Origin of the sequence: Blattabacterium sp. (Mastotermes darwiniensis) str. MADAR (assembly GCF_000233435.1) — a bacterium.
Taxonomy (GTDB): Bacteria; Bacteroidota; Bacteroidia; order Flavobacteriales; family Blattabacteriaceae; genus Blattabacterium.
Genome location: NC_016146.1, coordinates 1 through 57,671, shown reverse-complemented (window position 1 = coordinate 57,671; position 57,671 = coordinate 1). Strand labels below are relative to the sequence as shown.

Genomic DNA, 57,671 nt, shown 5'->3' with positions numbered 1-57,671 from the left:
AAGTCCAGAAGATAAAATAAAAGTATTTATCAATATTCGTGGAAGAGAATGGACTAATCCAGAAGGAATTATAAAGTATTTCAATTCTATACAAGGATGGAAAATTGAGGAAATACAACAAAAAAACTCAAAGAAACAATCTACTCCATCTTTATCTTCTGATGATTTTGATGATTTACCTTTTTAACAGATGATTGTTTACCAATCTTTGATGGATAATGTTTTTTTCATGAATCCATTTTCGGAAGTGAGTATCTACAGGAAATATTGGTTCTTTAGATACGTAATATAGGAAAACAAAAATATTTTTAGGAATAATTCCATTTTCCATTAATGCATATGTTTGATCCCATTTATAAAAAAGAGTTTATGATTTTTTATAAACTTTAATATCATCTTTATTATCGTTTATTTTCAATATTATTTCATCTCCTCTTTTCAAAGATCCATTAATAATCCATTCCGATATGGGATTCTTTATAAATTTTTCTATTACTCTCTTTAATGGACGAGCTCCATATTCTTTATTAAATCCTTTTTTATTAATGAAATCTTTTACTTCGGAAAGAAAAGTTAACTTATATCCTAAATCCAACATCTGATTTTTTACTTTTTCTAATTCTATATGGGTTATTTTAGATATATCTTCTATTTTTAGAGAATTAAAAATGATGATATCATCTATTCTATTTATAAATTCTGGAGAAAAACTCTTTTTCAAAGTCTGTTCTAAGTTAGAATCCATCGATTTTCTTGTTTGAGTATAAAAACCGATTTCTTGACCAATTCTTTTTAATTTTTGTGTATCTGTATTTGAAGTACAAATGATGACAGTATTTTTAAAGTTAATTTTTCTTCCAACACTATCTGTAACGCATCCATAATCAAGAATCTGCAATAGTATATTGAATACTTCATGATGTGCTTTTTCTATTTCATCCAATAAAATAACCGAATAAGGCTTACGACGTATTATTTCTGTTAGTTGTCCTCCTTCTTCATACCCAACATAACCAGGAGGAGCTCCTATTAATCTAGAAACAGAAAATTTTTCCATATATTCACTCATATCAATACGTACTAAGGATTCTTCTGAATCAAATAGTTCCCTCGCAAAAACTTTTGCTAAATAAGTTTTTCCAACTCCTGTCTTTCCTAAAAAAATAAAAGATCCTATAGGACTATTAGGATCTTTTAATCCAGTTCTATTCCTCTGAACCGCTTTTACTATTTTTTCTACAGCTTCATCTTGTCCTATTATTTTTTCCTTTAATGTATCAATCATTTTATTCAACCTGTTCATTTCCGCTTGGGCGATTCTATTTACCGGAACTCCACTCATCATAGATACTACTTCTTCTACGTCTTCTTCAGAAACAATTTCTTTATTTTCTTTGGAGGTTTCTTCCCATTCTACTTGCGCTTTTATCAATTGTTTTTCTATTTTTTTTTCCGTATCACGAAGACGTGCCGCTTCTTCATATTTTTGATTCTTAACTACTTTAGATTTTTCTTTTCGAATATTATCCAATTTTTTTTCTAAAACAACCACTTCTTGTGGCACTTTAATATTCTTAATATGTACACGAGATCCAGCCTCATCTAGTGCATCAATGGCTTTATCTGGTAAAAAACGATCAACAATATATCGTACGGTTAGATTTACACAAGATTTTATAGTAGCTTCTGTATAAATAACATTATGATGACTTTCATACCTTCCTTTTATTTTTTTTAAAATTTCCATAGTTTCTTTTTCAGAAGAAGGCTGTACTATAATTTTTTGAAATCTACGTTCCAAAGCCCCATCCTTTTCTATATATTGTCTATATTCATTTAAGGTAGTTGCTCCAATACATTGAATATATCCTCTTGCTAAAGCAGGTTTGAATATATTAGAAGCATCCAAGGACCCTGTAGTACCTCCTGCACCAATCATAGTATGGATTTCATCTATGAAAAGAATTAAATCTTTATTTTTTTCTGATTCGTTTATGATAGCTTTCATTCTTTCTTCAAACTGACCTCTATATTTAGTTCCAGCGACTAAGCTAGCCAAATCTAAAACAACCACTCTTTTATTATATAAAACTCTGGAAACCTTTTTTTGTACAATACGTAAGACAAAACCCTCAGCAATAGCAGATTTCCCTACTCCTGGTTCTCCTATTAGAAGAGGATTATTCTTTTTTCTTCTACTCAATATTTGAGATACTCGTTCAACTTCTTTATCTCTTCCTACTACTGGATCTAATTTCCCTTCAATGGCTATAGAATTTAAATCTATTCCAAAATTGTCCAATACAGGAGTTTTACTTCTTATAGAAGTCCCTCCATAATAACTAGAACCCGTACTTCCGCCAGTCCCACCTCCAGATCCACCTCCGTAAGAAGCAGTAGTCCCATCGTTTTCAATATCTTCATCTGAATAAGTAGAAGAAAAAAAAATTCTCTGTTTCATAAAAACAAAAAATATTTGTATAAAGTATCTTATCAACAAATATACAATTCTTTTATTGTATAGAAGATGAAAATTTTAAATTTAATCTTTCTATCAATTCTTCTACACATTTGTTTTTTTTAGATAAAAAATTGTATTCTTTGATTGGATAATTTTCTAATTGTTTTATTATAGTTTTAAATTCTAAATGAGGATTCTTTAATTTAATTCTACAATGTTTGATAAAATAGGTTTGAATTAAGAAAAATTCACGAATTTCTAATTGAGAAGGAATGATCATAATTATCCTATTTTTTAAAATTTGAAATTTTATTTCATTTTTTAAAGTATTTAAATAAACAGGATTTATTTTTTCGGAAAACTTATGTATAAAATTTTTCCAAAATTCTTGTAAATATTGAATTTTTTTATTTTTTAAAAAAAAATAATTAGGATTATAGGAAGAAATACTATTAGCTAATTGTATTAGATATAATTCTATTGTTAATCTATTAAAATTTTTACTCATTTCATATTTATCTTCCATTTTACGACAAATCATTAAAGCGTTAATTAAAAAAGAAAAAGATAATTTTTTTGATTGATGGATATAAGATTGTATGGTTTTTTTTTCATCTTTTAAAAGAGAGATAGTTTCGTAATTTTTAGAAAGAAATAAATTTCTAAAATGTTTGGTTAAACCTATTATAAAACTGATAGGATCTACTCCTTTTTGAAATATTTGATCCAATAAAATTAATATTTTATATATTTTTTCATCCAATAGATAATCTATTATTTTAAAATAGTAAAAGGGATCCAAAATCCCTAGTTTTTCCATCACAAATTCCTTAGTAATTTTTTTTTTTTCATAGTTCCAGAAGGAAAGTTTGTCAAAAGTGGAAATAGCTTTACTCATTGATCCATTTCCATATTGTGCAATGAGAAATAAAGCTTCTTTTTCTATTTGAATTCCTTCTTTTTCCATTATTTCTTTCAAATGGAAATAAATTTCTTTTAAAGAAATACGTTTAAATTCATAAACTTGACTACGTGAAATTATGGGATCTAGTATTCCATTTTTTTTTGTAATACAAAAAATAAATAATGCATGTGAAGGAGATTTTTCCATCATATGGAAAAAGATATTGAAAGAGTCTTGAGAAAAAAAGTGCACATCATTTATGATAAATATTTTATATTTTCCTTTTTTTGGATGTAAACGAATTTTTCCGATGATTTCACAAATGATTTCTCTGGAATTATGGAAAATTCCACTAATTTCAAAAACATATGGAGATTCTTCTTCAGAAAATGAATTCAATTCACTAGCTAAAATTCGTGCACATGTATTTTTTCCAACTCCTTTTGGTCCAAAAAAAAATAAAAATTGAGATAAACGATTTTTTTCAATTGCCTTTTTTAAAACAATTATAACTTCATTTTGTCCAATCACTTCATTCCATTTTACAGGTCTATATTTTCTAGTCAATACAATATGATAAAAACTTTTATCCATTATTACAATTTAATATTTCTTTAATTTTATCAGATGCTTCTTTTAAAGTGGAAGTATAAAAAATTGGTAATTGACTATTTTCAAGTATTTTCTTTCCTATTATTTCATTAGTTCCTTGTAAACGAATAATAACCGGTATTTTTTTATCATGGTTATGGTGATAGGAATTAATAATTCCTTCTGCCACTGTATCACAACGAACAATTCCTCCAAAAATATTTATCAATACGGCTTGAACTGATGGATCTTTCAATATAAGACGAAATGCTTTTTCTACACGTTTCTTATCAGCATCTCCTCCTATATCCAAAAAATTAGAAGGTTTTCCTCCACAAGATTGAATCATATCCATAGTAGCCATAGCTAATCCTGCTCCATTCACCATACATCCTACATTTCCTTCCAATTTTATAAAATTCAATTTGGATTCGATAGCTTCTATTTCAATAGGATCTTCTTCTTTTTTATCACGCATATTGGCGTATTCCTTATGACGAAATAAAGCATTATCATCCAATATCATTTTAATGTCTACGGCTATAATTTTATTATCGAATGTATGAATTAAAGGATTTATCTCTAATAATAAAGCGTCACAAGATAAATAAGCATTGTAAAGAGAAATTAAAAAATCGCTGAAATATTTTTTAATCCCTAAATCAAATCCTATTTTCCTAGCTTGAAATAGTTGGATCCCCCATACAGGATCTATTTTTTCTAAATAGATTTTATCTGGATGTTTTTTAGATATTTCTTCAATATCCATTCCTCCTTCTTTAGAATATATGATAACATTTTTTTCTAGATCACGATCTAGCAATATCGATAGATAATATTCTTTAGTAGGATGAGAACAAGAATATACATTTTCAGAAATTAGAACTTTACGAACTAATTTTCCTCTTTTTGAAGTTTGTGGAGTAATTAAAGGTTTTCCTAAAATATTTTTAGATTTTTCATATACTTCTTCCATAGATTTTACAACTTGTATACCTCCACCTTTTCCACGACCACCTGCATGTATTTGTGCTTTAATAACTAAAGATTTTTTATTGGTTCGTTCTAAGATTACTTTTGCAGCTTTTACAGCTTTTTCTGGAGTATTAGCAACGATACCATCAGGAACTTTAACGGAAAAAGAATTTAATATTTCCCTACCTTGGAATTCATGTAAATTCATTTAAAATAGTTTTTTATTGTAAATTTAAACTAAAATTTAGTTATTTTTTTAAAGCTGAAAATATTCCATTGTACTTTTTTATAATCCATAATTAGCATATGATGAAAAAGGGAATAGTAATAAAAAAAAAAATGTTTTCAAAAAAACTTTCTATCAAACATATTATTAAACAACCAACAATGAGGAATCAATATTTCCCTCCTCTTTTTTTAATGATTCACGGATATGGAAGCAACGAAAATGATCTTTTTTCCTTTCATAAGGATATTCCAAAAAATTTTTTTATAATCAGTATTCAAGGATTTTATTCTATTGGATCAGATAAGTATTCATGGTACGATATTGATTTTTATAATAAGGATCGATTCATTAACATTTATCAAGCTAAAACAACTATTGATAAAATATCTTCTTTTATAGAAGAAGCCATTCAAAAATATCAATTGAACAAAAAAGAAGTATGGTTATGTGGATTTAGTCAAGGGGCTATTTTAAGCTATTCCATTGCTTTAAAAATTCCAGATAAAGTAAAAAAAGTTATTGCTTTAAGTGGATATTTAGAAAAAAATATTTTACCAAAAAAAATGAATGATTCCTCTTATACAGATTTAGAATTTTTTATTTCTCATGGGAAATATGATACAATTATTCCTGTAGATTTGGCAAAAAGAGGATTTAATTTTCTTAAAGATTATAAAATACTTTCTTTACAATATAAAGAATATGATTCTGGACATTTTTTAAACAGTTTGAATTATCAGGATATTATTAATTGGATAAAAACTCATTGAAAAAATTTTTAATCATGAAAAAATCCACAAAAATATTCTTGTCCTTATTGATTTTTATAGGATCTATTTATTCTTTTTTACATAAAAATTATTTAAGTGGAGTGATACTAATCTTGTTCAGCTTGATTCCTCTTATTTTTATTTTTAGAAATGAATTTTTGTTATTAGCTTTTTTTAAAATAAGAAAAAAGGATATGAAAGGAGTAAAAAAATATTTGGATTTGGTGAAGGATCCTGAATTGCAACTTACTAAAAATCAAATATCTTATTATTATTTTCTTTATGGAATTTTATATTCAGAATCTAATATTCATCAATCAGAAAACTATATGCAAAAAGCCATAGATTTTGGTTTAAAATTGAAACAAAATATAGCTATAGCTAAATTAAATTTAGCCATAGCTTCTTTATCAAAAGGGAATAAAAAAAAAGCTGAATTATTGTTATCGGAAGCAAAAGAAACGGATATAAATGGTTTATTACATGATCAAATTAAAATAATAAAAATACAAATTAGAAAAATGAATATGGGAAATAGACAAAATCCTTATCTTAGAAAGAATTAAAACTCTTTATAACTCTAATATTCTAGGAATGTTTTTTTCACTTCCTTCCATTAGAAAATCTATTGGATTTTCTATTGATTCTTTCACAGAAACTAAAAAACCAACAGATTCTTTTCCATCAATGATTCTATGATCATAGGACAACGCTAGATACATTATAGGACGTATTTTTATACCTCCATTAATAACTACAGGTCTTTCTACTATTTTATGCATTCCTAAAATAGCGCTTTGTGGTGGATTGATTATTGGAGTAGAAAGCATAGAACCAAATACTCCTCCATTAGTAATGGTAAAAGTTCCACCTTTCATTTCGTTGATAGATATTGTTCCGTTTCTAACAGATGTAGATAATCTACTAATTTCTTTTTCTATCCCAAGAAAAGATAAATTTTCTGCATTTCTAATTACGGGAACCATTAACCCTTTAGGTCCAGAAATAGCAATGCTAATGTCACAGTATTCAAAATTAATTTTTTCTTTTTCATTAATAATCATAGCATTAACATCTGGATATAGATTTAAACTCCTAACACAAGAAAGGGTAAAAAAAGACATGAAACCTAAATTAACTCCATGTTTTTCCTGAAAAATATTCTTATATTTTTTCCTTATGAAAATAATTTCTTGCATATCTACTTCATTAAAAGTAGTTAGCATAGCTGTTTGATTCTTTACAGAAACCAACCTTTCCGATAATTTTCTTCTTAGAGAAGAAAGAGGAGTTACTCTTGTGGAACGAGAGTTGAATCTTTCCTTAGTAATACAATCTTTTTTTGTAATTCGTCCATGTTTTCCAGTTCCTTGAATCGATTCTATAGAAATGTTCTTTTCTTTTAATATTTTTTTTGAAGCTGGAGAAGGAAATTTTTTATAAAGTATTTTTTCCTTTTTTTTAACATTAGTCTCCAATGATTTTTTAGAATTTTCATCAGAAGATTCTTTATCTATGATACATAGAATATCCCCAACTTTTATTCTTTCACCTTTTTTTGCCATTAAGGTTATTACGCCATTTTCTTCTGCATGAATTTCTAAAGTAACTTTATCTGAATCTATTTCAGCTATTAGTTGATTTTTGGAAACATAATCTCCATTTTTTACGAACCATGAAGATACCTCTACTTCTGTAATCGATTCTCCTGGAGAAGGGACCTTTACTTTTATTGTCATAGATAATTTAAATTTTAAGATATAAAAGCACGATCTAATATTTTATTTTGTATTTTTAAAAAATTTGTATAAGATCCTGTAGAAGGACTAGATCTTTCGGATGGAGCAATTAAATTAAATGAAATACTACTAATTTTCCTCAAAATAAAACTCCACAATCCCATATTTTCTGGTTCTTCTTGTACCCAAAGAACGATTTTTTTATTTTTATATTTATTAAATAATTCTATAATTTTTTTTTCTTTTAAAGGATATATCTGTTCTATACGAATTAAAGCTGTTTTTTCATCTTTAATAGATTCTTTTTTATTTAACAAATCGTAATATATTTTTCCAGAACAAAAAATTAATCTTGTGACTTTATCGACATCTATTACCGAAACATCATCCAAAATTTCTTGGAATTCTCCTTCAGAAAGTTCTTTCATTGTGGACTTACATTTTATATGACGAAGCAAACTTTTAGGAGTAAAAACTAAAAGCGGTTTACGGAACTTTAGTTTCATTTGTCGTCGTAATAGATGATAAAAGTTAGCTGGAGTAGTGCAATTTACAATAAATAAATTATTGTTGGCACAGAGTTGTAGATAACGTTCAATACGAGCAGATGAATGTTCTGGCCCCTGTCCTTCATATCCATGAGGAAGTAACATTACCATTCCGTTTCTAATTTTCCATTTATCCTCTCCAGAAGAGATGTATTGATCTATAATAATTTGTCCTCCATTTCCAAAATCACCAAATTGAGCTTCCCATAAAGTTAAGGTATAAGGAGAAAACATAGCGTATCCATAATCAAATCCTAAAACTCCATATTCGGAAAGTGGAGAATTATAAACTTGCATTTTCCCTTGTCCTACACGAATGTTATTCAGTGAAATAATTTCTTCATCTTCTTCCGTTTTTAGAATTGCATGACGTTGAGAAAAAGTTCCTCTTGCCACATCTTCTCCTGATAGACGAATATGATATCCTTCATCTAGAAGTGTTCCATAGGATAATAATTCCGCCATACTCCAATCTAATAATTGATTTTTAACCATTTCTAATCTTTTTTTAAAAATGAATTTTGTTTTACTAAAAAATTTTTTATCCATAGGAAGAGTAAAAATCCTATTAGCTATTTCTATCAGTCTATTGATTGGAAATTGAGTATTTACTTTCTGAAAGATTTCATTATTATTTATTATAGGAAAATTTTTCCATTCTTCTTTCAAGAAAGAATTTATAACATTCCATTTCATAGTTTTTGCTTCCTCATATCCTCTATTTAAAATATCTTCATATTTTTTCTCCATTTTTTGGATGAATATAGAATTAATGGTTCCTTCTTTTTCTAATTTTCTTTTGTACAAATTATATGAATTTGTATGTTTTGAAATAACTTTATATAAAGTAGGTTGAGTGAAACGAGGTTCATCTCCTTCATTATGTCCGTATTTTCTGTATCCAAGTAAATCTATGAAAACATCTTCATGATAATGCATCCTAAAATCTACTGCAAAATGAATAGCACGAATAACAGATTCTATATCATCGGCATTAATATGCAATACTGGAGAAAGCAAAACTTTTGCTATATCCGTACAGTAAATACTAGAACGTCCTTCTGTATAATTTGTGGTAAATCCTATTTGATTATTAATTACGATATGAATTGTCCCTCCAGTTTTATAGCCTTTTAATTTAGATAATTGTATAACTTCGTATACAATTCCTTGACCTGATAAAGCCGCATCTCCATGAATAAGAATGGGTATTATTTTTTTTGAATCACTATTTCCGTTGTAATTAATATCTATCTTAGAACGAGTTATTCCCTCTACAATAGGATTTACTGATTCTAAATGAGATGGATTTGGAACAAGACTCATTTTGATATATCGTCCTTTGCAAGTTTTTCTAAATTTTGTAAAACCTAAATGATATTTAACATCCCCAGAAAATGATTCTTCTTTATATTTTTTTTCCTGAAATTCACTGAAAATATTAGAGTAATTTTTTCTAAAAAAATTAGAAAGAATGTTTAAACGACCTCTATGAGACATTCCTATGACAAAATCTTCTGTTAGATATTTGTTAGAAGTGTACTCAATCATTTCTTCCAATGCAGGTAATAGAGATTCATTCCCTTCTATAGAAAATCTTTTTTTCCCTACAAATTTAGTATGAATAAAATTTTCAAAAGCAACTGCTTCATTTAACTTTTGCAAAAAAAATTTTCTCTTTTCTTTTGAAAATTCTAATTTTTTTCTTGTGAACCAATTTTCAATCCATTCTATTTTTTTAGGATCCGAAATATACATATATTCTATTCCTATAGAATTGCAATAAATACTTTTTAGATGATCAATGATTTTCCTTAATGTTGTTTTTCCAATTCCAATTAACTTTCCTGCTTCAAACGAAAGATCAAGTTCTTTTTCAGATAATCCAAAATTTTTTAAATCTAAAGTAGGGAAGTGTTTCCTTCTTTTTAAAATAGGATTGGTTTCAGTAAAAAGATGACCTCTTTTTCGATAAGCTTGAACCAAATTATAAACTGAAAATTCTTTGTGGATATCCTCAATCGAGGTTTCATTGTTTTTTTCATGAAAAATTTGACAACTTTCTTTGTTAAAATCAAATCCATAAAAAAATGCACACCAACTAGGTTCTATTGAATTCGGATTTTCTTTATACTTTTTATAAAGAAATTCTATATTATGGATATCGTTTAGAAAAGAATATCTATCACTCATACCGATAATAAAGAAAAAATATTTATCAAATTTAAAAAAAATCTATCAAACATAAGTTCTATCATTCTTTTTAAAAAATTTTAGATATTCTTTGGCTTCTTTTAAAACTAAACTTAAACCGTCTTTATGACTCCCAATACAAATAGAAAAATAAGAATTTCCCCAACTCTTTCCATGAATATGATTCGTTATATTGCGGATAATTTTATAAGCATGAATATTTTTATTGTTAATAACAGAATCAGAAATAGATAGAAAAACGATTGGTTTATTATCTTCGATAAATCCTATTACTATAAATAGATTTGAAATTTCATTTCGCAAATTTAAAATAATTTTTTTTACTAAATCAGTATTCAATTGTTTTTCTTCATTAGATATATCACATATATAGGTGACACACGATAATTGTATAGATTTTAACAAGTACTCTTTTTTGAAGATTTTTATTTGTTGAGAATATACTTTTTTAAGTTCCAGTTTTAATTTTTTATTTTCTTTTTGTAAACTGAGAAAACTATTTATCGTAGAATTTGGATATTTGATAATTTTTTTCAATGATCTATGTTGAGAATGAATAGACTTTAAATACTGAATGGCTTTTTTGGAAGTGATGGCCTTTATCCTTCGTATTCCATACGATATAGAAGATTCGGATAAAATTTCGAAAATTTGAATTAATCCAGTGTATTTTACATGTGTTCCAATACATAATTCAGAAGAATCTCCAAAGGTGATGATACGTACTTTTTGTTTATATTTTTTATTAAATATTCCACAATAACCTTTTTTTATGGCTTCTTTCAAAGGGAAAGATCGTTGTTCTTTTAAAGGAAGATTAGAGAAAATTAATTCTTGAACCATTTTTTCTATCTTATGCAATTCTTCTAAGGTTATTTTTTTATAATGTGAAAAGTCAAAACGTAGATAATCTTCTCCGATATAAGATCCTTTTTGTTGAATATGTTTTCCAAAAATTTTTTTTAAGGACAAATGTAATAAATGGGTAGCTGTATGATTCTTCTCTATTTCTTCTCTTCTATTTTTGTTTACTACTGCTTGAAAAGACGAAGAAAGACATGAAGGAAGCTTTCGAACAATGTGTAAATTCATGGAATCTTCTTTTATTGTATTTTCAATAAAAATTTTATCCATTTCATTTTTTATAAAACCAGTATCGCCTAATTGTCCTCCTCCTTCAGGATAAAAGGGAGTTTTGGAAAAAACCAATTCATAATAAGAATTTTCTTCTTTTTTTAGTGGATTTTCAACCTTTCTATACTTTAGAATCAAAAGATTACATTCCAAAAAATCATATCCTATAAAATTTTCATTTTTATTCATAAACTGATCTTCATGAATTTTTATCCAATCACTTTTTAGGATTGAATTTTTTTCTTGTTTAGATCTTTTTTTCTGTTTGAGTAATTCGTTTTGAAACGACTTCTCATCTATAGAAAAATTATTTTTTTCAGCTAACATTTTAGATAATTTTATTGGAAACCCATAAGTATCGTATAATTTAAATAGGCTACTTCCATCAATAATTTTCTTATTTTTTTCTTTGGCCTTTATGATCAAATGTTTCATTCGTTCCTCTCCTTTTTCAAGAACTTTAAAGAAAGAACTCTCTTCTTCTTTGATTACATGTTGTATGTATTCTTTCTTATTTTCTAATTCAGGAAAAACAGTTTTCATTTCTCTGACCAATGAATCCACAAATTTATAAATGAAAGGTTTTTTTTGACATAAAAAACGAGTAACATAAATAACGGCTCTTCTTAATATTCTTCGTATAACATAACCAGCTCCATTGTTAGAAGGTAATTGCCCATCGGAAATAGAGAAAACAATAGCTCTTAAATGATCTGCAATAATACGTATGGATACATCTTGATAAAATTCTTTTCGATAAATTTTTCCTAAAGAATCTTTTATATCTTTAACCATTGGAAAAAAAATATCCGTATCGTAACTGGACAATTTTTCCTGTAGAACCATGCATAGTCTTTCCAATCCCATTCCTGTATCTACATGTTTTTTAGAAAGTCTCTCTAATGTTCCATCCAACTTTCTAAAAAATTCTATAAAAACTAAATTCCAAATTTCTATCATCTTAGGATGACCTTTATTGATCAGGTATTTTCCTGGTAATCTATCTTTTTCTTTTTTGTTTCGTAGATCTACATGAATTTCAGAACAAGGACCACAAGGACCTGTAGGTCCCATTTCCCAAAAGTTTTCTTTTTTTCCAAAAAAAAGTATATTGTTGGTCAACGATTTCCAACATTGCAAAGTTTCTTTGTCCATAGATAATCCATCTTTTTCATTTCCAATAAAAATAGAGATGTAAATATTATTCTTTGGAATATTATATTTTTGGATCAATAGTTCCCAGGCCCATTCTATAGTTTCTTTTCTGGAATAATCTCCAAAAGACCAATTTCCTAACATTTCAAACATAGTATGATGATAATTATCATATCCTACATTTTCTAAATCATTGTGTTTGCCAGAAACTCTAAGACATTTTTGAATGTTAACAATCCGTTTGTATTCAGGTTCTCTATGTCCTAAAAAGTAATCTTTAAAAGGATTCATTCCTGCATTGATAAAAAAAAGTGTAGGATCATTTTTTAAAAAAATGGGAAAGGAAGGAATAATTTTGTGTGTTTTTTTTTGGAAAAAATCGAGAAAAGTATCTCTTATATATTTATATTTCATAATCCATTAATCATTTTTTTTATATTTATTGGATTGTTCTATAGCGTCCATAATTTTTTCCATAATCATATCTGTAGTATCGTTTTTTAAATCCAATGAGATTGGTTTTTTAAAAATCATTTTTTGTAAAACTCCCTTTTCTTTAATTCTAATTCCTTTTTTATCATAAGCTTTTTGAAATCCATCTATAACAATAGGAACTACAATAGGATTAAATTTTCTTATTACATGAACAATTCCTCTACGTCCAGGAGCAAATGCTTTAGTAGTTCCTTGCGGGAAAGTAATTAGCCATCCATCATTCAAAGCTGTTCCCATACGGGTAATTTCAGATAAATCTACTAATCGATTTATTTTTTTATTGCCTTCCCTCCATGTTCTTTTTACAGTAATAGCTCCTGAATAGGTAAATAATTTAGTAAGTATTCCTTCATTCATCGTTTCTTTAGCTGCTACATAGTATAGATTTACTTTTGGATTTAAAAGATAAATAGGATTTTTTATCGTATTTATAAATCCATTTTTTACACTACAAAAAACATGAAACATAGCAAAAACATCAGCAAAGTATGTTTGATGATTGGAGACAAAAAGTACTCTTTTATCAGGAAGATCCTTAATATATTCTGTTCCCTTTAATTGTAATCGATTAAATCCATTATAACGATTGTAAGAAATACAACCAAAAGTGAAAATCAAAAAACGTTTGACGAAATGAAGATTTCCAAACGCATCTCTAAATAGAGTACTTTCCTTTTTTTTCAAATTTAATTATTAATTTTTTTCGGAATATTATCCCTAAATTTATTCGAATAGTACGAATAATACGATAAAACAGTTATAATCAATAGAAAGAGTAAACTATAATAAATCCAATAAGGTATAGAAATAGGCTCTCCTCTAGCATAAGAATGCAATCCGGATAGATAATAATTTACTCCAAAGTAAGTCATAATAATAGAACTTATAGCTAATATACTGGAAAAATTAAAAAGAAAAACACTTCTAATACCTGGGACTAGACGCATATGTAATACGAAAGCATATACCATGATGCTAATGAAAGCCCAAGTTTCTTTTGGATCCCAACTCCAATAACGACCCCAACTACTATTTGCCCAAATAGAACCTAAAAAAGTTCCTATAGTTAATAAGAAAAGTCCTATTGTAAGACTCATTTCATTAATAATAGTTAGTTGATCAATATGAATTTGAATTTTTTTATTATAAAAAATATATAGAATCAAAACTATCAATCCCAAAAATGATCCTGTTAAGAAAAATCCATAACTGGCTGTAATTATAGCTACATGTATTATCAACCAATGAGATTTTAAAACTGGAACCAAATTGGTTATTTCTGGATCCATGGTATCACTGTGTGCTGCTATAATTAATAGAATAGAAGCAATTAATGCTGTTAGACCTGAAACAAATGGATTTTTATGAAAAATTAAACCTATTCCTACTAAACACCAACTAATGAAAATGGAGGATTCATATCCATTACTCCAAGGAGCATGTCCAGAAATATACCATCTTGAAATTAATCCTAAAGATTCAACAATAAATAAAATGAATAAAAATAAAATTAAAATATTATAAATCAAAGATATATATTTTTTTTTTCTAAAAATTCTTATGAAAGAAACTGTAAGAATTATTATACCAATAAAGCAATAAAAAAAAGGCAATCTATAAAAAATATTCAATTTATTAGACAGTATTTCTATATCTATTTTTTGATTCGAAGGTAAAATAGATTTGGCATATTTAAATTGGTAGGATCGTATTTTTTGTATTTCATTGTCCGCAATAATCCAATCTTTTTCATTTTGTGCTTGTAACAAGGATTTAAGATAGTTATTGAACATAGATAGTCCAATCATATTTAAATTATTTGAATATGGTCTAATCCAACTAGACCATGTATGATTGATATCGTTCGGAATAGGAAATATTCGAAGATATTTTCCTTGAAATATTCCATGAAGAACTCCTATCCGTTCACTAAGATTAATGATCGCTTTATCATATTCGTTTCTTTGAATTGGATTTTTAGAAAAAGAATTTTCATAATCTTCTTGTAGAATAAATTTTAATTTCAATGTTTTTGGATCTATAGTATAAAGATCCATCATAGATGAATAACCTTCTTTATTAGCTTTTGTTTGAATTAAAAATTCATATCCTCCTTTTTTATCCACTTTAATAAAAGGAATTTTTGTCCAAAAGATATTATCCTGATGAATAGATATAAACCATTGATTGGCATCCAAATTTCCTATATGGCTTTTCTTATGAATTTTTCTAAGAAGTTCTAATGCCATAGTATGTATTGGCTTGATTCTTCCTTTATTATCTTGTACTAATAAACGTCCAAAATTTTCTCCATGTTTTTTAGGTATATGGATATTATCGGAAATTTCTTCTAAAGGAACTGATTTTAATTTTTTTAAATTATGAGAAAAAACGAAATGACTGTTTAAAAATAAAATAATAAATATGGAAATTTTAGATAAATATTTTAATTTTTTTTTAAGATGACTGAATCTAGATCCTTTCCAAAATAAAGTAAGAAACATTCCCAAACTTATGAAAAAATATCCTAAATATGATAAATTCGTTCCTAAATAATCATTATTTACCGAAAAATGTGTTCCTTTTTCATCTTTGTCATATCCTGATTGAAAAAATCGATATCCTTTGTAATCTAAAACATGATTCATAGAAATCAAGTAATTTTTCTTTTTTTCTTTATCTATTACAGTGACATGACTAATAAAAAAAGATGGAAATTCAGAACCTGGATAATTTTCAACCTCAAATTTATTTAATCGTAAAAAGAAAGGAAGATTAAAAAAAATAGATCCATATCCAATGAATATTTTGTGATGGTTTAACCATATAGGATCACTCATTTCTGTTGTATTTTTCCCTCCTAAAAAAGTTATTATTTTTGATTGATTTTGAAACGATATTTTAGCCGTAATGGCATCCAATGAATTATTCTTGTTGGCCTCATTATTATTACATGATCCAATATATTTTAATTCTCCTTTTATTATTCCCGAAGGAATAACCCATTGTACTTTTTTTTCACTATCATCAATTTGATATAAATTCTTTATTTTTATAGGGATAATCGTATTTTTTGATAAATATGTCATCTTTCTATTCCTCATATTTATACTCTTCATGGGAAAAGAAGATTTCACATAAAGTTTATCCTCTTTTTCAAAAATTTTAATTCCAAAAGGAATATCCTTATTAAGGGAAAATGGGACTTCATTGATTTTGATGATAGATCCATTTATGAGATAATTTTCAGTTCTTCCTTTTTGATTATTAGTTGAAATGATTTTTACAATCTTTTGTTTTGGAATGTCTTTTGAAACTATCACTTCTGCACATGGGATATAGTTTATAATTTCTATTTTGAAAAGGTTTCCTTTAAAAAAAAAATTTCCTTTATATCCATTATGAAAAGAAGATAAAATATAAGGATCATTATAAATCATAGTGTTATTTCCTCTATGAATTTTTAATTTTATGTAATTTTTTCTGGAAATAATTTGACCATTAGTTTCTCCTTCTCTTAAAGACATCATCCCTTCAAAACTATAATATCTAGAAATAATTCCTCCAATAAAAATAAATACAAATGAGACATGAAAAATAAATAAAGGAAATTTTTTTTTATTCCAAAGTTTATATTTCCATATGTTACCTATTAGATTTATTATGATTAGCAACATAACGATTTCAAACCAAGTGGATTCATAGATCCATATTTTTGCAACATCTGTAGAATATTTTTTTTCTAAAAAAGTAGCCGTTGCCATAGATAAGGCTAACAAAAGAAATAAAAAAGCAGTGATTTTTGTAGAAAAAAAAATGTTTTTTAACGTTTGCATACCGATTAGTAGTATTTTTTATTATATAAAATAAAGTCCATAAAAATTGCATTAATTGCATTATATGAACAAAAATCTAAATAATTAACCCATCATAAGCTAAATAAACATTTTTAGGCAATTTCTTCTGAATATCCTCATGAAAACCGAGCAAGTGACTTATATGCGTCAAATAAGTTTTTTTAGGGGCAATTTTTTGAACCATTTTCAATGATTCAGATAAAGTAAAATGAGAGTGGTGCTTTGGTACTTTTCTCAACACATTTAAGACTAAAACATTCAAACCTCTTAATTTTTTCATGGTAGGAATAGGAATACTACTCGCATCTGTTATATAAGCAAAATCTTCTATACGAAATCCTAAGATAGGAAGAGCTCCATGCAATATGGATAAAGGAAAAACTTTAAAATATTCTACCAAAAAAAAATCCGTATCATCATCCAATTCATGAATAGAAATTTTAGAAGTATTTGATTTATTTTCTGAAAAAATATAGTAAAATCGTTTTTTTAAATTTTCTAATACACGACGTAATCCATAAACTGGAATAGGTTTTTTGATCTTAAGATTGATAGGTCTTAAATCATCTAATCCACCTATATGATCGTAATGTTCATGTGTAATAAAAATAGCATTCAATTTTTTATGATGGCTTCTTAACATTTGATAACGAAAATCAGGACCACAATCTATCAAAAAAATTTTATGGTTCTTTTCTATAAGAATAGAACTTCGAAGTCTTTTATCTTTTGGATTATCGGATAAACATACGGGATGTTTAGATCCAATAAGTGGAACTCCCTGTGAGGTTCCAGTACCTAAAAAAGTAATTCTCATATATTATTGTTATTCTTGAAGATAGTGATTTAGTATATTTTTTTGCATTTCATTTATAATATTTTTTTCCTCTTTCAAAAACTCTTTTACGGAATCCCTTCCTTGACCTAATTTCATAGTTCCATAACTAAACCAAGATCCATTTTTTTTAATTAACCCCAAATCTACCCCTAAATCAAGAATTTCTCCTATATTGGAAATTCCTTCTCCGTACATAATATCAAATTCAGCAGTTTTAAAAGGAGGAGAAAGTTTATTCTTTACTACTTTTACTTTTGTTCTATTTCCTAAAATTTTTTCTCCGTTTTTAATCGGATTTCCTTTACGAATATCCAATCGTATAGAAGAATAAAATTTTAAAGCATTTCCTCCAGTAGTCACTTCTGGATTTCCATAAACTCCAATTTTTTCCCGTAATTGATTAATAAATATAAGTATACTCTTAGATTTTCCTATGCTAGAAGTAAGTTTTCTAAGAGCCTGAGACATCAATCTAGCTTGTAATCCTATTTTAGAATCTCCCATTTCTCCTTCAATTTCGCTTTTTGGAGTTAAAGCAGCTACTGAATCCACCACTATCATATCAATAACACCAGATCTAATTAAATGATTCACTATTTCAAGTGCTTGTTCTCCATTATCTGGTTGAGAAATAATTAATTCTTTTGTGTCAACACCTATTTTTTTTGCATACACACAATCAAAAGCATGTTCGGCATCAATAAATCCTGCAAAACCACCAATCTTTTGTGATTGAGCAATAGCATGTAAAGCTAAAGTAGTTTTACCAGAAGATTCTGGTCCAAATATTTCTATAATACGACCTTTAGGGAATCCTCTAATACCCAATGCTATATCTAAGCTTATAGATCCGGAAGGGACAATTTCTAAGTTTTCTATATGTGAATCTCCCATACGCATTATGGTTCCTTTTCCATAGATTCTATCCATTTTATCCAACACAAGTCTTAGAGATTTTTTTTTTTGTTCAAATTTTTCGTTCATAAGTGAAACTGTATGTAATAGAAACAACAAGTGCTTACTCGTTTTTTTTCAAAAAGTAACCATTTTTTTCTTTTTCTTTGAAAAGAAAAATTTTATTTTTTGGTAATCTTAAAAAATATCTTTCTCCAGTAGGAATAATAATAACATCTACAAGATATTGTGGATTAAGCAATATTAAATCCTTATAGGGAATCTTTAAGGAAGAAGCAAAAAATTTCAAAGAAATCTTTCCTTTTATAGGAATTAATACAGTATCTTTGTATTTAATGGAACGGAAATGTGATGGTTGTATATTATGTTCCTTGTAATAATTCATCACATAATTAATAGCAATAAATTTTGGAACATAATTTTTTGTTTCTTTCGGGAAAGAACTTCTTAAACTCCAAAAATCTTTTTTATTGTTATGACGCCGAATAATTTTATCTATAGTTTTTGGTCCAGCATTATAAGCAGCTAAAACCAATTCCCAATTCCCAATTTTTTTGTATAAATATTTAAAATATCGACAAGCAGCTTCTGTAGATTTAACGGGATCATTTCTTTCATCATAAACTTTATTGATTTGTAGATCGTATATTTTTCCGGTTTTAGGCATAAATTGCCAAATACCTTGAGCTCCTGCTTTGGATGTAATGGTAGGATTTAAATTAGATTCTATAATAGCAATATATTTTAATTCTTTTGGAATCCCATGTGTTTCCAGTTTTTCTTCAAACATAGGAAAATAAAAATTAGACAATGAGAGTATTTTTCCTATATATTTATCCATACGAAGATAACCTTCTACGGAAGCATGGATGATGGTATTATACTTCAATATTTTTATTTGAGATTCTTGATTAAGATGATTTATTCTATATCTTAATTTTTCCGGATTTATATTGGTAATAATAATGTTTTTTTTATGGGATAAAATTCTTTTTACCGATAAATGTTTCTTTTTACTACCGAATATCTTTTTCCATATGTTGATGTGATTCAAATCCAATTTACGAATAGGAATATTTTTCATACTGCTTTTTTGTTCCCCCAATGGTTTTGAGACAGATTGCATAATCAGACTTTTTAAGATGAGCATAAAAAACATAATATTTCTTATCTTTGTCATTATTAGTTGTAAAAAAAGTGCTAATAAACAGACATAAGATGAAAGAAATCTTAATCAATCTTCTGGAGAGTCTTCTTTTTCAGAAGCTTTTTTAAATTCTTTCAATCCTATTCCTAATCCTCTCATTAATTCTGGAATTTTTTTACCTCCAAAAAGTAAAAGTGCAAGAATAACAATAACAACAATTTCTGTAGTTCCAAATGTTCCAAGCAGCACAAAAAACATAAAAATGAAATCCATTAAGTGGAATTTTTATCCAAATATAAAAAAAATTGTGGATAAAAAATAATGTAGAAATTAGTGTAATGTATGTACTATAAAAAGTCTTGAATTTGTTGTTTATATACAGAAAATTAATGATTCAAACTATAATCTATTCTATAGGATTCATTCTTCCAAAGATTATTAATTATGCTTTTCTAAAATTTTTTACTAGATCTTTAAAAATTGAAGAATTTTCCCTTTATACAGATATGTATGCTCTATCTTTCCTAGCTATAGGATTTCTTTCTTTTGGATTGGAAAACACTTACTTTAGGTTTTTATCTAAAAAAAATCACAATAAAGAAGTTCTTTTTTCAACAGGAGTTATTGTACAATTGTTTATCATTTCTTTCTTTTTAATACTTTCTGTTAATTCAATAAAATATTTAGTGTCTATTGCTGGATATAAAAATCATCCAGAATATTTTATCATGTTCTTTTTAATTATATTTTTTGATACTATTTGTGTTCTTCCTATGGCTTGGATTCGTGCTAATGAAATGGCTCTGAAATACACTACTATAAATATGATAAATATATTGATACAATCTATTTTTGTTATATACATGTTTTCTTTACAAGAAATAAAAAAAGAAACAAACCTAATCCAAAAATTTTATTTTTCAATTTTTGAATTAATTGATTCTTTTACAGATAAAACGGGATACATTTTTTTTGCAAACATGATTGCATCTTTAAGCAATTTTATTTTAATTCTACCTATAATATTAAGAAAAGTAACCATAAAGAAATTTAATAAGTTTTTAGCTAAAGAAATGTTGAATTATGGAATACCAATTATGCTTGGAACCATAGCTTTCTCTATCAATGAAAATCTAGATAAAATTTTGATGAAGAGATGGTATTCTGATGAGATAAACGGAGCCTATTCAGCCTGTTATAAAATTGCTTCTTTCATGAGTTTGTATATTCGTGCATTTCGATTAGGAATTGAACCTTTTTTTTTTAAAAAATCTGAAGATGCCGATGCAACATATTATTACGGAGAAATAATCTATATATTTATTGTACTTGGATTAATATTTTACGTTTTAATATGTGGAAATATTTCTATTCTTATAGATTTTTTAATAGATAAAAGATATCACATTGCCATTCCCATTATTCCAATAGTGATGATGGGTTATTTATTTTTAGGGATTTATACCAATTTATCCATTTTTTATAAAATAATAGATAAACCTATTATTGGAACTTATATATCCTTAATAGGTGTGTTCATTACAATTTTATTTAATGTTGTATTTATATTGATTCCTAATAGTAGTTTTATGATTCCCGCTTGGGGTACTCTTTTTTCTTATGTAAGTATGGTCTTATTTCTATATTTTTGGGGTAAAAAAAAATTCCTTAAGTCTTATAAAAGAACATGGAGTATTCTTATTCATTTATTTCTTGCATTTTTACTGGTAGTATATATAGTGAATAATGAAAAAAGAACAGATATTAGAATTATTTTACAGCTTTTATATTTTATTCTTGTTTTTTTATTTGAAATGAATAATTTTTTTTCTAAGACAGAAAAATAAAAAAAGTAAAATTTTGCATAAATATCAATCTATTTTAAAGGCTAATATCAAAAATGAGATTTTCATAAATTCCTTAGAAAGAAAATTAATTACAACGGGTTATTATTTAGAATTTAATAAAATATTTTATAATAACTTTTTTATAAGAAAAANACTAATCGANGCTGGAATTATTTGTTTGGTTCATTTTTATGAAAAAAAGGAAAAAAAAATAGTTTTTCAAGANCNACAATTAGTTATAATAAATATATCTTTAAAAATTATTAAAATTAAACCTAAAGAAAAAATTGCAATAATAGATATTTATCCAAAAATAAAGATAAAATGGGAAGAATCATCCATTTTAAATAAAAGTGGAAGAGGAAACAATAGTTTTGGAAGTACTGGATACCGCTAACTTAAATTTTTTCATTCATGAAAATTATAATTCCTATGGCCGGAGAAGGATCACGTCTTCGTCCACACACTATAAATACAATTAAACCGTTAATAACCATTGTAGGAAAACCAATATTGAAAAGATTGTTGGAAAATTTATTGAAATTTATTAAAGGGACTTCAATAAAAGAAATAGTTTTTATTATAGGAGAAATAGATAAGAGAATAGAAAAAAAATTAATAAAAATATCTAATGATATAGGAATTACTGAGGTAACAATATATTACCAGGAAAAACCATTAGGAACTGCTGATGCTTTGCTGAAAGCAAAAAATTCTTTAGAAGGGCCCATAATTGTTGCTTTCTCCGATACATTATTTTACCATGAAAATTTTGAATTAAATACAAATGCAGAGAACATTATATGGACAAAAAAGGTAAAAAATATAAGTTCATTTGGAATTGTAGAATGTAATCCATCAGGATTAATTACTCATTTTATAGAAAAACCAAAAAATAATAGATCTAATTTAGCAATTATTGGTATTTATTATTTTAAAAATAGTTCTTTATTGAAAAAAGAATTGCAATATATCCTAGACAATAATATAAGAAACGAAAAGGAATATCAATTAACTTCCGCATTAGAGAATATGAGAAGAAAAGGAATTTCATTTACTAGTCAACAAGTTCAAAAATGGATGGATTTTGGAAATAAAAAAAAAATTATTTCTTCTAATTCGAAAATATTATCCATTGAATCCAAACATTTAAAATTGATTCATCCAAAAACTATCATAAAAAATAGTTTCATTATAAAACCTTGTTCTATAGAAGAGAACACTATTATTGATAATAGTGTCATTGGACCCTATGTATCGATAGGAAAATATACAAGAATCAGCAATAGTAATATAGAAAAATCTTTAATACAAAATTATACGGAAATCAGATATATTAATATTTATAATTCTATGATTGGAAGTAATATTTCTTATATAGGAAAGGCTAAAGAAATAAATTTAGGAGATCATTCTATTCTAAATTTTTAATTCATCGATAAATGAATCCAGAAATTTTATTTAATGTCCAATAAGGATAATCGAATGAAATTTTTCAATTTGATAAGATGGAATATTAAATTAAATCTATATAAATATGAATTATTATAAAAAAAATTCTTCCGAATTTTTAAAATTTGCAGTTAAACATAAAAGAATAAACAGCTTATGGATGGATAAGTATATCCAAATGATGACTCCTTATATTGTCGAAGAACGTAAACTGAATATAGCTCAAATGGATGTTTTTTCTCGTTTGATGATGGACCGTGTTATTTTTTTAGGAACTCCTATAGAAGATCAAGTTGCTAATATCGTACAGGCTCAATTGTTATTTTTGCAATCGGTAGATCCATCAAAGGATATACAGATTTACATAAATTCTCCAGGAGGAGATGTCCATGCAGGTTTAGGGATATATGATACAATGCAAATTGTTGACCCAGATGTAGCAACTATTTGTACAGGGATGGCAGCTTCTATGGCCGCGGTTTTACTTTGTTCTGGAGTAAAAAATAAAAGATCTGGATTGAAACATTCTAGAATCATGATTCATCAACCTGTAGGAGGAACACATGGACAAGCTTCAGATATTGAAATTACCGTTCGTGAAATTTTAAAATTGAAAAAAGAACTTTACGAAATTATTTCCAAACATTCTGGTTCTCCCATTGAAAAAATAGAAAAAGATTTAGATAGAGATTATTGGATGACTTCTGAAGAAGCTAAAGAATATGGAATGATAGACGAAGTATTAGAATCTAAAAAATAATATGATCACGACAGGATTCGAACCTGTGACCTACTGCTTAGAAGGCAGTTGCTCTATCCATTTGAGCTACGTGATCCAAACATCGGGGTAGCAGGATTTGAACCTACGATCTCCTGGTCCCAAACCAGGCGCGATGACCGGACTACGCTATACCCCGTAGCGGAGAATGTGGGATTCGAACCCACGCAGTATTTTTTCATACCGACAGTTTAGCAAACTGTTCCGTTAACCACTCCGGCAACTCTCCTTTATTACAAATCTAAAGGAGATCCGTTAAATAAACAAATCCAAACATTTTACTTAATTAGGATATCCTATTCTAGGATGATAAATATTTATTAATTTTTTTTGAAGAACTTGTTTTATTGTTTCTATTTCTTTTAAAGTTATGTCGGAATTGGAAAATTGATTGTCTTTTTTTTGTTTATTAATAATATTTTCCACTAAATTTTCTAAATCTTTGTTGGATGGATTTTTTATGCTTTTGGAAGCAGCTTCTACAGAATCACATATCATAACAATAGCCGTTTCTTTAGAAAAAGGTTTAGGTCCAGAATATTGAAATTGTTTTTCATCTACTACTACATTTGGATGTTCTTTTTTTTGTTTTTCATAAAAATAATGAATGACACTATTTCCGTGATGTGTTCGTATAAAATCTGTGATAGGATCAGGTAAGTGATATTTTTTAGCTAATTCAATTCCAATTGAAACATGTTCCAAAATGATTTTAGCACTTTCTTTTGGACTCAGACTTTTGTGAGGATTTATATTATACTGATTTTCAGTAAAAAAAATAGAATTTTTTATCTTCCCAATATCATGATAAATTCCTCCTATTTTTGCTAATAACGAGTTAGCCCCAATAGAAAAGGCAGCTTCTTCTGCTATATTGGATACTGTTAAAACATGTTGTAAAGTACCTGGAGCATTTTTGGATAACAATCTTAATATAGGAGTATTTGTATCGGAAAGTTCTAACAATGAAATATCTGAAGTAAGATTTAATAATCTTTCGAAAAGAAAGATCAAAGGATGAACTAATAAAGTAAGTACCCCACTAAAACAAAATGGATAAAAAGCATATAAGGATATTTTTTCTAAAGTCCCTTCACGTATTAAAGTAAGTGAACAAAAAGTGACTATATAAGTAAAAGTTATTTTTCCTACGGAAAAGAATAAATTAGCCATTTTATAAATACTTTTTCTCGTTAACATTACTAAGAAACCTGTAATAATTTGAAGGAAAAAGAATTCAAAGCCATTTGGTGCAATTAAGGATAATAATAAAATAGTTATTAAATGGATGACAAGACTCAAATTTAAATTAAGAAAAGCACGAATACTTATAGGAATGATACAAAATGGAATGGAATATAATATTTTATAATTATATTTTAAAGTAATAATTGTTATCAGCGATATAAATAAAATATTGATTATTAAGAAGTTTATTTTCCTATTGTTTTTAAATATTTTATTTTGAAAATAAAAAAGATATAAAAGTAATATAGAAAATATAATACTTATCATTAAAAAATGTCCTATAATCAACCCATAATATTTTTTTTTATTCCATATTCTAGTTTCATATTCTTTTATAAAAAAAGATAATATTTTAAATTTATCTCCATCTATAACATCATTTTTTTTGATAATTTTTTCTCCTTTGACAATAGAATATTTTATCTTTGTAATGGATTTTATTTTTTCATGGAAAATTTTTTCCGTATAATCTTTTTTATAGTAAAGATTTGGTACAATAATATTTTTCAATATTTTTTTTAATCTCCGATTATTATTTCCATGAACTTTTTTTTCAATAAGGTCGTTGACCTTGTAGAAAGTATAAATTTTGTTGTACGATACTGGAATCCAGTATTTATTTTTTTGATAAAAAATAAAGGAAATATTATTTCTTTTTGTGATATCATGAGAATCCAAATATCCATATTGGTATATAATATTTAGAATATTATGAATTTTTTTATATAAAAATTTATTGTTTCTTATAAATGGAAATTTTTTTAATTTTGTTTTTGTAATTATGAAAACATTTGGATTTTTATTGCAATAAATTTCTCTATTTTTTTTTAATTTCATTATTTCCAAATAAATATCTTTACTATTTTTTGGAATTACAAAATTAAAAGGAGAAAATAGATCTTCGTAATTCCAAATTTTTCCCTCATAGAATTCGTATTGAAAAAATTTTTTTCTTGGAAAAAAAAACGTCAATAATAGAATAGCAATAAATGTAACAATAATCTTATCTACGATATTTTTATAAAATTTTATAAACATTTATAAAAAATGGATAATATTTTTTTTTCATCAAGCATAAAGTATTAAAAAAACCAAGATACAAAACTTTAATTTTTACGTAATTCATGAAGAATCAAAAATCATATTTTAAAATGAATTTTTTTTATTGCCGTTCAATAACTTAAACTTTTTATTATATTTTAGTAAAAAATCATTATTGATTTTATGAAAAAAAAATTAATTCTTGGAATAGAGTCTTCATGTGATGATACTGCTGTTGCTATTATTCAACAAAATAGATGTGTATTATCCAATGTCATTCTACGACAAAAAATTCATAAGGAATATGGAGGAGTAGTTCCAGAATTAGCTTCAAGATTTCATGAAAAAAATCTATTTTTAGCTGTCGATAAGGCTATTACTTCTGCAAAAATAAATAGATATCAGATTAATGCTGTATCCTGTTCTTTAGGTCCAGGACTAATGGGATCTTTATTAGTAGGTGTTTCTTTTGCAAAATCTTTTTCAATGGGATTAAAAATTCCTTTAATAACTGTGAATCATGTACAGGCACATATTCTTGTACATTTTATAAAAAAAGCAAATATCAATAATTATTCTCCAAAATTTCCTTTTTTATGTTTAATGATTAGTGGTGGACATACCCAAATAATAAAAGTCAATGATTTTTTTAAAATGGAAATATTAGGATCCACTTTAGACGATTCTGTAGGAGAAGCCTTTGATAAAATAGCTAGAGTATTAGGTTTTTCTTATCCTGGTGGCCCTTTATTGGATCATTTTTCTAAGAATGGATGTTCCAATAAATTTATGTTTTCAAAACCATACGTAAATGAATTAGATTTTAGTTTTAGTGGATTTAAAAGTCATGTCTTTCAATTCTTAAATAATCAATCAAAAAAGGATTCATTTTTCATTAAAAAAAATTTATCCGATTTATGTGCTTCCGTTCAAAAAACTATAGCCGAAATACTTTTGGAAAAAATGAAGAAAGCAACTATAAAGACAGGAATCTTCAGGATTGCTTTAGCAGGAGGAGTTTCAGCTAATAATGAAATTAGACGTTGTTTTATTCTTTTTGCAAAAAAAAACAAAAAATGGAAAATTTTTATTCCAAAAAAAAAATATTCTACAGATAATGGAGCCATGATAGCTATCACTGGACTACTTAAATACGAAAAAAAAATATTCGATTCTATAAATATTACTCCATATTCCAAATTGAAAAAATCCTTTTAAGTACATGTGCAAATAAAATTCCTATCCCCATATCCATCATCGATCCGATCTATTGATGGCCAAAATTTTCTTTCTCTTACCCAAGGCAATGGATAAGCAGCTTTTTCTCTAGTATAAGGATACATCCAATTATCTTCCGTTAAGGAAGATAAACTGTGTGGAGCATTTTTTAACACATTTTCTTTTGAAGAAAAAAGACCTTTTTCTATTTCGTCAATTTCTTTACGTATATTTATAAGTGTTTCAATAAAACGATCTAATTCTTCTTTAGATTCACTTTCTGTAGGCTCTATCATCATACATCCTTCTACAGGAAAAGAAATGGTAGGTGCATGATATCCATAATCCATCATTCTTTTTGCTATATCCATGATTTCTATTCCAATAGATTTAAACATTCTGCAATCTATAATCAGTTCATGTGCTACTGTATCGTTTTTTCCAACAAACAGTATTTTATAATAATTCTTTAATTTTTCCTTTATATAATTGGCATTTAATATAGATATTTCGGTGCATTTTTTAAGTCCATTTGGACCGAGCATCCGAATATATGCATAAGAAATTGTTAGAATTAAAGGAGATCCGTATGGAGAAGAAGATATGGTTAATGTTGTTCTTTTGTCAGTCTCCTTTTTTTGAAGAAAAGGATGATTGGGAAGAAAAGGTTTTAAATGTTTGGCTACACAAATAGGACCCATTCCAGGACCTCCTCCTCCATGAGGAATAGCGAAGGTTTTATGTAGATTTATATGACATACATCTATTCCTATTTTTGCTGGTTTCATTAATCCTATTTGTGCATTCATATTTGCTCCATCCATATAAACCAAGCCTCCATGTTCATGAATTATGTCTATTATTTCTTTTATATTCGATTCGTAAACTCCATGAGTAGATGGGTAAGTAATCATTAATACGGATAAAAAATCCTTATTTTCTTTTACTTTTTTTAACAAATCATTTTTATCAATAGATCCGTCTTTTTTAGTAAGAATTAAAACCACTTTCATCCCAGCTATCATTGCTGAAGCAGGATTAGTTCCATGTGACGAAGAAGGAATTAAGGCTATATTTCTTTTATCCTCTTGTAAAAAATGATGATAATATTTTATAACCATGAGACCAGCATATTCCCCTTGAGCTCCTGAATTTGGTTGCAAGGAAACTCCAGAAAATCCAGTGATTTCCTTTAAATAATTTTCTAATTTTTGAATAACTAATTGATATCCTTTTGTCTGATCTTTAGGAGAAAAAGGATGAATGTTCCTCCATTCATATTGACTCAAAGAAAATAATTCTGAAGATGCATTGAGTTTCATAGTACATGATCCTAAAGGGATCATAGAATGATTCAATGAAAGATCTTTTCTTTCTAACCTTTTAATATAACGCATAAGTTCATTTTCAGAATGAAACTTATGAAAAATTGGATGTTCTAAAAAATTAGAGGTTCTTTTTAAAGAATTTTGTATTTTATATTTATTATTAAAAAATTTTTTTTCTGTATCTTTTTTACTTAACCCAACTTCACGGAAAATAGAAACTATATGATGAATATCTTCTTCAAGAGTTGTTTCGTCTAAAGTAATTGTTAAATGATTTTTATCTATATATCTGAAATTAGTTTTTTTACGTTCGGAGACTCTCTTTAATTTTTCTAAAGAAAAAATTTTATGATTTTTTATTTTTATTCTAAGAGTGTCAAAATAAAATAGATTCATTTGATCTATTCCATCAATAGTATTTACCAACAAAAATTCAAGTTTTTGAGTATATTTATGAATAGTTTCTGCTATAAATCTTAGACCTTTTGGTCCATGATATAAAGCATACATAGAAGCCATTATAGCAGGTAATACTTGAGAGGTGCAAATATTAGAAGTCGCTTTTTCTCTTTTTATATGTTGTTCTCTTGTTTGTAAAGAAAGACGAAATGCTTTTTTCTTTTTCCTATCTATAGATTCTCCAATAATTCTTCCTGGAATAAATCGTTTATATCTTTCATGAGTGGAAAAAAAAGCGGCATGAGGTCCTCCATAACCCATAGGGATTCCAAAAGATTGGGTTGATCCTACTACAACATCTGCTTGAAACTCTCCAGGAGGCTTTAATAAAGTTAAAAATAATAGATCTGTGGATACTATCACTGATATTTCCTTCTTTTTTGCATATAGAACTGTTTCACGATAATCATAGATTTCTCCTGAAGAAGAAGGATAAGGTAATAATAACCCAAATATTTCTTTCTTTTTATATTTTTTTAAGTTTTCATGAAAATCTTCAATTAAATTTATTCCTAATCCGTAACATCTTGTTTTTATAATGGATAATGTTTGTGGAAAAATTTCATTTGAAACAAAAAAATAGGGAGATTTTTTTGTTATCCTTCTTTTTTTTAAACTTTCCTTATAAACCATTAACATAGCATCTGCCGTAGATGATCCTTCATCCAACATTGAAGCATTACTAATTTTCATTCCAGTAAGATCGGAAATCATAGTTTGAAAATTAATCAATGCTTCCAAACGTCCTTGAGATATTTCAGACTGATAAGGGGTATAAGGAGTATACCAACTTGGATTTTCTAAAATATTCCTTTGAATGACTGCTGGAGTTATAGTATTTTTATATCCTAAACCTATATAAGTACGATAAATTTTATTTCTATTGCTAATTTTATAAATATGACTTAAATATTGATATTCAGAAATGGAATTAGGAAGTTTTAATCGTTCTCTTAAACGTATTTCTTTTGGAATTGTTTTATTAATTAAATCTTTTATGGATTTGCATTGTAATATTTTCAACATTTCATAAATTTCTTCACAAGAAGGTCCTATATGTCTGGAATAGAATTTTTTCCTAAAAAAATTCTCATTCATAAAAATATAAATTGTATTTATGTAAAGTTAGAAAAATATTTTATAAAGTATCGTTGAAAAAATTCATATTTTGATAAAATTTTTATTATGAAAATTACTATTATTGGAGCAGGAAATGTGGGAGCCTCATGTGCTAGTTTATTGGCTAATAAAGGAATAGTCAAAGAAATTATTTTATTGGATAGGAAAGAAAAATTAGCGGAAGGAAAAAGTCTAGATATATCTCAGATGTTATCCATTGTTGGATCAAATACTAAGGTTCTTGGTGTTACCAATGATTATTCAAAATCGGAAAATTCTGAAATAATTATTATTACTTCTGGAATTCCCAGAAAACCAGGAATGAGCCGTGATGAATTGGTAAATACTAATGCAGAAATTATTCATTCTGTGACTAATAAATCCATCCATTTTTCTCCTAAAGCAAAATTTATAATTGTTTCTAATCCATTGGATGTGATGACCTATGTTTGTTATAAAACCGCAAAGGTGGATTCTTCTCGTGTTATGGGAATGGCAGGTATATTGGACTCAACTAGATATCGTTATTTTTTATCCAAAGAATTAAATTGTTCTCCTATGGATATACAAACATTATTATTAGGAGGGCATGGAAATACTATGGTTCCTTTATACAGATATACTTCTATATCAGGAATTCCTATTTTTGAATTATTGTCGAAAGAAAAAAATAAGATTATTATTGAAAAAACTAAAAGTGGGGGAGAAGAGATTGTTAATTTATTGGGGACATCTGCGTGGATGGCTCCTAGTGTTTCTGTTGTTAAAATGGTAGAATCCATTCTTAATGATTCCAAACGAATTTTATCATGTTCTGTTTTCTTAAAAGGGGAATATGAGTTTACAGATATGTGTTTAGGAGTTCCAATTGTTTTAGGAAAATCGGGAATGGAAAAAATTATAGAATTACAATTAAATAAAGAAGAAATAAATCTGTTGAAGAAATCTGCTAATCACATACAAAGTATGATAAGAGGATTGAATCGTATTAATTTTTAATTGATTTTTCAATCATGGAAAAAAAAATTTTGTTTTTAGTAGCTCATCCCAATATAGAAAAATCTGTTTTAAACAAAAATATTGTACAGAATATTAAAAGTAAAAAAAATATCATTATAAGGAAATTGTATAACATTTATCCGAATTTTAAAATTCGGATAGAGGAAGAAATCAGGATTATTTCAAACGTAAAATTTATAGTATTTCAATTTCCACTTTATTGGTATAGTTATCCATCTCTTTTAAAAGAATGGAAAGATAAAGTTCTTACAAACTTATACAATAATGAAAATAAAATACTTTCTGGGAAACATTTATTGGTTTCTATTACTACTGGTTCAGAAAAAAAAACTTTTCATGCAGGAGAAAGAAATAATTTCACTATAGATGAATTTTTGCGTCCCATACAACAAACAGCTCATGTTTGTAACATGACTTATCATGGGTACGTTCATTTTTCAATACATATGTTGAATACAATCAATCATTCATTAAAAAAACATACGGATGAAATAATCCTAAAAATTAACAAATATATATGATATGATAAAATAAACAATTTATTTTTCTAAGAAAATTAATAATTCTCCTTTTTTATAAATTATTTTTATTTTCGATTCAATGGCTTTATTTCTGATTCCTATACGTTTGCCTATTTGAAATGATTCATCATTGATAGGATACTTTAGACCATAAGTTAATAATCCTTCTACTTTTGGAAATGGAAAAAGAGAAATGATCTTATTTTTTTTCTGATAAAAAAATGTTTTTTTATTAGAAAAAAAATAAGAATGATAATCGTCATGAAAAATTAGGGATAATTTTTTCTTATATTTTAAAGCAGTGGATAGATTCCCTAAAAAATGATCTTGTTCCCTACCTCCAGCTCCCCAAACATTTACATTCAAAAAACCTTTATGATGGATTATTCGCAAAGCTTTATCAAAATCTGTTATATCTTGATTGTTAGTTTCAAAAACTTCATCTTTTAAAGGAAGATCTTTTTTGAGAATGGAATCAAAATCTCCACTAATAAAATCAACTTTTATTCCCATTTTTTTTAAATAATAAAAAGCTCCGTCCACAGCAAATATTTTTTTTCCATAAAAAAAATATTTATTTTTTACAATATTAGGAGGATTTCCATTGAGAAATAATTCTACTTCTGGACCTATAAAACGATGATTCATTTATTTCCTAAATAAACTTTTCTTACCATAGAATCTTGTCTCAATTCTTCTTGAGAATAGACCTCCTTTAATATTTTCCCTTCAACCATTAAATAAAGACGATCTGTTATAGAAAAAATTTCTTGTACATTATGATCCGTTATCAATATACCAATATTTTTTTTTTTTAAAGAAAGAATAATTCTTTGTAATTCCTCCATAGCTATTGGATCTATTCCAGAAAATGGTTCATCTAAAAGAATAAATTTAGGATTTATAGCTAAACATCTAGCAATTTCAGTTCGTTTACGTTCTCCACCAGAAAGAATATCTCCACGATTTTTTCGGATATCTTGCAATCCAAATTCTTCCATAAGTTGTTCCATTTTATTTTTATTTTCTTTTTGATCAATTTTTTCTTGCATTTCTAATATGCATAAAATATTGTCTTCCACAGACAATTTTCTAAATATTGAGGGCTCTTGAGCCAAATAACCTATTCCTTTTCTAGAACGTTGATGAATCGGATAATTGGTTATATCTTCTTCATTAAGAATAATTTTTCCTCGATACGGTTTTATAAGTCCTACAATCATATAGAAAGAGGTTGTTTTTCCAGCTCCATTAGGACCAATTAATCCAACTATTTCTCCAGGATTTAAATGAAAAGTTACGTTATTTACAACGTATTTTTTTTTATATTTTTTATATATATTCTTAACCATCAAAGTCATTTTTCATGTTTGTTTTAAATTTGTAAATTGCAAATTATTAGTTTAACAACTATTTTCTTAGGATAGGGAATAATCTAATCTTAGATTCCGAAATAAGACCTTATTTATATCCGAAAGGATCTACTTTTTGTAATAATAAAAAAGTAAATAAAGAACTTTTGGAAAAATTTACTGAAACAATAAAAAATAACCAGTATGTAGAAAAATTTTATCAAAAAATAACGGAATTGTCCGTAAATTATTTATTCAATGTTTCTTTGTATAATTCTGCATAATATCCATTTAATCGGATCAATTCTTGATGGGTTCCTTTTTCTACAAGAAAACCCTTATTGAAAACTAAAATCTTGTCTGCATTTTCTAATGTAGAAAGACGATGAGTGATAATAATTGAAGTTCTCTTTTTAGTCAAAGAATCTATGGCATGATAAATCGATTTTTCCAATTCTTTATTCAAAGAAGCTGTTGCTTCATCTAAAATAAGGATAGAATAAGGATGAATTTGTACTCTTAAAAAAGAAATTAATTGTTTTTCTCCAAGTGATAAAATATCTCCTTTTTCTTTTACAATATATTTATATCCGTGGGGCAAGGATTTTATAAAACTATGTATGCCTATTTTTTTTGCCATTTTTTCTATTTTTTCTACGCTAATTGAAGGATTACCCAAGGTTATATTATTAATAATGGAATCATTAAATAAAAATGCATCCTGTGTCACTACTCTTATATGAGATCTTAAATTTTTAAGTTCTATATCTTGAATACAATATCCATCAATGAAAATTTTTCCTTTTTTTATTTCGTATAATCTGGAAATTAAATGTGTAATTGTAGATTTTCCAGATCCTGTAGATCCTACTATAGCAACTTTTTCTCCAGGAAATATTTCGAAAGAAATTCCTTTAAGAACCATTTCTTCATGATTTAAATAGGAAAAATAAACATTATTGAAAATAATATGTCCTTTTAATTTTTTGATTTGTATATTTCCTTTATTCATAATTGTTTCTTCCGAATTTAATATAGAAAATATACGTTCTATTCCAGCTATTCCTCTTTGTATAATATTAAACCTATCTGCTATTTGACGCATTGGACGAAAAAGAAGGTAAATAAAAAAAATAAAAGCAATAATCTTTCCTGGTTCGATATTTACTTTTTTAATTGCATGAAATCCTCCGTAAAATATTACAAAACCTATTGAAGCAGCAGATATAAATTCCACTATTGGAAAAAAAATAGAAAAATAAAAAATTGTTTTAAAATGTGCATTCATCAATTTATAATTGATAGACTTAAATTTTAAATATTCTTCTTTTTCTTTATGAAAAATTTGTATTATAGGCATTCCTATAATTTTTTCTTGTAAAAAACTATTCAAACGTGAAGTGTGTACACGTTCTTCATGAAAAGTTTTTTTTAATGTATTCTGAAAAAATCGAGTAATAAAGTACATAAAAGGAATAGTAAAACAAACAATAATAGCTAATTTTTTATGCACTGTATACATCATAATTAGAATCATCATTATTCTTAAAAAGTCTCCAGATACAAGCAATATTCCATCGTTGAATATAACTGTAATTGTTTCTATATCCGAAACATAATAGGATACCAATTTTCCAATTGGAGTTTTGTTAAAAAAAGAAGTCTTGAAATATAGGAATTTTTCAAACAAAAGAATTCTTATTTTCTCAATAACGTTTTGAGCTAAAATATTGGATAAATATAATAGAATAAAATGAAATACACTTTCTAAAAAAAGTAGAAAACTAATCCATAGTAAAATATTTTTAAGTCCAAAAAAATCTTTATAAACTATATGTACATCTATAGCTTTTTGTATTAACTTAGGACGATAAGCCGATATAAAAGATATTGATAGAGAGAGACTGATTATTGCTATCAGAATATATTTATAATGAAAACTTATTTTTAAAAATTGTTTTAAGGAAGATATTTTTTTTTTCATAAAAAAATGTCCTCTGGATAAATAATTTTAGTTAGAAACAATCCACATGCAGGAACTATTGTACTACGAGGATAAACATCATTTTTTAATTCTATAATTTCTATAAATCTATCTATACTAATTTTTTTCCTTCCTACATCAATCAATGTTCCTATTATGGATCGTACCATATTCCTTAAAAATCGATTAGCTTCAATGGTAAAACAAAAGTTAGTATCCTTTTTAGACCAATAGGCATAGTATATTTTACATATATTATTTATTACTCTTTTTTTTCTATATTTTTTGCAAAAAGAACTAAAATCTCTATATTTCATTAAAATTTTAGTAGCATGATTCATTTTTTCAATATCTAATGGATAAAAACAATACCAAGAAAAGTCTTGAATAAATGGATTTTTCTCACATGTTAAATAATATTTATAGATTCTACTTATAGCATTAAATCTAGCATGTATATGTTGTTTTACTGGAAAAATATTGAAAACATGAATGGATCTAGGTAAAAAAATATTTAGTTTCCTAATTAGATTAGGACTTATGTTATTTTCAAAATCAAAATGAGCAAACATTTGTTGGGCATGTACTCCTTTATCCGTTCTTCCTGCTCCTACCACATTTATAGATTTTTTCAATAATTTGGATAGACAATATTCTAATCTTTCTTCTACAGACTTTACCTCTTTTTGTATCTGCCATCCATGATAATATTTTCCATTATAAGCTAATTCAATGAAGTATCTCATTTTTTTGAAAACAAGAAAAAAAACATTTTTTTTATTTTGTTTGAAGATCATTCAAACATTCTATAATAATCGAACATCCTTTTTGGATTTCTTCCTTTGTTATGGTCAATGGAGGAGAAATACGTAGAGAATTACTATTGAATAAAAAACGAAATAAGATTAATCCTTTTTTTATACAAGATTGTAAAACTTCTTCAATATGATTTTTATTTTTCAATTCAAAAGATAAAAGAAGACCTTTTCCATGAATATTCTTTATTTGATCATGAACTAAATATTTTCTAATCCATTTTTCTTTTATAGAAATATTATCAATAATATTAGACTCATTAAGTTGATTTAATGTAGTTAGAGAAGCTGTTGCAGCTAACGCATTTCCACCAAAAGTCGTTAAATGTCCAAGGGGGACTTGATCATAAAAAGATTTCATGATTTCATTTGAGGACATAAAGCCACCAATAGGTATTCCTCCTCCCATTCCTTTTCCCATAATTAAAATATCAGGAACAATTCCATAATGTTCAAAAGCAAAAAACTTACCAGTTCTTCCAAATCCTGTTTGTATTTCATCCAAAATCATCAAAGAATTTTTTTTTTTACATTGTTTTTTTACTTCTTTTAGAAAGGAATGAGTAGGTAATACAATACCTGCAGAACTTTGAATTGTTTCTAAAATAACACAAGCAGTTTTATTGGTAATAGAATCAATTAATTCTTCTTCTTGATTGAATGTTATAAATTTAACTAATGGAATTAGAGGACGAAAAGGTCTTTTCTTTTTTTCATATCCCATAACACTCATAGACCCTTGTGTACTTCCATGATAAGATAATTTACAGGAAATGATTTCTTCCCTTCCTGTATAACACTTTGCTAATTTCAAGGCTCCTTCCACTGCTTCAGTTCCTGAATTTACCAAATAAGTTTTTGTTAGTGGATATGGAGTAATCTCTGATAATTTTTGACAAAGCCTTACACAAGGTTCCTGTACAAATTCTCCATAAACCATAGTATGCAAATATTTTTCCAATTGATTCTTTATGGATTCTTTTATTTTTTTATTTCCATGTCCTAATGTATTAACAGAAACACCGGCTACAAAATCTAAGTATTTTTTTCCATCTTTTCCATAAATATAATTTCCTTCTGCATGATCTACTACTATTTTCATCGGATTGGATGTAACTTGAGCTTGATATTGAATAAAATCATTCTCTAATTCTTTCATAAAAAATTTTTTTGATCTCTTTTTTTTCTAATAAAATTTCTTGTCTAAATTTTTTCATTTTGTTATAAAACAAATACTTTTTGTTTGTAGGTTGCTCTTTTTCCCTCCAAGAAAATAGAGGAATCAATAAGGAATTTTTTTCTTTTTTTTTGAAAAGTTCTGAATTTGCTTTTTCTAAACAGAAAATCCTTTTTACATCATTTCCATTTTTTAAATCTATATATAGATTTTCACAATAAAATTGATTTGAAAAAATAATACCTTGAATATTTCCTTGGATTAAAATTCTTTCCAAAAGATTTTTTTTTCCAAAAAAACCTGTAACAATTTTTCCTTGTATTTGATTAAATATTTCCGAATCTATTTTTTTTATATAAGAGGCATTTTTTATGATTTTAAAAAAATCTAATGAAAAGATATTTTTTTTCAACTTCATATAAATGGAATTTCCAGTAATCTGTTGATCTTTTAACCAAAAAATTGGATTTCCATAAAATTGAATGTAATTTTTAGATGGGTTATAAACCAAAGAATCACTTTTTCCTTGAAGTTCTTCATTTAAAAAAATTCCTTGAACAGAAAAAAATTGAATCAAATATGTAGAATTTTTTTGAAAATTTATTTTGATAATATCAGAATAAATAAAAATGGGATCTTTTTTTGAATCTTTTTTTATTACTACAGCTATTGTATCTTTCTTTAAAGAGAATAATCCAGAATTAAAATCAAAATATCCGTTTTTTCCCATAAAAGAATATCCTTTTTTCGGATCCTCTAAAAAAACATTTTTTATTAATCCATATTTTTTTTTGTGATTGTAAAATAAATAATCTCCTTGAACTATTTTTCCATTATAATGTATACTACAATATTTTTTGGATAAAAAAATTTCTTTTTTTATAAGAAAAAAACCTCCTTTCGTATAGAAAAAATTATCTCTATTTTTATTATCCACCATAATAGTATGGCTGAAAAAAGTAATTTTATCTACCGGAAATAGACATTCCATAGAATTAGAATATACAGTATAATATTTGCTGATTAATTTTACTTTATTTTTTAATAGGGCTCTTTTCTTTATAGGAAAAAAAAATCCTTCCTGACTATATAAAAAATAATTTCTATAAGAAATAAAACCTCCTTTTTTATAAGAAAATTTTTTAAGTCTAAGATTGTATTCTAAAATATTGGTAGATAATCGTAATTTATCCAAAATTAAAAAAACATTTTTTATTGCCTGAAATATTTTTTTTCTAAAGTTATAATTAATTACATCTGCTGTTAATTTTATATTATTTTGCAATAAAATCACTTTACCTGAAGCTTTTATATTTTCAAAATTTTTGGAAAATTCTATTTTATGAGAAAAAAATTTTTTTTTGTATGACTTTAACTGAACATTTCCATATCCATAAAATCTATTATTCTTTCTTTCATAAATAGCTTTATCACAAAAAAGTTGATATCCATTATATTGGAAATGAACATGACCTATAAAAAAAAAAGCATCATCATGTAATTTTTCTTTTTTTTGTATAAAATCAGAATGAATAATTCTGATCAAAGAATTTTTATTCTTCTTAAAGAAAGAATAGCCTTTATTAAAATTTAGGAAAAATAATAGAAGAAAAACTAACAAAAAAAGATATTTTGTATTCATAATGAAGGAAAATAAATTAATTACAATTCATATATTTTTTTTCATGATTCATTTTCCCCAATAAAAAAAGACCAGTAACGATGATCTACTCCTCCTATGGGATACCAGTTAAAATTCATTTTTAAGTTTCTTAAATTTCTGTAAAAACTAATTTTGAAAAGATCCATTCTATGTTGGAATAGATTGTACTCCATTTGCATTTCCATATTCCAATACTTTGCTATAAATCCATTTATTCTTAATAAAAATGATTTTTTTAACAATTCTTCTTGATTGAAAGAATTTTTATAACTTAAGTCAATTTTTATATCCAATGGAATAGGAAACATAACATAATTATCCTGTTCAAAGAAAAATTCTTCATAACAATTCTTTCCTTTTTTTCGATATTTCTTTTTTTTATGAAAAGGATTCATTTGATGTTTAAAATGGAAGTTAAAATACATTTCTTCTTCTTCCTCATAAAAGTTTAATCCACCTTGATATTTCAAACAATTTGTAAAAAGATCAGTAGATCCTATAAAATGGAAATTTTTCCACTTGAAAGATTTATCATCGAAAATATAAGAAGTCTTTATCTGAAAAAAATCAAGTATTTTTTTTTTTTCTAAATTATTTTCTATTTTACAATTATTATTCAGTACAATATTGATTCTTTTTTCAATAGAACTGGTTCGGTAGATAATACCAAAAGACAACATAGATTCTATGTTGTTGAATAGTGAGCTTCTTTTTAATTTTAAGAATTCTTTTGTAAATAGTAGATCTGTTGATGTTTCTATCGTTTGAAATAATAGAATATTTGATCCACAATCCAAAGTGTCAAAAAAACCTTTGTAATTCATTTTTGGATGTATTGTAAAACAAGTAGAAACAGGAAAAATGTTTTCTATATTTATGCTAGTATTTATTCCAGTTCGTATTCCTGTATCAGAAAAAATTGGATGATAATTGATGGAATTGTATGCAAAAATATGAAAATCCATAATTAAAGTACTAAAAAAAGGATTTTTTTCTTTCAAGAAAGGTTGTTGACGCATAAAAAAACTAATTGTTGGAATTATTAATTTTTTTTCTCCTTCATTTTTATGAACAAAACCTCCTTCTAGGTTCATATCATAAATTTTTTTTCTAATGAAAAAAAAACTATTGGATTCGTTAAATTCTTTTCTCTCATAAGATGAATATTTGTATCCTATTTCCTCTTTTTTATTTCCATATGAGATCATCCTCTTATTGTTTTTTTCTTTTTGATCCATAAAAAATGGATCAGTTGTATCAATGACTTTTTTACTATTATCATCAACATGATCTTTTTCTTGGACAGCAAGATTATAAGTCAAATTTATATTTTTATCGGCATAAAAATCTTCTTTTATTCTGTTTGATTGTATTTTTGTAGTAGAAAAATCTTCTTTTATTCTGTTTGATTGTATTTTTGTAGTAGAAAAATCTTCTAAATAAGATTTTCCTTTCTCTATATCCTCTATGAGAGAAATAAAATATTTTCTTTTTTCATTAGAAAAAGTAAAAATGGTGGACAAAAAAGAAAACAATATTATTTCGGATGTGAAAATCCATTTTTTCTTTTGAAACAACTTAATTAAAATTTTTTTTTCGTAATATAATATAATAACTATGGAATAAAATTACCTAGTTTTTTAATTTTTAAATCATCCATACAAACTCCTAACATTTCCAAGACAGTAAGATGAAATATAGGGTGATATTTTTTTGGGGCTATCTCACACATAGGTTCTAAAACAAATCTACGAAAATGTAACAAAGGATGTGGGATAGTTAAAATAGAACTTTGGATTACCATGTGATCGTAAAACAAAATATCTATATCAATTTCTCTATCTTTATATTTTTCTTGAGAAGAAAATAAGTCACTTTTATTAGTTCTACCTATGCAAGATTCAATATCATAAATTTCTTCTAAAAGATCAATAGGAGAATGAAATGTTTTTATACACAATGCCCTATTGTAAAAAGGATATGTTTTTTTATTCATATTCCAAGCTTCGCTTTCAAAATAAGAAGATTTTTGAACTATTTTTCCAATCTTTTTGTAAATTAAGGACAATGATTCATCTAAATATTTTTTTCTATTTCCTTTATTACTTCCTTGAAATAAAAATACTTTGTGTTCCTTCATATGATAATATACTGATTGTTTGTAAAAATATTTTTAAATTGAGTGAATATTCAATAAAAAATGGGTTCATTTGACTTTATGAGGAATCTATTTACTCAAGAAATAGCTATAGATTTAGGTACAGCAAACACTCTTATTATGCATCACAATAAGGTCATAGTAGATCTCCCTTCAATAATAGCTATAGATATAAGAACTAAAAAAGTATTAGCCGTAGGTGAAGAAGCAAAAAAGATGCAAGGAAAAACTCATGAAAATATTAAAATATATAAACCATTAAAAGACGGAGTCATTGCCGATTATCAAGTTGCAGAACTAATGATAAGAGAATTCATAAAAAAAATTCCTGGTATAAATAAAAAATTTTTTACTCCATCATTAACCATGGTTATTTGTATTCCATCCGGAATAACAGAAGTAGAAAAAAGAGCAGTAAAAGATTCTGCACAACATCTTAATGCAAAAGAAGTTTATTTAATTGAGGAACCGATGGCAGCAGCTATTGGTTCTGGAATATCGGTGACAAAAGCTGAAGGAAATATGATTATTGATATTGGTGGAGGAACTACAGAATGTGGAGTAATAGCTCTAGGAGGTATAGTTTGTCAAAAATCCATAAAAATAGCTGGAGATGTTTTTACTAATGATATATCCTATTTTCTTAGAACTAAATACAATCTATATATTGGAGAAAGAACTGCAGAAAAAATAAAAATAGATATAGGAGCAGCTATGGAATCTATTGAAAATCCTCCGGAAGATATCCACATACAAGGAAGAGATTTGCCTACAGGAAAACCAAAAGAAATGAATCTTTCTTACAAAGAAACCATTCCGGCTCTTGATAAATCCATTCTAAGAATTGAAGATGCAGTTATGGAAACACTTTCTAGTACTCCTCCAGAACTAGCTGCAGATATTTATAAAACTGGAATATATATGGCTGGGGGTGGATCTCTTTTAAGAGGATTAGATAAAAGAATATCTAAAAAAACAGGTCTTTCTGTTTCTTTAGTAGAGGATCCTTTGAGGGCTGTAGTTAAAGGGACAGGAGTTGCTTTGAAAAATATTGATAAATTTACATTTTTGATGAGATAGTGCAATATGCGTGAGTTTTTTCATTTATTTATGAAATGGCGTTTTTTGATCTTCTTTATTTTATTAGAATATACAGCTCTTCTTCTTTCTTTTTCAAAGATAAATTTGAATCAATATTTTGATACAAATTCTTCCAATTTCATTGGAAATATTTATAAAAACATTTATAGATTACGTCGATATTTATTTTTGGATATTGAGAATGAAAAACTTATTAATGAAAATGCAAGATTACGCCATTCTCTTATATCCTCTAAAATAAAAAAATATACTATAGATTTTAAAGAAGAAAATATTGATTATTTACAACAGTATATTTTTACTCCTGTAAAAATTATAAATAACAGTATACATGGACAGGAGAATTATATCACTATTAACAAAGGAAGTTTAGATGGAATTGAAACAGATATGGGAATAATATTATCTGATGGAATAGCAGGAATTATTGTAAAAACTTCACCGCATTTTAGTATAGCTATTTCTCTATTAAATCCAAAAATTAAAGTGAATGCAAGATTGAAAAAAAATAAATATTTTGGAACGGTAAGTTGGGATGGATTAGATCATGAATATGTTGTACTGTATGACATTCCTAGACATTCTATTTTCAATAAAGGAGATATAGTGGAAACAGATGGAAAATCGGCTACCTTTCCTGAAGGAATCCCTATTGGAAAAGTTTATGGTTATAGATTTGATGAAGAACATGCAAATTATGTAATAAAAGTAAAACTCTTTGCAAATTTTTCCACTATAGAAAATGCTTATGTGGTAAAAAATTTATTTAAAAAAGAATGGAATAATATTCAACTTCATAAAGTTGAACATGAGTAATGAATTTCATCAAAAATTTTTTTGTATATGCTTTTTTTATTTCTTTTCTTTGTTTGATTCAAATATCTATATTCAATCCTATATTTTTCGGATTATATACTTATATCTATATTCTTTTTGTATTAGTTTATCCATATCGTGGAAATAGATTCATTTTTTTACTCTTATCTTTTACAATTGGATTTATTATAGATAAATTCATGAATACTGGAGGAAATCATGCGTTTTCTACTACTATTTCCGCTTTTTTTAGATTAAAATTTCTACAATTTTTTGATGGAAAAAATTTCATTAATATAAGTAGTTTTTCTATTTATGAATTACCATTCATTCGAAAAACACTTTATATATTTTCATTAGTAATGACACATCATCTTTCCTTGTTTGTATTGGAAATATTTAAAATTGCTAATTTTAGCAAAATTATTTTATTAAAAACTATATTTAGCAGTATTTTTACAACTATTTTGTGTATTATATATTTTTTCTTTAGAAAAATTAAACATTGAAAAAATTATATATTTTCTATATTCTATTAGGAACTATAGGTTTAATTTTTATAATTAGATTATTTTACATACAAATATATACTGAAAAATATATTTTAAATGCCTTTAATACTTCTATAAAGCAAGAAATTATTATTCCTGAAAGAGGCTCTATTTTTGATCGCAATAATCACTTATTGGTTTTCAATAAATCCATTTATGAGTTAATAGTCATTCCCATATTGATAGATGAACGTTTTAATATCATAGAATTTTGTAATCTTGTAGGAATAGAAAAAGAGACTTTTCATAAAAATTTAAGAAAAGCAAAATCTTATTCAAAATATTTACCATCTGTTTTTCTTCCTTTTATTTCCAAAGAAAAATTTGCTACAATACAAGAAAAACTTTATAAGTATAAAGGTTTTGATTGGACAAAACGTTCTCTTAGAGATTATAAGGTAGAAAGTTCTGCTAATGTTTTAGGATATATAGGGGAAGTTAGTCCAAAAGATCTTAAGAAAGAAACTCATTATTATCAAATAGGGGACTTTATTGGATGGGCTGGTGTAGAGAAATCCTATGAGAGAATATTGAGAGGAAAAAAAGGAGTAAGATATTGGGTAAGGGATAAGAATGGATGTATTATAGGTAGCTACAATAACAAGAAAAATAATGTTAAAGCTATTAGTGGAAATGATATTTCTTTAACTATAGATTGGAATTTACAAAATTATGCAGAAAAACTCATGTATCAAAAAAAAGGAGGAATAGTGGCTATTAATCCTAAAAATGGCGAAATTTTATCTTTAGTTTCCAGTCCCATTAACAATCCTAATTTGTTTGTAGGAATTAATCGTTCTAAAGAGTTTAAAAAGTTAATCAAAAACACAATAGATTATCCTTTATTTGATAGAACAACACAAGCTCGTTATTCTCCTGCTTCTCCATTTAAATTGTTAACGGAATTAGCAGGTCTTCAAATGGGTGTTGTAAATAAGAACACGACTTTTATATGTTATAATGGTTTTAGATATGGAAAAAAAAGAATTCATTGTCATTCTGGAATTCATGGATTTCCAATAGGAATAGAAACTGCTGTAGCTGTATCCTGTAACAATTATTTTGCACAAGTTTATAAACGTGTAATTGAAAAATATCCAAAAAATTTAACGAAAGGAGTTAATGAATGGAGTGATATTATTAAAAGTTTTGGTTTTGGAAATTACTTATACAATGATTTAGCTACTGGAGAAAAAGGAGTTATTCCATCTGGAGATTATTACAATAAAAAATATGGATACACAAAATGGAATGCTCTCACTATTATTTCCAATAGTATTGGACAAGGAGAAATTAATGTTACTCCTATTCAATTAGCTAATATGGTTTGTGCTATAGCAAACAAAGGTTTTTTTTACACTCCACATATTGTAAAGAGTATTAATAACAAACCAATAACCAATCCAAATTATACTATTGCTAAAAAGACTAAAGTAGAAAGAAAATATTTTGATTTAATCATTAGTGGAATGGAAAAAGTTTTTGAGATTGGAACTGGAAAAAGTTTTAAATCTTCAGATATTAGAATGGCTGGAAAAACTGGAACATCACAAAATTTTATTAAGATTAAACAAAAGTCGATCTCTCTTCCTGATCACTCTATTTTTATTTTATTTGCTCCAGTAGAAGATCCTAAAATAGCTATTTCTGTTATAATAGAAAATGGAGGATTTGGATCACGTTGGGCTGGTCCTATAGCTAGCCTTATTGCAGAAAAATATATTAAAAATCATGTACATAAAAATAGAATAAATATTGAGAAAAGAATAATGACTTCAGGATTAAAAAATGTGTATGATTACATAGCAAGAATGAAAGTATATAATAAAAAAAATACAAAATATTCTCTTGATCAAAAGAAATAAAACATTATTAGTAAATATCGATTGGTGGATTGTAACAATTTATAGTTTCATAGTTTTTTTTGGATGTATGAACCTCTATTCTGTTTCTTCTGAAAAAGCGGAAAAGCAATTGATATGGATTTTATTTAGTTTGGTTTGCATATTTATTGTTTTTCTTTTGAAACCTATACATTATAAATACTTTTCTCCATTCTTTTTTTTATTTACGTTATTTCTTTTAATAGGAGTATTCTTTTTTGGTAAGAATATAAATGGATCAAAATCCTGGTATGTTTTTGGTAGTATTAGTTTTCAACCTTCTGAATTATCCAAAATATCAACCTCTTTAATAATAGCTCGTCTTATGAGTCAAGAAGATATTCAAAAAAATAAGAAAACTCTATTATATATATTTGTAATATTGATATTACCTACAATGTTAATATTTTTTCAGCCAGATCCAGGTTCTTCTATAGTTTTTTCTTCCTTTATTCTTACTTTATATAGAGAAGGATTGTCTGTATTTTTCATATTTTATTTATTTTTTTTGATTTTTTTGTTCGTTCTTTCGTTAAATATTTCTCCATGGATCATTATATTCTCTCTTTCTATAATTCTTTTATGGATTTTTTTTATAAAAAAGAAACAAATATCCATAAGGGATTTATTTTTTCATATTTTATTCTTTATTTTTTTTTCTACTTTTGTTTTGATTTCCCCATTTTTCTATCAAAAATTTTTTAAAAAACATCATAAAGATAGGATAAATATCCTATTTAAAAATGAATTTGACAGAAAATATAGAGAAAATGTAGGATATAATCTTTTATATTCCAAAACAGCTATTGGATCTGGAAAATTTTTTGGAAAAGGATATCAAAAAGGAACTATTACAAAAGGAAAATTTGTTCCTGAACAACATACGGATTATATTTTTTGTACTGTAGGAGAAGAATGGGGTTTTTTAGGAAGTGTTGTTTTAATTGTATCTTATTTATTGTTCATAAGTCGTATATATTTTTTATCTGAAAGACAGAAAGATATTTTTGGAAGAATTTTTGGATATTCTGTAGGAAATATTCTTTTTTTTCATTTTTTCATTAATTTAGGAATGGTTATGGGTCTTTTTCCAACAATAGGAATTGTATTACCTTTTTTTAGTTACGGAGGTTCTTCTATTTGGTCTTTTACCATTTTATTATTCATTTTTATTCGATTAGATGCTTCAGATCAAACTAGTCTGATCTGAAAATTTATAAATTGAATTGTATTTTATTTATTTTTTTTAAGATTAAAAGACTTATTATTTAAAATTTTTTAATAAATTTGGACTATTTACAGGGGCTGATTTTGGAATAGACAGCAAGATTATTTATGAGGGGAAGCATACCGTGTTGCGTAATGCCTTACACGTAAATAAAGCGTTACATACATAATAAATGGCGAAAAACAATACGCTTTTGCTGCTTGAATGATGAATGAAACATCATTAAGCTTAATCTGATACACATACAGAAGCAAAATATCTCTCAGGAATTCTTCCTTATAGTTCCTGAAGTCGAGGTAATCAGAATATAAGGATAAGAAAACGGATGATTCTAAAGTTTTCTGATTCAATATTTTTGAATCTAAGATTTTGATCGTAATCCAATAGTTCGATTTTAATCTGAAAAACTTTACTTTGGATAAGTATGTAGAAATCCTTCGTAGAACTTGTTTGGACGCGGGTTCGAATCCCGCCAGCTCCACTTATTCAATTGTAAATGCTGACTGCATTTATTCAAAAAAAAACAAAAAATACGATTTTTTGTATCCTTTCAGGAATTCTATTAGGATTTGGATGGCCTACCAACGGAAATGCTCTATATTTATTTATAGCTTTTATTCCTCTATTGTATATAGAAGAATGTTTAAGTAATTCTTTTTCTTCTTACAGAAGAATTGTTTTTTCAATTTTTTTATTGTCCTTTCTTACTTTTTCAATATGGAATGCTATTGCTACATGGTGGTTATCTTATGCAAAAAGACCTAATGGAGATTTTGCTACTATAGAAGCTTATTTGATTCCTATTACCCTTAATTCTTTCTTTATGTCAATTGTTTTTACGTTTTATTCGTGCATAAAAAAAAATATAGAAAATAAAAGAATAGGATATATATTCTTGGTTTGTATATGGATATCATTTGAAAAAATGCATTTAGAATGGGAATTATCTTGGCCTTGGTTGAATTTAGGAAATGGTTTTTCTAATCGTGTAGAATGGATTCAATGGTATGAATATACTGGTTCTTTAGGTGGATCTATTTGGATATGGAGTGTTAATATAGGGTTAATCAATTCTATTATGGAATATAGAAAGAATAAGAATAAATTGAATTTATACAAAAAAATTTTGATGAATTTAGGAAAAATATTTATTCTCCTTTTTATTTCTAACTATATATACTTAAAATATGAAGAAAAAAAAGATAAAACGGTAGAAGTATTGATATTACAACCAAATATCGATCCATATTCTCAAAAATATATAATTTCAACGGATGAATTAATTTATCGATTGAAAAAATTAATAAATAAAAAAATATCTTTTGGAAAAAAGACTTTTATTGTAGCACCTGAAACAACATTTCCAGGACATGATGAAAAAATATCTATCGAAAATATAGGAAATAATAGAATAATTTCTATATTTAGAAATTATTTGAATGGATATCCAAAAACTGTATTGATTACAGGAATAGAAGCTATATCCCATAAATCCAAATCCTACTTAAAAAAAAAATTATTTAATTCTGTTATTCAAATTGGAAGATACAAGGATATAAAAATTCATCATAAATCGAAACTAGTCCCAGCTGTAGAAACTTTTCCTTATAAAAAGATTCTTTTTCCTATATTGGGGAATATATTACTTGATTTTGGAGGAACTGTAATGGAACATAGAAAACAGGAAGATCCATTTTCTTCTGTATTTTTACATCCTTATTTTGGAATAAGGGTTATTCCTATTATTTGTTATGAATCCATATTTGGAGAATATGTTTCTAAATTTTTTAAAAAAAATAATGCGGATTTTATGGTTGTAATCACTAATGATGGATGGTGGGGGGAATCACAAGGATATAAACAACACCTTTATTATTCTTGTATTAGAGCGATTGAAAATAGAAAATGTATAGCTAGGTCTGCTAATACTGGAGTTTCTTGTTTTATTAATGATAAAGGGGAAATTATTTCTTCTATTCCTTACGGAATAGAGGGAGTATTATCCCATAAAATTGGAATGAATAGAAAGAAAACTTTTTATACAAAATATGGAGATTATCTTGCTCAAATAAGTTTATTAACAGCAATAACAATTTGCATGTATACGGTTTTATTTCGTATGTATATCAAAAAAAATATTTGAATATTTACTTTATTTTTTGATAAGACTTTCCTATGTAATTTAGAATATCTTTAGCCATTATAGATTCTTCATTTCCTTCTGTTAAAGCCATATCTCCTGCTAAACCATGTAAGTATACTCCCATAATACAAGATTTTTTTTCAGAATAACCTTGGGCTAACAAACCTGTAATTATTCCACTGAGAACATCCCCACTTCCTGCTGTAGCCATTCCTGGATTTCCAGTACTATTGAAATAAAGAGATCCATTAGGAGTGGAAATAACAGTATGTGCTCCTTTTAATACAAGATAAATCTTGTATTTATTAGAAAATTTTTTTAATAAATCTAATTTTTGATAATCATTTTCCCATGAGCCACATAATCTATGAAATTCTTTTGGATGTGGAGTAAGAATTGTATTTTCCGGAATAAGATCCATTATTTCTAATCGATTGGATAATATATTTATAGCATCTGCATCTAATACAATAGGAATTTTTTTTTTCCTCAAAAAGAAAGATTCTAATGCATATACGGTCATAGGATCCTTTCCCATACCCATTCCTATTCCTATTGCATTTACAGCAGATAAATGATGAGGAATATGGCTAATACATTTATTTTTAATATCTGTTTTTATAATTGCTTCTGGAATGAGAGTTTGTAAAATATTATATCCGCATCGTGGTATATAAACACTTAATTTTCCAATTCCAATTCTAAAACATGCTTTTGCAGAAAGGACCATGGATCCAATCATTCCATAGGATCCTCCAACAATAAGTCCATGACCATAATTTCCTTTATGGGAAAATTTTTTTCTTTTTTTATATATGGATCTAACATAAACTTCATCTATATAAAAATTTTTTGCAGATATACTATTGATGTAAGTTTCTTTCCATCCAATATTTAATAAATGCCAATTTCCTACATAATTGGAATAATTTGGTAAAAAAAAAGGCAATTTAGGTACTTGAAAAGTTAATGTATGAGTAGCTTTTATTATAATTTCTTCAAAATTTTTTTGGTTTTTTTCTATAAACAGCCCAGATGGAAGATCTATAGAAATAACCGATGTAAATTTATTTTCATTAATGTAATGAAAAAAAGCTCTCCAATATTTTTTTATTGGACGATTTAATCCTATTCCAAAAATAGCATCAATAAGTATTATACTGTTTTTATTTTCTATTTCATCTACTAAAAATGGAAAATTATCTCCTTCATTAATTATTTTCAATTCTATCCCATATTTTAATATTTTGTTTTTATTGATGAGAAATTCTGAAGAGGAATGATTAGATATATTTAGAATATATATAGTAACTACTGCATTTCCATATTCATGATACAACATTCTTGCTAATGCCAGACCATCTCCTCCATTTTTACCCTTTCCTACTAATATTATAATTTTTTTTATTTTACGATAGTGATGAATTATCCAATCAAAACAGACTCTTGCAGATCTTTCCATTAATTCTATGGAAGAAATATCTTCGTTATCAATGCAATATTGATCTGCTTTTTTAATTTGATTTAACGAAAGAATTTTCATTTTTTTTATTATTTTTGATTAATCATTTTGATCAAAAATAAATAAAACGATAAATTTAGATGGCCGAGTATAATTTGACCCTTCCATCCATGGGTGAAAGTATAGCTGAGGCTACTATCATTCGTTGGTTAAAGAAAGAAGGAGATTCTGTAAAAAAAGAAGATTTATTGGTAGAAATAGCTACAGATAAAGTTGATTCTGAAATTTATTCTCCCGTGAATGGAATATTGAAAAAGAAATTATTTTATCCAAATGAAGTAGCAAAGGTAGGAAGTTCCATAGCTATTTTAGAAATAGAGGAAAAAAATATAGGAACAAGATTTTACTCTCCTTTTGTTCGTACTCTTGCTCATCAAGAAGGAATTAGTTTTTATGAATTAGAATCCATAGAAGGAACTGGAAAAAAAGGTCGTGTTACTAAAAAGGATATATTGAAGTATATTCAGAATAAAAAAGAAAATATACTTCATCCTCATAATGAGGAAATTATAGAAATGGATAGAATTCGTCAAATTACAGCCTCTCATATGATTAGTAGTAAGAATATATCTGCTCATGTTACTTCTTTTGTTGAAGCAGATGTCACAAACATAGTGAAATGGAGAAATAAAATGAAGGATATTTTTCAAAAAAATACAGGAGAAAAATTGACTTTAATGTCTGTATTTGTAAAATGTGTAGTTAAAGCTATAAAAGACCTCCCTATGATCAATATTTCTGTACATGGAACTAATATTATAAAAAAAAAAAATATTCATATAGGATTAGCTACAGCATTGCCTAATGGCAATTTAATTGTTCCTGTGATTAAACATGCAGATTCCTATAGTTTAAGAGGTTTAATAAAAATTATCAATGATTTAATAAGAAGAGCTAAATCCAATCAATTAAAACCTGAAGAAACCCAAGGAGGTACTTATACAATTAGTAATATAGGTAGTTTTGGAAATATATTTGGAACTCCTATTATACATCAACCTCAAGTTGCAATTATGGCAATAGGATTAATACAAAAAAAACTTTCTATTATAGAAACTCCAAAAGGAGATTTTATTGGAATAAGACACAAAATTTATTTGTCACATTCCTATGATCATCGTGTAATAAATGGAGAACTTGGAGGTGAATTTGCTAAAAAAGTAGCATTATATTTGGAAGAATTTAATTGTTATACCAAAATAATATGAAAATAAGTTTTGATGCTTTTATAGAAATTCCTAAAGGAAGTAGAAATAAATATGAATTTGATAAAAAAAATAATTCTATTCGTTTAGACAGAGTTTTATATTCTTCTATTATTTATCCAACGGATTATGGGTTTATTCCAAAAACTCTTTCAAAAGATGGAGATCCATTAGATATATTGGTTTTTTTAACGGTCCCAACAATTCCAGGTTGTTTGATCAAAGTAAAACCCATTGGGATTTTTTTTATGAATGATGAAAATGGAGAAGATGAAAAGATTATTGGTGTACCTATTTCAGATCCAAATTATAATACAATTAATGATATAGATGAAATTTCCTTTCATGCTAAAAAAGAAATTGAACATTTTTTTTTAGTATATAAAGATCTGGAAAATAAAAAAGTTATAATAGGAGATTGGAAAAATCAAAAAGAAGCCATTTATGTTTATAAAGAATCTCGTTTAAGATATCAAAAAAAATTATAAATGTATTTCTTTTAATTTTTCCCTATTTAAGTAAGATGGAGAGTTGACCATGAGATCTATTCCCTCATTGTTTTTTGGAAAAGCAATAAAATCTTTTATATTTTCTTTTCCTTCCAAAATAGTTATTAATCTATCCAATCCAAAAGCAATTCCACCATGAGGTGGAGTTCCATATTCAAAAGCCTTGGTTATAAATCCAAATTCAGATTTTATTTTCTTTATGGAAAAACCTAAATGTTTAAAAATTAAATTTTGTATATTTTTGTCATGAATACGTATAGATCCACTTCCTATTTCAACTCCATTAATAATTAAATCATAGGATTTTGAACGAATATTTTCTGGAAATTTTTCTAATAAATGAAGGTCCTCTTTTTTTGGACTAGTAAAAGGATGATGGAAAGATTTATATCTTTTAGATTTTTCATCCCATTCAAATAAAGGTAAATCTATGATCCACAAAGGTTTGAATAATTTAGGCTTTCTCATTTTTAATTTATTGGCCATTTCTATCCGTAATTGACTAAGTTGATTGATTTCTGTTGGTTTATTTCCTAAAAGAATAAATAATAAATCTCCAGGATTAGCTTCAAAATGTTGGATGATGTTCATTAAATTTTCATCATTCTTTTTATTTGAAGAAATCCATGTTTTATCCGGAAAAAATTTTATCCAAAAAATTTCTTGAGCTCCTTGTTTTTTTTTCATCCACTCAATTATTGAATATATTTGATCACATGTATAATGACTACATTTTGAAATATTTATTCCTATTATTAATTCTTTTGTTGTTTGAAAAGATTTGAATACTTGTTTTTTAACCAAATCATTCAAATCTACAAATCTAATCTCAAAACGTAAGTCTGGCGTATCTGTTCCATACATTTTAATAGCATCGGAATAAGTCATTAAAGTAAAAGGTTCTAATTGAATATTTTTTATTTTTTTAAATAAATATTTAATAAAATTTTCAAAAAAAAACAAGATATCATGAACCTCTACGAAAGCCATTTCACAATCTATTTGTGTAAATTCTATTTGACGATCAGAACGAGAATCTTCATCTCGAAAACATTTTACAATTTGAAAATATTTGTCTATTCCTCCTATCATCAATAATTGTTTGAATAATTGAGGAGATTGAGATAAAGCATAGAATTTCCCAGAGTGCATTCTAGATGGAACAATAAAACTTCTCGCTCCTTCTGAAGTATGGTTGATTAATACAGGAGTTTCTATTTCTAGAAATCCATTCTTAGAAAGAAAATTTCGTATTTCTAAAGAAATCTTATGACGGAGTATCAAATTATTTTTTATAGCATTTCTTCGTATATCAAGATATCTATATTTCATACGACATCCTTCCTCTTCATCTGTTTCATCTTCTATCATAAAAGGTGGAATAGGAGAGGAATTCAATACATCTAATTTATAAACAAGAATTTCTATTTCTCCTGTAGGTAGATTACAATTTTTAGATTTCCTTTTGACTACTGTTCCATTAACTTTAATTAGAAATTCTCTTCCTAGCTCAAGAACTTGTTTTTTTAATTTTTTTGAAAAAATTAGTTGGATTGTTCCAAAATAATCTCTAAGATCTATAAAAATTAAGGACCCTAAATTTCTTATTGTTTGAATCCAACCAGATAAAATTACTTCTTTTCCAATATCTTTTTTACACAATTCTCCGCAATTATGTGTTCTATATGACATATTAACTTTTTTTAATGGGAATAGATAATTCTTCATATCCTTCAACAATATCTCCATATTGAAAATTATGATAATCTTTGACTATAATTCCACATTCATATCCCTTAGATACTTCTTTTACATCTTCTTTAAAACGTTTTAAAGAAGTAAATTCTCCATTATTGTGTATGACTATTCCTTCTCTAATCAATCTTACTTTCGATTGACGTAGTAATTTCCCTTCCATTACCATGCATCCAGCTATAGTTCCAATTTTTGAAATTTTAAAAATTTTTCTTATTTCTGCAGTTCCTAATATTTTTTCTTTTTTTTCAGGGGAGAGAAGTCCATCCATAGCCTCTTTAATATCATTAATCACGTTGTATATAATCGAATAAGTACGTATTTCTATCTCTTCTTTTTTTGCAATGTTTTTAGCTCCATTATTTGGACGTACATTAAATCCTATTAGAATTGCATCCGAAGCGCTTGCCAATAAAACATCCGATTCTGTAATCGGACCAACTCCTTTATAAATAATATTAATCCTTATGGTTTTTATAGATAATTTTTGAATAGAATCCGCAATAGCTTCTACGGAACCATCTACATCTCCCTTAAGAATTATTTTTATTTCTTTAAAATCTCCTATTGCTATACGTTTCCCTATCTCATCTAAAGTTAAATGTTTTTGATATCGTATATTTTGTTCTCTTTGTAACTGCTCTCTTCTGTAAGCAAGTTGTTTTGCTACCTTTTCGTCTTTAAATACTTTGAATTTATCTCCAGATGTAGGAGCTCCATTTAATCCTAGTATGGTTATAGGTTTAGATGGGCCTGCTGATGCAATTGATTTTCCACGTTCATCTAAAATATTTTTTACTTTTCCATGATGATTTCCTGCTAATACATAATCTCCTACTTTTAATGTTCCTCCTTGTAAAAGAAGAGTTGTCACATATCCTTTTCCTTTATCTAAAGAAGCTTCTATGACAGTTCCTATCGCTGGTTTATTTGGATTGGCTTTTAAATCTAATAAATCAGCTACTAATAGTACTTTTTCTAATAGTTGATTTACTCCAGTCCCTAATTTTGCGGATATTTCTTGGGATGGATATTTACCTCCCCATTCTTCAACTAAGAAATTAAGATTGGCCAATTGTTCTCTAATTTTGTCAGGTCTTGCATTGGTTTTATCTATTTTATTGAAGACAAAAATAATAGGAACATTAGCCGCTTGAGCGTGACTAATAGCTTCTTTAGTTTGAGGTCGAACTTGATCATCCGATGCAATAACTATAATTGCAATATCTGTAACTTGTGCTCCTCTTGCACGCATAGCTGTAAAAGCTTCATGTCCTGGGGTATCTAAAAAAGTAATGCTATGATTATTGGAACATTCTACACTATAGGCTGCTATGTGTTGAGTTATTCCTCCAGATTCTCCAGCAATAACATTGGTATTTCTAATATAATCCAATAAAGATGTTTTTCCATGATCTACATGTCCCATTACAGTAATAATAGGCGGTCTATGAGTTAAATTATCTTCTATATCTTTATCATCTTGAATAGCTTCCTCTAAGTCTAATCCAGTAAATTCTATGTTATATCCAAATTCATCTGCTACCAGTGTTAATATTTCTGCATCCAGTCGTTGATTCAAGGTAACCATAATCCCTAAGGACATACAAGACATAATAACATCTGTGGCATTGACGTTCATCATAGAGGCTAATTCGTTAACGGTTGTAAATTCAGCTATTTTAAGAATTTTTTCTTTTTTTTCTATTTTACTTTGAATAAGTTTTTTTTCTTTTTTGTATTGACGTTTTTCTTTTCTAATTTTTTTGTACTTGATTTTTTTTGAATAAATTTTTTCTAAAGTTTCTTTAATTTGTTTATCTATTTTTTCATCCGTAAATTTTTGTAATCTTTTTTTATTTCCTAGTTTTTCTTTGTTATTTGAATTTAAATAATTTCTTCTTTCTTTTTTTCTAGGAATATTTCTCATTTCTTCAACAAAAATTTCCTTTTTAATTCTTTTACGTTTTTTTTTATTGTTTCTTTTTCTTTCAAATTGAGATAAATCAATGCGATCTCCTGTTAGCATAACTCCATCTAGCTTTTGATATATGGTATCAATGTGTTCAGGCTTTTTATCTTTATGATGATATTTAGAAGAATAAAGTTCTGTTTTTTTTAAATTTCCAAAATTTTTTGGAATAGAATCTGCAGATTCTTTATGGAATTCCTTTTTTTTTTTTTTGTTTTTATCATATTTTTTTTCAAAAAAATCAATTTTTACAATTGAATCTTCTGATTGCGTAGTACGAATAGGAGTATTTTTTGACTTTAGTAATTCTTCTTTTATTTTCTCTTTTTCTATTCTTTTTTTCAAAAAAACTTTTTCAGAAGCATCTCGTATTTCTTTATATGTCTGAAATTCTCGTACAAGGAATCTATATACTCGTTCCTCTATTTTTGCATTAGGATTTTTTTCTATTTCAATTCCTTTTTTTTGCAAAAAATTAACGACTCTTTGCAAGGAAATATTGTATTTTGTCAATACGTTTTTTAATCGGATTCTGTTATCATTCATAATAGATAAAAATTGATCAAATCATCTCTGTAAAAAATCATTTTTAATTAAATTCCTCTTCAAACTCTTTTTTTAAAATAAAAATGACTTTATTTATAATTTCTTTTTCAAGATTGGTTTTTTTTATGAGATCATAGTTGCTATAATTTAAAATAGATTTTGCGGTATTTAAACCTACTTGATGAAATTTTTTGATAACTTCTGGTTCTATTTCATCAGAAAATTCCGTCAATTCTACGTCATCTTCATAAGGAAAGTCTCTAAATATATGTATTTTATATCCGGTAAGTTGACTGGCCAATCGTATATTTTGTCCTCCTCTACCAATGGCTTTAGATATTTCTTCTAATTTTACATAGACATTGACATATTTATTTTCTTCATCAACTTCCATCATGGATATTTTAGCAGGACTTAGAGCTCTTGTAAGATATAATTGTGTATTAGAAGTATAATTAATGACATCTATATTTTCATTCTTTAATTCTCTAACAATAGGATGAATCCTAGACCCTTTCATTCCTACACAAGCTCCAACAGGATCTACACGATCATCATAAGATTCCACAGCTACTTTAGCTTTTTCACCTGGAATCCGTGCCACTTTTTTTACCGTAATCAGACCTTCAGATACTTCTGGTATTTCTAACTTGAAAAGTTCTTCTAAAAATGTTTCATCTCTTCTAGTTAAAATAGCAAAAGGTTTACTATCTTTCCAATCTACTCTTTTTACCAATACTCTAACAGGATCTCCTTTACGAAAAAAATCATTTGGAATTTGTTCTTTTTTAGGGAGGACCATCTCATTTTGTTCTTCATCTCTCATTATAATTTGTTTAGGCAATATATGATAGACTTCTACATTAATAATTTCCCCAATTTTATTTTTAATTTTTTTGTAGGTATTGGTATTATCGTATTCATTGATTTTTGAAAGTAAATTTTGTCTTAAAGACAAAATAGATCTTCTTCCAAGAGATTGGAGTTCTACTTTTTCCGTTACTTCTTCTCCTATTTCAAAATCAATTTCTATTTTACGTGCTGTAGACAATTCTATTTCTTTATTTATATCTTTTACTGTTCCATCTCGAACTACTATACGATTTCTCCATATTTCTAAATCTCCTTGGTCTGGATTTACAATGATGTCATAATTTTTAGAGGAATCATATTTTTTTCTTAATACACATCGTATCGATTCTTCTAATATAGCCATTAGACTTACTCTATCTATGTTTTTCTCGTATTTAAAATCAGAAAAAGAATCTATTAATGCCTCATTATCCAT

General features: G+C 26.5%; 44 protein-coding genes, 3 tRNA genes and 1 other RNA gene (1 of these 48 running past the window's edge). 19 read left to right on the top strand and 29 right to left on the bottom strand.

Going from position 1 to position 57,671, the window contains the following annotated elements; translation table 11 throughout:
• On the top strand, positions 1–187 hold the 3' portion of the coding sequence (locus MADAR_RS00245) for a DUF3127 domain-containing protein (RefSeq protein WP_014158535.1). It extends 155 nt beyond the left edge of the window; 187 of the gene's 342 nt are visible here — the last part of the coding sequence; its start codon lies off the left edge, out of view; it ends in the stop codon at positions 185–187.
• Positions 188–367: 180 nt separating this feature from the next.
• On the opposite strand, the gene MADAR_RS00240 is transcribed toward MADAR_RS00245, so the two are convergent.
• From MADAR_RS00240 to sucC, 3 genes are read right to left on the bottom strand one after another with little or no spacing between them, the layout of a single operon-like run.
• Positions 368–2,461 carry an ATP-dependent Clp protease ATP-binding subunit gene (locus tag MADAR_RS00240; protein WP_014158534.1) on the bottom strand — a complete coding sequence of 698 codons (2,094 nt, stop codon included), beginning with the start codon at positions 2,459–2,461 and terminating at the stop codon, positions 368–370.
• Between the two features lie 52 nt (positions 2,462–2,513).
• Positions 2,514–3,959: a DNA polymerase III subunit gamma/tau gene (gene dnaX / locus MADAR_RS00235; protein ID WP_014158533.1), complete on the bottom strand. Its 1,446-nt coding sequence runs from the start codon at positions 3,957–3,959 to the stop codon at positions 2,514–2,516.
• Entirely contained in the window at positions 3,952–5,139 is a 1,188-nt protein-coding gene (gene sucC, locus MADAR_RS00230) for an ADP-forming succinate--CoA ligase subunit beta (protein ID WP_014158532.1), read from the bottom strand. Before sucC ends, dnaX begins: the two co-directional genes overlap by 8 nt.
• 98 nt (positions 5,140–5,237) lie before the next feature.
• Here sucC and MADAR_RS00225 point away from each other — a divergent pair, with 98 nt between their 5' ends.
• Together MADAR_RS00225 and MADAR_RS00220 are read left to right on the top strand one after the other, a co-directional pair.
• A complete protein-coding gene (locus tag MADAR_RS00225; RefSeq protein WP_014158531.1) occupies positions 5,238–5,930 on the top strand; it encodes an alpha/beta hydrolase in 693 nt (230 codons plus the stop codon).
• A 14-nt stretch (positions 5,931–5,944) separates the two neighbouring features.
• Positions 5,945–6,496: a tetratricopeptide repeat protein gene (locus MADAR_RS00220; RefSeq protein WP_014158530.1), complete on the top strand. Its 552-nt coding sequence runs from the start codon at positions 5,945–5,947 to the stop codon at positions 6,494–6,496.
• A gap of 6 nt (positions 6,497–6,502) precedes the next feature.
• Here the strand turns inward: MADAR_RS00220 and odhB are convergent, their stop codons facing one another.
• From odhB to MADAR_RS00175, 9 genes are all read right to left on the bottom strand, one after another.
• Positions 6,503–7,669, bottom strand: coding sequence for a 2-oxoglutarate dehydrogenase complex dihydrolipoyllysine-residue succinyltransferase (gene odhB, locus MADAR_RS00215; RefSeq protein ID WP_014158529.1), 1,167 nt, complete (start codon positions 7,667–7,669; stop codon positions 6,503–6,505).
• A gap of 14 nt (positions 7,670–7,683) precedes the next feature.
• Positions 7,684–10,410 carry a 2-oxoglutarate dehydrogenase E1 component gene (locus MADAR_RS00210; protein ID WP_014158528.1) on the bottom strand — a complete coding sequence of 909 codons (2,727 nt, stop codon included), beginning with the start codon at positions 10,408–10,410 and terminating at the stop codon, positions 7,684–7,686.
• A 45-nt stretch (positions 10,411–10,455) separates the two neighbouring features.
• A complete protein-coding gene (gene alaS / locus MADAR_RS00205) occupies positions 10,456–13,134 on the bottom strand; it encodes an alanine--tRNA ligase (RefSeq protein ID WP_014158527.1) in 2,679 nt (892 codons plus the stop codon).
• A 6-nt stretch (positions 13,135–13,140) separates the two neighbouring features.
• Positions 13,141–13,899 carry a 1-acyl-sn-glycerol-3-phosphate acyltransferase gene (locus MADAR_RS00200; protein WP_014158526.1) on the bottom strand — a complete coding sequence of 253 codons (759 nt, stop codon included), beginning with the start codon at positions 13,897–13,899 and terminating at the stop codon, positions 13,141–13,143.
• A 2-nt stretch (positions 13,900–13,901) separates the two neighbouring features.
• Positions 13,902–17,051, bottom strand: a complete 3,150-nt coding sequence (ccsA, locus tag MADAR_RS00195; RefSeq protein ID WP_014158525.1) for a cytochrome c biogenesis protein — start codon at positions 17,049–17,051, stop codon at positions 13,902–13,904.
• 76 nt (positions 17,052–17,127) lie between these two features.
• Positions 17,128–17,889: an MBL fold metallo-hydrolase gene (locus MADAR_RS00190; protein WP_014158524.1), complete on the bottom strand. Its 762-nt coding sequence runs from the start codon at positions 17,887–17,889 to the stop codon at positions 17,128–17,130.
• Positions 17,890–17,898: 9 nt separating this feature from the next.
• Complete coding sequence (gene recA, locus MADAR_RS00185; RefSeq protein ID WP_041178010.1) at positions 17,899–18,894, bottom strand: recombinase RecA; 996 nt, start codon at positions 18,892–18,894, stop codon at positions 17,899–17,901.
• Between the two features lie 34 nt (positions 18,895–18,928).
• Positions 18,929–19,951 (bottom strand): lytic transglycosylase domain-containing protein, encoded by a 1,023-nt coding sequence (locus MADAR_RS00180; protein ID WP_014158522.1) that lies wholly within the window; start codon positions 19,949–19,951, stop codon positions 18,929–18,931.
• Positions 19,952–20,059: 108 nt separating this feature from the next.
• Entirely contained in the window at positions 20,060–20,245 is a 186-nt protein-coding gene (locus MADAR_RS00175; protein ID WP_014158521.1) for a twin-arginine translocase TatA/TatE family subunit, read from the bottom strand.
• A gap of 116 nt (positions 20,246–20,361) precedes the next feature.
• Here MADAR_RS00175 and MADAR_RS00170 point away from each other — a divergent pair, with 116 nt between their 5' ends.
• From MADAR_RS00170 to clpP, 4 genes are all read left to right on the top strand, one after another.
• The gene (locus MADAR_RS00170; protein ID WP_041177981.1) at positions 20,362–21,819 is read left to right on the top strand and encodes a lipopolysaccharide biosynthesis protein; all 1,458 of its coding nucleotides are present in this window, start codon (positions 20,362–20,364) and stop codon (positions 21,817–21,819) included.
• A gap of 13 nt (positions 21,820–21,832) precedes the next feature.
• Entirely contained in the window at positions 21,833–22,216 is a 384-nt protein-coding gene (locus tag MADAR_RS00165; protein ID WP_014158519.1) for a hypothetical protein, read from the top strand.
• A gap of 17 nt (positions 22,217–22,233) precedes the next feature.
• Positions 22,234–23,250 carry a sugar phosphate nucleotidyltransferase gene (locus MADAR_RS00160; protein WP_041177980.1) on the top strand — a complete coding sequence of 339 codons (1,017 nt, stop codon included), beginning with the start codon at positions 22,234–22,236 and terminating at the stop codon, positions 23,248–23,250.
• A 106-nt stretch (positions 23,251–23,356) separates the two neighbouring features.
• Entirely contained in the window at positions 23,357–24,031 is a 675-nt protein-coding gene (gene clpP, locus MADAR_RS00155) for an ATP-dependent Clp endopeptidase proteolytic subunit ClpP (protein WP_014158517.1), read from the top strand.
• 2 nt (positions 24,032–24,033) lie between these two features.
• Here clpP and MADAR_RS00150 read toward each other — a convergent pair.
• The 4 genes from MADAR_RS00150 to MADAR_RS00135 form a co-directional block, all read right to left on the bottom strand.
• Positions 24,034–24,107, bottom strand: a tRNA-Arg gene (locus MADAR_RS00150).
• A gap of 6 nt (positions 24,108–24,113) precedes the next feature.
• Positions 24,114–24,188 (bottom strand) — tRNA-Pro (locus MADAR_RS00145).
• Positions 24,189–24,191: 3 nt separating this feature from the next.
• Positions 24,192–24,278: transfer RNA gene (locus MADAR_RS00140), tRNA-Ser, on the bottom strand.
• A gap of 53 nt (positions 24,279–24,331) precedes the next feature.
• Entirely contained in the window at positions 24,332–26,335 is a 2,004-nt protein-coding gene (locus MADAR_RS00135) for an HD family phosphohydrolase (protein ID WP_014158516.1), read from the bottom strand.
• 186 nt (positions 26,336–26,521) lie between these two features.
• Here MADAR_RS00135 and tsaD point away from each other — a divergent pair, with 186 nt between their 5' ends.
• A complete protein-coding gene (gene tsaD / locus MADAR_RS00130; RefSeq protein ID WP_014158515.1) occupies positions 26,522–27,556 on the top strand; it encodes a tRNA (adenosine(37)-N6)-threonylcarbamoyltransferase complex transferase subunit TsaD in 1,035 nt (344 codons plus the stop codon).
• Here tsaD and gcvP read toward each other — a convergent pair.
• Entirely contained in the window at positions 27,553–30,441 is a 2,889-nt protein-coding gene (gene gcvP / locus MADAR_RS00125) for an aminomethyl-transferring glycine dehydrogenase (RefSeq protein WP_014158514.1), read from the bottom strand. The genes tsaD and gcvP overlap by 4 nt on opposite strands.
• Before the next feature lie 87 nt (positions 30,442–30,528).
• Between gcvP and mdh the strand changes: the two genes are divergently transcribed.
• A complete protein-coding gene (gene mdh / locus MADAR_RS00120; RefSeq protein ID WP_014158513.1) occupies positions 30,529–31,461 on the top strand; it encodes a malate dehydrogenase in 933 nt (310 codons plus the stop codon).
• Positions 31,462–31,475: 14 nt separating this feature from the next.
• Positions 31,476–32,003 carry an NAD(P)H-dependent oxidoreductase gene (locus MADAR_RS00115; RefSeq protein ID WP_014158512.1) on the top strand — a complete coding sequence of 176 codons (528 nt, stop codon included), beginning with the start codon at positions 31,476–31,478 and terminating at the stop codon, positions 32,001–32,003.
• A gap of 18 nt (positions 32,004–32,021) precedes the next feature.
• Here the strand turns inward: MADAR_RS00115 and MADAR_RS00110 are convergent, their stop codons facing one another.
• The 8 genes from MADAR_RS00110 to folK form a co-directional block, all read right to left on the bottom strand.
• A complete protein-coding gene (locus MADAR_RS00110; RefSeq protein WP_014158511.1) occupies positions 32,022–32,651 on the bottom strand; it encodes a thiamine diphosphokinase in 630 nt (209 codons plus the stop codon).
• Positions 32,648–33,364: an LPS export ABC transporter ATP-binding protein gene (gene lptB, locus MADAR_RS00105; RefSeq protein ID WP_014158510.1), complete on the bottom strand. Its 717-nt coding sequence runs from the start codon at positions 33,362–33,364 to the stop codon at positions 32,648–32,650. Before lptB ends, MADAR_RS00110 begins: the two co-directional genes overlap by 4 nt.
• Before the next feature lie 238 nt (positions 33,365–33,602).
• Positions 33,603–35,339 carry an ABC transporter ATP-binding protein gene (locus tag MADAR_RS00100; protein WP_014158509.1) on the bottom strand — a complete coding sequence of 579 codons (1,737 nt, stop codon included), beginning with the start codon at positions 35,337–35,339 and terminating at the stop codon, positions 33,603–33,605.
• Positions 35,336–36,085 carry a tRNA pseudouridine(38-40) synthase TruA gene (gene truA, locus MADAR_RS00095; RefSeq protein WP_014158508.1) on the bottom strand — a complete coding sequence of 250 codons (750 nt, stop codon included), beginning with the start codon at positions 36,083–36,085 and terminating at the stop codon, positions 35,336–35,338. The genes MADAR_RS00100 and truA overlap by 4 nt, the downstream gene beginning before the upstream one ends.
• Before the next feature lie 31 nt (positions 36,086–36,116).
• Positions 36,117–37,313 (bottom strand): aspartate aminotransferase family protein, encoded by a 1,197-nt coding sequence (locus MADAR_RS00090; RefSeq protein WP_014158507.1) that lies wholly within the window; start codon positions 37,311–37,313, stop codon positions 36,117–36,119.
• The gene (locus MADAR_RS00085; protein ID WP_014158506.1) at positions 37,294–38,973 is read right to left on the bottom strand and encodes an OstA-like protein; all 1,680 of its coding nucleotides are present in this window, start codon (positions 38,971–38,973) and stop codon (positions 37,294–37,296) included. The genes MADAR_RS00090 and MADAR_RS00085 overlap by 20 nt, the downstream gene beginning before the upstream one ends.
• A 41-nt stretch (positions 38,974–39,014) precedes the next feature.
• A complete protein-coding gene (locus MADAR_RS00080; protein ID WP_148256085.1) occupies positions 39,015–40,517 on the bottom strand; it encodes a hypothetical protein in 1,503 nt (500 codons plus the stop codon).
• A 92-nt stretch (positions 40,518–40,609) separates the two neighbouring features.
• Positions 40,610–41,134 (bottom strand): 2-amino-4-hydroxy-6-hydroxymethyldihydropteridine diphosphokinase, encoded by a 525-nt coding sequence (folK, locus tag MADAR_RS00075; protein ID WP_014158504.1) that lies wholly within the window; start codon positions 41,132–41,134, stop codon positions 40,610–40,612.
• 60 nt (positions 41,135–41,194) lie between these two features.
• Between folK and MADAR_RS00070 the strand changes: the two genes are divergently transcribed.
• The 7 genes from MADAR_RS00070 (at position 41,195) to lnt (ending at position 48,874) form a co-directional block, all read left to right on the top strand.
• Positions 41,195–42,232 (top strand): rod shape-determining protein, encoded by a 1,038-nt coding sequence (locus MADAR_RS00070; RefSeq protein ID WP_014158503.1) that lies wholly within the window; start codon positions 41,195–41,197, stop codon positions 42,230–42,232.
• A 30-nt stretch (positions 42,233–42,262) separates the two neighbouring features.
• On the top strand, positions 42,263–43,069 hold the full coding sequence (gene mreC / locus MADAR_RS00065; protein WP_238523415.1) for a rod shape-determining protein MreC: 807 nt from the start codon (positions 42,263–42,265) through the stop codon (positions 43,067–43,069).
• Entirely contained in the window at positions 43,069–43,578 is a 510-nt protein-coding gene (locus MADAR_RS00060; protein ID WP_014158501.1) for a hypothetical protein, read from the top strand. Before mreC ends, MADAR_RS00060 begins: the two co-directional genes overlap by 1 nt.
• Entirely contained in the window at positions 43,575–45,485 is a 1,911-nt protein-coding gene (gene mrdA, locus MADAR_RS00055) for a penicillin-binding protein 2 (RefSeq protein ID WP_014158500.1), read from the top strand. Before MADAR_RS00060 ends, mrdA begins: the two co-directional genes overlap by 4 nt.
• Positions 45,469–46,713, top strand: coding sequence for a rod shape-determining protein RodA (gene rodA, locus MADAR_RS00050; protein ID WP_014158499.1), 1,245 nt, complete (start codon positions 45,469–45,471; stop codon positions 46,711–46,713). The genes mrdA and rodA overlap by 17 nt, the downstream gene beginning before the upstream one ends.
• Positions 46,714–46,804: 91 nt before the next feature.
• Positions 46,805–47,215, top strand: a transfer-messenger RNA (tmRNA) gene (gene ssrA / locus MADAR_RS02960).
• Positions 47,216–47,227: 12 nt separating this feature from the next.
• Complete coding sequence (lnt, locus tag MADAR_RS00045; protein WP_014158498.1) at positions 47,228–48,874, top strand: apolipoprotein N-acyltransferase; 1,647 nt, start codon at positions 47,228–47,230, stop codon at positions 48,872–48,874.
• Between the two features lie 4 nt (positions 48,875–48,878).
• Here the strand turns inward: lnt and MADAR_RS00040 are convergent, their stop codons facing one another.
• Positions 48,879–50,417: a bifunctional ADP-dependent NAD(P)H-hydrate dehydratase/NAD(P)H-hydrate epimerase gene (locus tag MADAR_RS00040; RefSeq protein WP_014158497.1), complete on the bottom strand. Its 1,539-nt coding sequence runs from the start codon at positions 50,415–50,417 to the stop codon at positions 48,879–48,881.
• A 59-nt stretch (positions 50,418–50,476) separates the two neighbouring features.
• Between MADAR_RS00040 and MADAR_RS00035 the strand changes: the two genes are divergently transcribed.
• Both MADAR_RS00035 and MADAR_RS00030 read left to right on the top strand, forming a co-directional pair.
• Positions 50,477–51,604, top strand: a complete 1,128-nt coding sequence (locus MADAR_RS00035; protein ID WP_014158496.1) for a dihydrolipoamide acetyltransferase family protein — start codon at positions 50,477–50,479, stop codon at positions 51,602–51,604.
• Entirely contained in the window at positions 51,601–52,089 is a 489-nt protein-coding gene (locus tag MADAR_RS00030; RefSeq protein WP_014158495.1) for an inorganic diphosphatase, read from the top strand. The genes MADAR_RS00035 and MADAR_RS00030 overlap by 4 nt, the downstream gene beginning before the upstream one ends.
• Here the strand turns inward: MADAR_RS00030 and aspS are convergent.
• The 3 genes from aspS to nusA are packed head-to-tail and all read right to left on the bottom strand — an operon-like array spanning position 52,084 to position 57,671.
• The gene (gene aspS / locus MADAR_RS00025) at positions 52,084–53,802 is read right to left on the bottom strand and encodes an aspartate--tRNA ligase (protein ID WP_014158494.1); all 1,719 of its coding nucleotides are present in this window, start codon (positions 53,800–53,802) and stop codon (positions 52,084–52,086) included. The two genes, MADAR_RS00030 and aspS, sit on opposite strands and share 6 nt — an antisense overlap.
• Before the next feature lies 1 nt (position 53,803).
• Complete coding sequence (gene infB / locus MADAR_RS00020) at positions 53,804–56,383, bottom strand: translation initiation factor IF-2 (protein WP_014158493.1); 2,580 nt, start codon at positions 56,381–56,383, stop codon at positions 53,804–53,806.
• A gap of 43 nt (positions 56,384–56,426) precedes the next feature.
• On the bottom strand, positions 56,427–57,671 hold the full coding sequence (gene nusA / locus MADAR_RS00015; protein ID WP_014158492.1) for a transcription termination factor NusA: 1,245 nt from the start codon (positions 57,669–57,671) through the stop codon (positions 56,427–56,429).

Coding starts and splice junctions, on each gene's coding strand:
- MADAR_RS00220 (WP_014158530.1), top strand. CDS start 5,945: ATGAAAAAATCCACAAAAATATTCTTGTCCTTATTGATTTTTATAGGA.
- MADAR_RS00100 (WP_014158509.1), bottom strand. CDS start 35,339: ATGAAAAAAAAAATATCTTCCTTAAAACAATTTTTAAAAATAAGTTTT.
- MADAR_RS00180 (WP_014158522.1), bottom strand. CDS start 19,951: ATGCAATCTGTCTCAAAACCATTGGGGGAACAAAAAAGCAGTATGAAA.
- MADAR_RS00135 (WP_014158516.1), bottom strand. CDS start 26,335: ATGTTTATAAAATTTTATAAAAATATCGTAGATAAGATTATTGTTACA.
- MADAR_RS00160 (WP_041177980.1), top strand. CDS start 22,234: ATGAAAATTATAATTCCTATGGCCGGAGAAGGATCACGTCTTCGTCCA.
- MADAR_RS00190 (WP_014158524.1), bottom strand. CDS start 17,889: ATGAGAATTACTTTTTTAGGTACTGGAACCTCACAGGGAGTTCCACTT.
- aspS (WP_014158494.1), bottom strand. CDS start 53,802: ATGTCATATAGAACACATAATTGCGGAGAATTGTGTAAAAAAGATATT.
- MADAR_RS00240 (WP_014158534.1), bottom strand. CDS start 2,461: ATGAAACAGAGAATTTTTTTTTCTTCTACTTATTCAGATGAAGATATT.
- MADAR_RS00030 (WP_014158495.1), top strand. CDS start 51,601: ATGAAAATAAGTTTTGATGCTTTTATAGAAATTCCTAAAGGAAGTAGA.
- MADAR_RS00085 (WP_014158506.1), bottom strand. CDS start 38,973: ATGAATACAAAATATCTTTTTTTGTTAGTTTTTCTTCTATTATTTTTC.
- tsaD (WP_014158515.1), top strand. CDS start 26,522: ATGAAAAAAAAATTAATTCTTGGAATAGAGTCTTCATGTGATGATACT.
- clpP (WP_014158517.1), top strand. CDS start 23,357: ATGAATTATTATAAAAAAAATTCTTCCGAATTTTTAAAATTTGCAGTT.
- sucC (WP_014158532.1), bottom strand. CDS start 5,139: ATGAATTTACATGAATTCCAAGGTAGGGAAATATTAAATTCTTTTTCC.
- MADAR_RS00210 (WP_014158528.1), bottom strand. CDS start 10,410: ATGAGTGATAGATATTCTTTTCTAAACGATATCCATAATATAGAATTT.
- infB (WP_014158493.1), bottom strand. CDS start 56,383: ATGAATGATAACAGAATCCGATTAAAAAACGTATTGACAAAATACAAT.
- MADAR_RS00115 (WP_014158512.1), top strand. CDS start 31,476: ATGGAAAAAAAAATTTTGTTTTTAGTAGCTCATCCCAATATAGAAAAA.
- lnt (WP_014158498.1), top strand. CDS start 47,228: ATGCTGACTGCATTTATTCAAAAAAAAACAAAAAATACGATTTTTTGT.
- MADAR_RS00035 (WP_014158496.1), top strand. CDS start 50,477: ATGGCCGAGTATAATTTGACCCTTCCATCCATGGGTGAAAGTATAGCT.
- MADAR_RS00110 (WP_014158511.1), bottom strand. CDS start 32,651: ATGAATCATCGTTTTATAGGTCCAGAAGTAGAATTATTTCTCAATGGA.
- MADAR_RS00040 (WP_014158497.1), bottom strand. CDS start 50,417: ATGAAAATTCTTTCGTTAAATCAAATTAAAAAAGCAGATCAATATTGC.
- MADAR_RS00090 (WP_014158507.1), bottom strand. CDS start 37,313: ATGAAAGAATTAGAGAATGATTTTATTCAATATCAAGCTCAAGTTACA.
- truA (WP_014158508.1), bottom strand. CDS start 36,085: ATGAGATACTTCATTGAATTAGCTTATAATGGAAAATATTATCATGGA.
- mdh (WP_014158513.1), top strand. CDS start 30,529: ATGAAAATTACTATTATTGGAGCAGGAAATGTGGGAGCCTCATGTGCT.
- recA (WP_041178010.1), bottom strand. CDS start 18,894: ATGAACGAAAAATTTGAACAAAAAAAAAAATCTCTAAGACTTGTGTTG.
- MADAR_RS00170 (WP_041177981.1), top strand. CDS start 20,362: ATGATTCAAACTATAATCTATTCTATAGGATTCATTCTTCCAAAGATT.
- nusA (WP_014158492.1), bottom strand. CDS start 57,671: ATGGATAATGAGGCATTAATAGATTCTTTTTCTGATTTTAAATACGAG.
- folK (WP_014158504.1), bottom strand. CDS start 41,134: ATGAAGGAACACAAAGTATTTTTATTTCAAGGAAGTAATAAAGGAAAT.
- odhB (WP_014158529.1), bottom strand. CDS start 7,669: ATGACAATAAAAGTAAAGGTCCCTTCTCCAGGAGAATCGATTACAGAA.
- lptB (WP_014158510.1), bottom strand. CDS start 33,364: ATGACTTTGATGGTTAAGAATATATATAAAAAATATAAAAAAAAATAC.
- dnaX (WP_014158533.1), bottom strand. CDS start 3,959: ATGGATAAAAGTTTTTATCATATTGTATTGACTAGAAAATATAGACCT.
- gcvP (WP_014158514.1), bottom strand. CDS start 30,441: ATGAATGAGAATTTTTTTAGGAAAAAATTCTATTCCAGACATATAGGA.
- alaS (WP_014158527.1), bottom strand. CDS start 13,134: ATGAAATATAAATATATAAGAGATACTTTTCTCGATTTTTTCCAAAAA.
- mreC (WP_238523415.1), top strand. CDS start 42,263: ATGAAATGGCGTTTTTTGATCTTCTTTATTTTATTAGAATATACAGCT.
- MADAR_RS00175 (WP_014158521.1), bottom strand. CDS start 20,245: ATGGATTTCATTTTTATGTTTTTTGTGCTGCTTGGAACATTTGGAACT.
- MADAR_RS00070 (WP_014158503.1), top strand. CDS start 41,195: ATGGGTTCATTTGACTTTATGAGGAATCTATTTACTCAAGAAATAGCT.
- MADAR_RS00060 (WP_014158501.1), top strand. CDS start 43,069: ATGAATTTCATCAAAAATTTTTTTGTATATGCTTTTTTTATTTCTTTT.
- MADAR_RS00225 (WP_014158531.1), top strand. CDS start 5,238: ATGATGAAAAAGGGAATAGTAATAAAAAAAAAAATGTTTTCAAAAAAA.
- ccsA (WP_014158525.1), bottom strand. CDS start 17,051: ATGCAAACGTTAAAAAACATTTTTTTTTCTACAAAAATCACTGCTTTT.